This is a genomic window from Actinomycetospora straminea, assembly GCF_028737255.1.
Classification (GTDB): domain Bacteria; phylum Actinomycetota; class Actinomycetes; order Mycobacteriales; family Pseudonocardiaceae; genus Actinomycetospora; species Actinomycetospora straminea.
Window position 1 is genome coordinate 1 of the sequence record NZ_JAQZAN010000020.1, and the last position, 57671, is coordinate 57671.

Genomic DNA, 57671 nt, shown 5'->3' on the forward strand with positions numbered 1-57671 from the left:
CGACCACGCAGGTCGAGGCCCGCCCCGACGGCCCGGCGGGCGGTCCCGCGCCGCCGCGCCGCACCGACGACCGCCCGGGCCCGCGCCCGCGCACCGGGGTCCCGACGGCCCGGCGCGCCGACGACTCCGGGCCCCGCCTGGCCGATCTGCTCGCCGACGCCATGGACGCCTACCACTCCGCGGACCCGGGTCAGGCCGCTCCCGCCGACGACCGCCGAGCGCGCCGGTGACCGTCGCCGCGGCCGCCGGGCCGTCCTCCGGGCCGCGGCGCACCCGCCGGGCAGCGTTAGGGTGGGCCGCCGTGGACGCCCGGACGCACAGCGACGCACCCCGGGCCGGGCGGGCGGCAGCCCGCCGGTCCCCGGCACCGGCGGACGCGGCATGACGTCGACCACGAGCACGACGGCCGCGGCCGGCACCCGCACCGGCTGGCCGGCGGATCGCGGGGCCCTCCGCGCGGTCGCCGCGTCGCAGGACCCGCCCGACTCGGCGCTCGGCGAGCTCGCCGTCACGTACTTCGATCGCGTCCCCGAGGGCGAGCTCGTCGCCGAGCCCGAGGACGCACTCGCGACGGTGCGCGCGCACCGCAGCCTCGCGCGGCTGCGGGTGCCGGGCAAGCCGGTGACCGCGGTGCTCGACACCCCGGGCTCCGAGGGGCGCATCTCGGTGCTCGTCGTCACCGACGACATGCCGTTCCTCATCGACTCGGTGCTCGCCGAGCTCGACCGCACGGGCGCGAGCGTGCACCGCGTGGTGCACCCGGTGATCGTCGTCCGTCGTGACGTGCGCGGGGAGCTGCTCGACATCCTCCCGCTCGCCGACGCCGCCGCGCCCCCGCCCGGGACGGTCGCCGAGTCGTGGATGAACATCGAGCTGGGCGACCTGCCCGGCTCCGACCCCGCGCGCGACCTGGCCGCCGACCTGCACGCGCGGCTCTCGGGGGTGCTCACCGACGTCCGGGAGGTCGTCGAGGACGGCGACCGGATGGTGTCGACGGCCCGGGCGCTCGCCGACGAGCTCGACGGTCACGGCGGCGGCACGGAGGTCGCGGACACGGTCGCGCTGCTGCGCTGGTTCGCGCAGGGCAACCTGATCATGCTCGGCTACCGGCGCCAGGAGCTCGTCGACACCCCGGACGGGCCCGCGCTGCGCGGCGTCCTCGCCACCGGCCTGGGTGTCCTGCGCCGCGACAGCCTCGTCGCGCGCACCCTCACGGCGAGCCCGGACAGCGTGAGCCCCGCCGGCACCGCGGGGACCGCCGCACCGCGCCGGCTGCTCGTGCTGACGCGCGCCAGTGCCCGCTCGACGGTCCACCGCCCCGAGCACCCGCTCTACGTCGGCGTGAGCATCTTCGACGCCGAGGGCCGGCTGGTCGGCGAGCACCGCTTCCTCGGCATCCTCACCGTCGCCGCCCGGCACGCCGACGTGCTGGGCATCCCCGTGGTGTCGCGGCGCGTGCAGGAGGTCGTCGCCGAGACCGGCCTGCCCGTCGACTCGTGGTCGGGCCAGCGGCTGCTCGAGGTGCTCCAGACCTACCCGCGCGCCGAGCTGCTCTGCACCGACCGCGCCTCGCTCGAGGCCACGGCCACCGGCGTGCTCGACCTCGCCGAGCGGCGCCGGGTGCGGCTGTTCCTGCGCCGCGACCCGTACGGCCGCTACTTCTCCTGCATGATCTACCTCCCGCGCGACCGCTACACGACGGCGGCGCGGCTGCGGATGCAGGAGGTCCTCACCCGCGACCTGCGCGGCACCGACATCGAGCACACCGCGCGCGTGACCGAGGACCAGCTGGCGCTGCTGCACGTCACGGTGCACACCGGGCGCGAGGAGCCGGTGACGCCTGACCTCGAGGCGCTCACCGACGACCTCGCCGAGGCCGCGCGCACCTGGGCCGACCGCCTGCGCGAGCTGGCCACCGGCGAGGAGCGCGCGGCCATCGCCGCCATCGGTGAGCCGTTCGCGGAGGCGTACAAGGAGGACTTCGGCCCGGACCGCGGCCTGCTGGACCTGCGGGTCCTCGAGGCGCTCACGCCGCGCACGGACGAGGACGACCCCGCGGACGGCCGCGACACCGCCGTGCGGCTCTACCGGCCGGACTCGCCCGACGCCGGCGACCGGCGCCTCAAGCTCTACCTCGCGGGCCGCCGGGCGACGCTGTCGTCGGTGCTGCCGGCGCTGCAGTCGCTGGGCGTGGTCGTCGTCGACGAGCGGCCCTACGGCGTCACGCGCAGCGACGGCGTCGCGTGCTGGATCAACGACTTCGGCCTGCGTCTCGGGGACGCCGAGACGGTGCCGCCGGGCACCGAGCACGACCTCACCGAGCGGTTCGCCGAGGCCTTCGACGCGGTGTGGACCGGGCTCGCCGGCGCCGACGGCTTCAACGCGCTGGTCCTGCGTGCCGGGCTGACGTGGCGGCAGGCCGCGACGCTGCGGGCCTTCTCGCGCTACCTGCGACAGGTCGGCAGCGCCTACGGGCAGAGCTACATCACCGACGTCGTCGGCGCGCACCGCGACGTCGCCGTCGCCCTGGTCGAGCTGTTCGAGGCCCGCTTCGACCCCGCGCTGGGCGACGAGGAGCGGGACCGGCGGGTGGCCGAGGTCGACGCGCGGGTCACCGCCGCGATCGCCGAGGTCACCAGCCTCGACGCGGACCGGATCCTGCGCTCCCTGCTCGGCGTGGTCCGCGCGACGCTGCGCACCAACTTCTTCCGCCGCGACGCGGACGGCGCGCCGCGCCCGTTCCTCGCGCTCAAGCTCGACCCCGCGCAGGTGCCGGGCGTGCCGGAGCCGGTGCCCGCGGTCGAGACGTTCGTGCACTCCAACCGCGTCGAGGGCGTGCACCTGCGCTTCGGCGCGATCGCCCGCGGCGGATTGCGCTGGTCGGACCGCCTGCAGGACTACCGCACCGAGATCCTCGGCCTGGTCAAGGCGCAGGCGGTGAAGAACGCGGTCATCGTGCCCGTGGGCGCCAAGGGCGGGTTCGTCGTGAAGCGCCCGCCGGCCCCCACCGGCGACGCCGCCACCGACCGCGACGCCGCCCGGGCCGAGGGCGTCGCCTGCTACCGCATGTTCGTCTCCGGCCTGCTCGACCTCGTCGACGACCGGGCGGGGCACGCGGCGCAGTCGGCGATCCGCACGCCCGCCGACGTCGTGCGCTACGACGGCGACGACCCGTACCTCGTGGTGGCCGCGGACAAGGGGACGGCGACGTTCTCCGACCTCGCGAACGCGGTCGCCACCGAGTACGGGTTCTGGCTGGGCGACGCGTTCGCGTCCGGCGGGTCGGTGGGCTACGACCACAAGGCCATGGGCATCACGGCCCGCGGCGCGTGGGAGAGCGTCCGGCGCCACTTCCGCGAGCTCGGCCGCGACCTCGCCCACGACGAGATCACCGTGGTCGGCGTCGGCGACATGTCCGGCGACGTGTTCGGCAACGGCATGCTGCTCTCCGAGCACCTGCGGATCGTCGCGGCGTTCGACCACCGCCACGTCTTCCTCGACCCCGACCCGGACCCGGCCGTCTCGTACGCCGAGCGGCGCCGGCTGTTCGAGCTGGCGCGCTCGTCGTGGGCGGACTACGACGAGTCCCTCGTCAGCGCGGGCGGCGGCGTCTACCCGCGCACGATGAAGGCGATCCCGGTGTCCCCGCGCGCCGCGGAGGTGCTGGGCATCGACCCCGGCGAGGTCGAGCCGCCGACGTTGGTGCGCGCGATCCTGCGCGCGCCCGCGGACCTGCTGTGGAACGGCGGGATCGGGACCTACGTGAAGGCGTCCACCGAGACCCACGCCGACGTCGGCGACAAGGGCAACGACGCCGTGCGGGTCGACGGTGACGAGCTGCGGGTGGCCGTGGTCGGCGAGGGCGGCAACCTCGGTCTGACGCAGCGCGGGCGCATCGAGTACGCCCGCCGCGGCGGCAAGGTCAACACCGACGCGATCGACAACAGCGCCGGCGTCGACTGCTCCGACCACGAGGTCAACATCAAGATCTTGCTGGACTCGCTGGTCGAGCGCGGCGAGCTCGCGCCCGCCGAGCGCGACGAGCAGATCGCGGCGACCACCGACGACGTCGCCGAGCTGGTGCTCGCCGACAACGTCAGCCAGAACGAGGTGCTGGGCGTCTCCCGGTCGCACGCGGCGGGGATGGCGCACGTGCACGAGGCGCTGGTCGACGACCTCGAGGAGCGCGGCCGGCTCGACCGCGAGCTCGACGTGCTGCCCGACGCCGAGGAGTTCGCGGCCCGGCGTGCGGCGGGGGAGGGCCTGTCGAGCCCCGAGCTGTCGACGCTCATGGCCCACGTCAAGCTCGACCTCACCGACGCCCTCGCGGCGTCCGAGGTGCCCGACCTCGAGGTGTTCACCCGCCGCCTGCCGTCCTACTTCCCGTCGGTGCTCGCCGAGCGCTTCCCCGACGCCGTCGCCGCGCACCCGCTGCGCCGCCAGATCGTGACGACGATGCTGTCGAACGCCGTGGTCGACGGCGGCGGGCTGACGTTCGTGCACCGGCTCGCGCAGGAGGCGGCCGCCACCGCGGGCGACGCGGCGCGCGCCTACCACGTCGCGACCACCGTGTTCGGGCTCGACGTGCTCGCCGACGACATCGCGGCGGGGGAGCAGACGCTCTCGACGCTGATCGCCGACCGGCTCACCCTCGCCGCACGTCGCCAGCTCGACCGGGTCGCGCGCTGGTTCCTCACCCACCGCCCGCAGCCGCTGGCGGTGGGCGCGGAGGTCGCCCGGTTCTCGCCGTGGGTCGGCCCGCTGGCGCCCCGGGTGCCCGAGCTCCTGCGCGGCCGCGAGGCCGAGGGGCTCGCGCACCGCACGCAGGCCTTCGTCGACGCGGGCGCGCCGGTCGACCTCGCCCGCCGGGCCGTGGGCGGGCTCTACGCGTTCGGGCTGCTCGACGTCGTGGAGATCGCCGAGTACGCCGAGCGCGAGCGGGGCGGGCTGATCGCCGACGACGGCGAGGTCACCGACGACGAGCTGCTCGCCGTCGCCGAGCTCTACTACGCGCTCTCCGAGCACCTCGGGCTCGACGCCCTGCTCACGGCCGTCGCCGGCCTCGAGCGCTCCGACCGGTGGCACGCGCTCGCGCGGCTGTCCCTGCGCGACGAGCTGTACTCGTCGCTGCGCGCGATCACGCTGGACGTGCTCGCCGACACGGGGCCGGAGGAGTCGGCGGACGAGAAGATCGAGCACTGGGAGCAGGCGAACGCGTCGCGCCTGATGCGGGCCCGCTCGGCGCTCGCCGAGATCGCGAAGGTCGGGCACGCGGACCTCGCGACGGTGTCGGTCGCCGCGCGCCAGATCCGCAGCATGGTCCGCTGAGCACACACCGAATCGGGAGAGAACAGCCGCGTGGCCCCCTACGTCGCCGACGTCGCCGTCCGCTGGTCCGACCAGGACGCCTACGGGCACGTCAACCACGCCCGCGTGGTGACGCTGCTCGAGGACGCCCGCACCGGGCTGCTCTTCGACGCCGCGACCCGCGCCGGGGTCGCGGCGTTCGAGGCCGGGCTGCTGGTCGCCGCGCTCGACGTCGCCTACCGCCGACCGATCCCGTGGACGCCCGCGGGCGTGCGCGTGGCGATGACCGCGCAGGACGTGCGGGCGGCGTCGTTCCGCGTCGCGTACCGGCTGCTGCTGCCCGACGGCGAGGGTGCGTGGGACGAGGCCAAGCCGGCCGTCACCGCCACCACGCAGCTCGTGCCCTACGAGCTCGCCACCGCGCGCCCGCGGCGCCTGACGGCGGAGGAGCGCGAGTTCCTGGCCGGCTACACCGAGGACGGCCGGGCCGCGTGACCCTGGCGATCCCGGCCGCGGCGGACCGGGCTGCGCTCGCCGACGTCGCCGGCCGCGTCGTGCGGCTCGACCCCGCGGCGGTGGTGCGGCTGCGCGACACCGACGGTGCGGTGGCGCTGTGGGCGGGCACGCCGTTCGGGGTGCTCGTGACCACCGGCGCGCCCGGCTCGGTCACCCCGGCCGACGTGACGGTGGTGGCGTCGGACCTGCTCGCGGCGCTCTCGGTGGTCGACGCCCCCGAGCTCGACCCCGGAGCGGCGGTGGACGACCGCTGGCGCGGTGACCTGCCCGGCGACGTCGCGTGGGAGGTGATCGGGCACCTCGCGCCCGAGGAGGTCGACGCCGTGGTGGCCCGCGCCGACCCGTCGCGGCTGGACCAGCCGGTGTGGGAGGGCGGCGGGGTGCGGGTGCCGGCGCGCTGCGTCGTCGCCGTCGCGGGGATGGGGTGGCCGGAGGACGGCGGGCCGGTGCCGGTGGCGCTGTCCGGGGACGGGGCGTGGCTGCGCCTCGAGGTGGGCGCGGCGGCGATCGTCCGCCACCGCCGCCCGGCCCTCACCGTCCTGGTCTGACGCCGGCTCAGCGCAGGTTGGCCCGCAGGAAGTCCAGCGTCGCGTGCCAGGCGATACGGGCCTGGTCGGGGTCGTAGGTGCCGAGGGGGTCCTCGTCGTTGAAGAACGCGTGACCGGCGGGGTAGAGGCGGAAGTCGGGGCGTCGGCCGGCCTCGGACTCGATCCGGTCGGCGAGCCGCTTCACGGCCTCGGGGCCGGCCATCTCGTCCTGCTCGCCGAAGTGCCCGAGCAGCGGCGCGGAGAGGTTCGCGAAGCTCGGGTAGTCCTCGCCCAGCACCCCGTAGAACGGCACGGCGGCACCGATCCTGTCGCCCTGTTGCGCGGCCAGGACCAGCACGAACCCGCCGCCCATGCAGAACCCGACGGCGCCGACCCTGCGCCCGACGACGGCCTCGTGGTCGAGCAGGAAGTCGACGGCGCCGGCGAGGTCGGTGGCGGCCCGGTCGACGGGCAGCTGCTGCATGAGCCGGCCCGCCTCCTCGGTGTCGTGCGTGGTGGCCCCGCCGTAGAGGTCGGGGGCCAGCGCGACGAAGCCCTCGGCGGCGAGCCGGTTGGTGACGTCGGCGATGTGGCTGGTCAGTCCCCACCACTCCTGGATCACGATCACCCCGGGGCCCGCGCCCGACTCGGGCAGCGCGAGGTAGCCGTGCGCCGTCCGTCCGCCCGAGGGGAAGCTGACGTTCTGCAGCGGGTTGTCGGTCATGATCGCGGTGTCTACCAGGCCTTGTTCATCATGCTCGTCGCCGCCATCTCGAAGTACTCCCACATCTGGCGGCGCCGCTCCTCGGGCAGGTCGGCCTCGTCGACGGCGACGCGCATGCAGCGCAGCCACGCGTCGCGCTCGAGCGGCCCGATCGGGAACGGCCCGTGCCGCATGCGCAGGCGCGGGTGTCCGCGCTGGTGCGAGTAGGTCTGCGGGCCGCCCCAGTACTGCTCGAGGAACATCAGCAATCGCTGCTCGGCGGGCCCCAGGTCCTCCTCGGGGTAGAGGGGACGCAGGACGGGGTCGTCGGCGACCTGCTCGTAGAAGCGGTGCACGATCGCCACGAACGTCTCGTGCCCGCCCACGGCCTCGTAGAACGTGTCCGGTCGACCCGGCTGTGGTGCGCTCACCCCGCCACGATCCCAGATCCGGTCGACACGGGTGGCGTCACACCGCCGGGGTGCCCGGACCCGCGACGCCGGGGCGCCCGGCGAAGGGGAACGGCGCCGGGACGCCCGCGACGTCGAGCTGCGTCTTGACCTCGGCGGCGACCGCGCGCTGCACGGCCCACTGCTCGCCGGGCCGGGTCTTGATCGTCAGACGCAGGAGCACGCCCTCGGCGGTCACGGACTGGACGCCGAGCATCTCCGGCGGCGCGATCACCTTGCTCGCGATCTTCGGCTCCGCGCACTCGGCGTTGGCGGCGCGCTCGGCGATCTCGAGGGCGTCGTCGACGTCGGTGGTGTGCCCGACGGGGATGTCGACGACGGCCACCGAGTAGCCCTGGCTGGAGTTGCCGACGCGCAGCACCTCGCCGTTGCGCACGTACCAGACGGTGCCGGCAATGTCGCGCAGCGTGGTCACCCGCAGGCCCACGGCCTCGACGGTGCCGGTCGCCTCGCCGAGGTCGACGACGTCGCCGACGCCGTACTGGTCCTCGAGCATCATGAAGATGCCGGACAGGAAGTCGCGGACGAGGTTCTGCGCGCCGAACCCGATCGCGACACCGACGATGCCGGCCGAGGCGATGATCGGGGCGAGGTTGACCCCGAACTCGCCCAGGATCAGCACGAACGCGACGCCGTAGATCAGCATCGTCGAGAACGACCGCAGCACCGACCCGATCGCCTGGGCGCGCTGGGTGCGCCGCTCGACCATGAGCGGGGCGGCGTCCTTGAGCGTGCGCACGGCCCGGTCGCGCAGGGGGCGCAGCAGCGTGGGCACGCGTCCCTGACCGGCGCCGCTGGTCAGGCGCCTGATCGCGCGGTGCACCATGTGCCGCAGCACCACGGCCACGACGATGATGAGCAGCACGACGACGAGGTGGGAGAACAGCTCGTCGGCGGAGCGCGAGAGCCAGTCGGTCTGCGTCAACCGGTAGACCCGCTCGCACAGCGAGCCCTGGTCGGAGGCGCAGGCGGGCGGCGTCGACGGGATCGCGGACAGCGGCGACGAGAAGTCGGGCTCCGGCGCGGGGGTGGCCGGTGGCGGGGTCGGCGGCGGCACGGTCACGTCACCCGACGGTAGAGCACGAGGTCGTCGCGTCCCGACGCCTCCCGGCCCCGGCGACCCACCGGTGACGCGGGGATGACGCGCCGATGCGGACGGTGAGAACACGCGTGCGATCGGGCCGGTTGTGTGGTCGACTAGGCCAACTTCTCCGGGAGGTGGTCGTGTGCACGAACGACAACCCGGCAGCGTGACTCCGCTGGTCAGCGAGGTCTCGCCCACCACCGCGCCCTACCGCGCGTCCGACCCTCCCGATCCCGTCCCCGAGCTCACCGTCGCTCCCCCTCTTCCCGTCTCCCCGGACGATCCCCCCGCCCCGCCGCCGTCGCCGCCGTGGGGCCGCCGCCGGGTCCTGCTCCTCAACGCCACCTTCGAGCCCCTCACCGCGCTGCCCCTGCGACGCGCGATCGTGCTGCTGGTCTGCGGCAAGGCCGAGGTGGTCCACGGCGACGCCGCCGGGCTCGTCCTGCACTCGGCCACCGACGCCGTCGAGGTCCCGTCCGTCATCCGGCTCGTCGCGTACGTCCGCGTGCCCTACCGGGCGCGGGTGCCGCTGACGCGGGCCGCCCTCATGCACCGCGACCGCTTCCGCTGCGCGTACTGCGGCGGCCGCGCCGAGACCATCGACCACGTCGTGCCCCGCAGCCGTGGCGGCACGCACACGTGGGAGAACTGCGTGGCCTGCTGCGCGCGGTGCAACCACCGCAAGGCCGACAAACTGCTCGCCGAGCTCGGCTGGCCGCTGCGCACCATGCCCACCGCGCCCCGCGGGCGGCACTGGCGCCTGCTCGCCGGGCTCGTCGACGCCGATCCCCTGTGGCTGCCGTACCTGGGGGAGACGGCCGCCTGACGTCGTCCGCTCGATGATCGAGATATGTGGTGTCGACGACGGTGCGTCGGTGACACGACGCGTGCGCCGTGCGTGCGGCAGCATGGGGCAACCGTGAGCGATCTCCACGAGCTGACCGCCCTCGAGGCGGCCGCGGCGATCCGGCGCGGCGACATCACGGCCCTCGACGCCGTCGACGCCGCCCTCGCGCGCGCCGAACGGCTGGGCCCGGAGCTCGGGGCGTTCGCGCTGCTCACGCCCGAGCGCGCCCGCGACGCGGCGCGCGCGCTGGACCGGGCGGGCGTGGCCGGCGCCGGTCCGCTCGCCGGCGTCCCGACCGCCGTCAAGGACCTCACGGCGACCGCCGGCGTGCCGACCCGCCGCGGCTCGGTGATCTACGACGGCTGGGTCCCCGACCGCGACGACGAGGTCGTCGGGCTGCTCCGCGAGGCCGGCACGATCAGCATCGGCAAGACGGCCGTGCCCGAGTTCGGGCTGCCCTGCTACACCGAGCCCGCCGGGGCGCCGCCGGCCGTCACGCCGTGGGACCGGACGCGGTCGGCGGGCGGATCGTCGGGCGGGGCGGCGGCCGCGGTCGCCGCGGGCGTGCTGCCCGTCGCGCACGGCACGGACGGCGGCGGCTCGATCCGCATCCCGGCCGCGGTGTGCGGGCTCGTCGGGCTGAAGACCACACGCGGGCGCGTGCCGGCGGGCCCGGCGGGCGGCGACCCGGCGGGGCTGTCGGTGCACGGCCCGCTCGCACGCACCGTCGCCGACGCCGCCGCCCTGCTCGACGCCGTGGCGCGCCCGTCGGCGGGGGAGCCGTTCGTGCCCGCGGCCCCGCCCGCCGGCGGCTACCTCGGCGCCCTGGCGCGGCCGGTGGGACGCCGCCGGATCGCGCTCGCCGTCGACCCGCCGATCGACGGCCACGACGTCGTCGTCGACCCCGCCTGCCGGGCGGCCGCCGAGGAGGTCGGCGCCCTGCTCGAGGACCTCGGGCACGACGTCGAACCCGTGCGGGTCCGCCTGCCCGACGAGGGCGTGGCGGCGTTCCTCACGCTCTGGCAGGTGCTCTCGCTCGGCGACCCCGTCGACCCCGTCGACGAGCCCCGCCTGCTGCCGCTGACCCGGTACCTGCGTGCCCGTGGCCGCGAGTACGGCGGCGCGGCGGCGATGGGGGCGCTGCACACGGTGCAGGTGGTGACCCGCCGCCTCGTCGCCGAGCGGGCGGGCTACGACGCCGTGCTCACCCCGACCGTCGCGCTGCCCCCGCGCCCCGTCGGCTGGTTCACCGCCGGGGGCGACCCCGCCGACGACTTCGCCCGCCAGATCGCCTTCACGCCGTGGACCGCGATCGCGAACCTCACCGGCGAGCCCGCGATCTCCCTGCCGGTCTGCTGGTCCGACGGGCTGCCGATCGGGACCGCGCTGCGCGGGCGCCGCGGGGAGGAGGACGTGCTGCTCGGGCTCGCCGCGGAGCTCGAGGCCGCGCGGCCGTGGAGGGACCGCCGTCCGCCCGAGGGGTGAGCGAATCCTCCTACGACGGGACGTCGTCGACGGCATCCACTACGGTGCTGCGCGTGAGCCCGATGACCACGTTCCTGCTCTACGGGGTGACCTCGCTCGGGGGCATCGGCCTGATCGCGGCCATGACCCTCATCCGCCCGTCGTCGCGCGGCACCCGCTACCGCTCGGGTGACGCGTGGGACCACGAGCCGCTGTGGTGGATGGGCAACCCCCGAGGCTCGGGCGTCACCGGGCCGACCGTCGAGGCCGTGCCCGCGAGCCCGGCCGCCGAGCACACCGCCCGAGGAGGCGCTCGTGGCACGTGGTGAGGTCGTCCCGGCCGGCCAGGACGCGCCCGGCCAGACCACCCGGCTGAACCGCGGGCCCGGCGTCCTCGAGGACCCGGTCGTCGGTCAGGCGCGCGTCTCCACCGCCTCCGGGCGCATCTCCGAGGCGAGCGACGTGCTCGCCGAGGACTCGCGCACCCCGTTCTCGTCCTCGCAGCTCTCGCGTCTGGACGAGGCGCTCACGCTCGCCAGCCGCGAGACCGGGCTGCTGTTCACGCTCTACGTCGGTGCGCTCGGCACCCGGTCGCGGGAGCGCGCCGAGGAGCTGCACGCGTCGCTGGCCGACCACGCCGCCGAGGCCGTCGTCGTGGCCGTGTCGCCGGGCGAGCGGGTCGTCGAGGTCGTCACCGGCGCCGAGTCGGGCCGGCGCATCGACGACCGCGGCGCCAAGCTCGCGGTGATGAGCATGGTCGCGTCGTTCAAGGAGTCCGACCTCGTCGGCGGCATGGTCGAGGGCATCACGATGCTCGCCGACCAGGCGGGACACGCGCACCACTAGGCCGTCCGGCCCACCCTCCTTTGGGACGAACGCGCCGTTCGCTGCTTCTAGCGCAGCGAACGGCGCGTTCGTTCGTCCTGGGTCGGGCCTCAGCCGCGGTCGAACTCCCGGGCGGCGAGGGCCCGGACGACGCCGGCGCGGCCCTCGGTGACCAGGCGGCGCAGGGCCGGCGGGTGCTCGTCGGCGAGCCAGGCGTCGGCGGCGTCGACCGTCGCCTGCTCCACGGCCCAGGACGGGAAGAGCCCCTGCACCATCGGCTGGGCCTGCTCGGACGACCGGCGGGCCCAGACGTCGTCGACGACCGCGAAGTACTTCCCGACGTAGTCGGTGAGCAGCGCCTGCTGCGCCGGGTGCGAGAAGCCCATGATGATCGCGGCGTTGATCGCGTTCGGCAGGGTGTCGTCCTCGACGGCGCGGCGCCAGGCCTCCGCCTTGGCCTCCGGCGTCGGGAGGAGCGCGCGGCCCCGCTCGGCCATGCGGCGCCCCGTGGCGGTGTTGTCGCGCTCGTACTCGGCGTCGATCTCGGCCTCGCCCGCGGCACCGTGCGCGACGAGGGCGTGCAGGAGTCGCCAGCGCAGGTCGGTGTCGACGGTGAGGCCCTCGAGCGGCGCGGTCCCGTCCCGCCAGCCGGCGATGGTGTCGAGCGCCTCGGCGGTGAGCACCGACCCCGCGAGCGCGTTGACGATCGCGAGCTGGTGGTCCGAGCCCGGGTCGGCGTGGGCGAGCTCGAGCAGGCGCGCGACGAACGTCGGCCACCCGTCGGCGACCGCCCAGCCCGGCTCGGCGTACGAGGCGAGCGCGGTCTGGGCCTGCAGCAGGAGCCGCTGGACGACGCCGACCTCGGGCTCGGCGGCGAGCCCCGCGGTCACCAGCGCGACGAAGTCGCGGGCGCGCAGCTCGGCCTCGCGGGTCATCTCCCAGGCCGCCGACCAGCACAGGGTGCGCGGCAGCGGCTCGGCGATGTCGCCGATGCGGTCGATCAGCGTGGTCAGCGAGCGCTCGTCGAGACGCATCGTGCAGTAGGTGAGGTCGTCGTCGTTGACGAGCACGAGCGCGCCCGCCTCGACCCCGACCAGCTCCGGGACCTCGGTGCGGTCGCCGTCGACGTCGAGCTCCACACGGTGCTGCCGGACCAGCTTGCCGGAGCCGTCGTCACCGTAGACGCCGACCGCGAGGCGGTGGGTCCGCAGCTCGCCCGCGCCCGGCCGCGCCCCGCCCTGGACCACCTCGAACGCCGTGTACCGGCCGTTCTCCCCGACCGCGAACGACGGCGCGAGCGAGTTCAGCCCGGTGGTGCGCAGCCACTGCGCGCTCCAGCCCGACAGGTCGCGGCCGGAGGCCTCGGTGAGGGCGCCCAGCAGGTCGTCGAACGTCGCGTTGTCGTAGGCGTGGCGCGAGAAGTACAGCCGCAGCCCGGACAGGAACTCCTCCTGCCCGACGTAGCTGACCAGCTGCTTGAGCACCGACGCGCCCTTGGCGTAGGTGATGCCGTCGAAGTTGACCTCGACGGCCTGCAGGTCGGGGATGTCCGCGGCGACGGGGTGGGTCGAGGGCAGCTGGTCCTGGCGGTAGGCCCACGACTTCTCGACGTTGGCGAACGTCGTCCACGCGTTGCGGTACTCGGTGGCCTCGGCCTGGCTGACGACGCTGGCCCAGGTCGCGAACGACTCGTTGAGCCACAGGTCGTCCCACCAGCGCATCGTCACGAGGTCGCCGAACCACATGTGCGCCATCTCGTGCAGCACGGTCTCGGCCCGGCGCTCGTAGAGGTAGCGGGTGACGCGGCTGCGGAAGACGTAGTCCTCGAGGAACGTCACGGCCCCGACGTTCTCCATGGCGCCGGCGTTGAACTCCGGCACGAACAGCTGGTCGTACTTGCCGAAGGGGTAGGGCACGCCGAAGTTGCGGTGGTAGAAGCCGAAGCCCTGCTTGGTCTCGGTGAACAGCCGCTCGGCGTCCATGTGCTCGGCGAGGCTCGCACGGCAGAAGATGCCGAGCGGGATCGTGCCGTGCTCGTCGGTGTAGGTGTCGTCCCACCGGGCGTACGGGCCCGCGACCAGGGCGACGAGGTAGGTCGAGATCGGCGGCGTGGTGGCGAACGCGTGACGCTTCGCGCCGTGCTCGGCGTCGGAGACGGCCTCGGTGGCGCCGTTGGAGACGACCTGCCAGTCCGGCGACGCGGTGACGGTCACGGTGATCGTGGCCTTGAGGTCGGGCTGGTCGAAGCAGGCGAACATCCGCTTGGCGTCCGCGGTCTCGAACTGGCTGTAGAGGTAGACCCCGCCGTCCACCTGGTCGACGAACCGGTGCAGGCCCTCGCCGGTGTTCATGTAGCGCCCGTCGGCGTCGACCACGAGCTCGTTCTCGGCGGCGAGGTCGGGCAGCCCGATGCCCTTCTCCTCGTCGTAGTCGCCGACCTCCAGCGCGCGGCCGTTGAGGGTCGCCGACCGGACGCCGGCGCCGACGAAGTCGATCCACGTCGACGCGCCCGGCTCCGAGGCCCGGAAGCGCACCGTCGTCGTGGTGCGGAACGTGGCCTCGCCGGGCGCGCCGGCCCCGTCGGTGAGGTCCAGGTCGACCGCGTAGGACGCGACGTCGAGCAGCTCGGCGCGCGCGATCGCGTCGGTGCGGGTCAGGTTCGGGGCAGCCACGGCGCCACCCTACGGCGCCGGACGGGAGCGCCCGGGAATCCCACGTCCCTGCGCGGGGGTTGGCCCGAGTGAGGACATCCGAGAAGGGAACCCGACCGTCATGGCTGAGAAGACCCGCGTCGACTTCTGGTTCGACCCGCTGTGCCCGTTCGCCTGGATCACCTCGCGCTGGATGCTCGAGGTCGAGAAGGTGCGCGACGTCGAGACGCACTGGCACGTCATGAGTCTCGCCGTCCTCAACGAGGGCCGGGACCTGCCCGAGGAGTACGCCGAGATGATGAAGAAGGCGTGGGGCCCGGTCCGCGTGTGCATCGCCGCGGCGCAGCAGAAGGGCGACGACATCCTCGCCCCGCTCTACACCGCGATGGGCACCGAGATCCACAACAACGGCAACAAGGACTTCGACGACGTCATCGCCAAGGCGCTCGACGACGTCGGCCTCGACAGCTCCCTCGCGCAGGCCGCGCACACCGACGAGTACGACGACGCCCTGAAGACGAGCCACCACGAGGGCATGGACCCGGTCGGCATGGACGTCGGCACCCCGGTGATCCACGTCGAGGGCTCGGCGTACTTCGGCCCCGTCATGACCCGCATCCCCAAGGGCGAGCAGGCCGGCACGATCTTCGACGGCGCCAAGCTCCTCGCGGGCTACGAGTACTTCTACGAGCTCAAGCGCACGCGCGACACCGAGCTGTCGTTCGACTGACCGGCCGCGCTCCGGCGCCGTGACCGACCGTGATCGGCACGGCGCCGAGCTCGCCGAACGACCGGAAATTCTGCCCCCGATGTAGTCCGTTCGAGTGATAACTCTGGGCGACGACGACGTCGGTGCGTGACGATGCCGTGGTCCCGCGCGCAACCGCGCGCGGTGGGTCACGCACGGACGTGGGGGAGCCGCCATGGTCGCCGGTGCACCGCACGGCGTCGCGGCGGTGCGCCCCGACGCGCCCGCGGCACGGCGCCGGTGGACCGGCTCCCGACGCCGCCCGAGCGCCGGCCCGGGGCCGGCCGCCGGGCCGGCGCCCGCCCCGGCCGACGCGCGGATCGACCGCCTCGCCGAGCGGACCTGTGACGAGCTGCGGCGCCACGGCCGGGCCCAGCAGACCGCGCTCGAGACCGCCGACGGCCCGATGTCGTACGTCGCGCTCGAGACCGCGGCCGTGCGGCTGGCGCGCTACCTGCGGCGACGCCGGATCGCCGCCGGCGACCGGGTGGCGCTGCTGCTCGACCGGCCCGCCGACGTCCTCGTCGCCCAGCTCGCGACGGCCCGGATCGGTGCGGTCTGGGTCCCGCTCGACGCCCGCCTCCCGGACGCCGCGCTCGTGGCCGTGCTCGAGGCCGCGGGTGCGGGTGTGGTGCTCACGACGACCGGGGCGGCGGCGCGGCTCGACGAGTCCGACGTCGACGCGGTCTACCTCGACCGGGTCCGCTCCCGGGTCGACGACGAGGACGCCCAGCGGCTGACCGAGGCCGAGCGCGGCTCGGTCGTCGGGATGCCGGCCTACGTGGTGGTGCACGCCGCCGACCACGCCGCCGGGGCCCGAGGCGGCCTGCGCGCCACGGCCGTGGGACACGACGCGGCCGCCGCGTTCCTCCGCGCCGCGGTCGGGCTCCTGCGCCTCGGGGCCGACGACCGGGTCCACCACGACACCCGCGCGGGCTCCGACCTCGCGCTCCTCGAGACGTGGCTCGCGTGGTCGTCCGGGGCCGCCGTCGTCACCGCGCCGCCGGGACCGCGGCTGCGGGGCGCCGACCTCGGACGTCACCTCCGCGAGCACCGCGTCACCGTGCTCCGCGCGAACGCCGAGGACCTCGACGGGCTCGACGAGCCGCTGCCCGACCTGCGGTTGCTCCTGCTCACCGGGCCCGACCGCCCGCGCGACCTCCTCGCCCGCTGGCAGCGTCCCGGCCGGCGCATCGTCGGCCTGCACGGCGGGCCCGAGACCACGGTCGCCGCCCTGTGGGCCGAGGTGTCGCCCCACCAGCCGACGGGGTTCTGGCGCCCGCTGCCCGGGTACGACGTCGTGGTCGCCGACCCGGCCGACCCGCGACGGCTCCTGCCGCCGGGCGCGATCGGCGAGATCGGCGTCACCGGGGTCGGGGTCGGGCGCGGGTACGTCGGGCGCCGGGACCTCAGCGCCGAGGCGTTCGTGCCGGCGCCGGGCCGCGGCGGGACGATGTTCCGCACCGGCGACCTCGGCCGGGTCACGCCCGCCGGCGACGTCGAGCGGATCGCGCGGCTCGACGGGTCCGGGGGTCGAGGGGAGCGGATCGCGCCGACGGCGGTGCGGCCGGCCCCGCGCTCCGGGCCGCGGCAGTCGCGGCGCACGACCGTGATGTCGCTGCCGGACACGCTGCCCGACGAGGCCGGCGAGGTCGCCGAGGCCGGCGAGGCCGCGCCGGCTGTCGAGGAGACCCCTCGCGAGGGCACGGCCACCGGCGAGGGCACGGCCACCGCGGACCCCGGAGCGACCGAGGCCCCGCCGAGCGGCGACCGCCCCGCCGAGGGCGGACCGAGCGGCGACCGTCCGGTCGACGGAGGGCCGACCGGCGGCCGGCCGACCGCCGGACCGAGCGCCGGACCGACCGCCGCACCGAGTTCCGTCGACGCGCCGACGACCGCGGTCCGGGCCACGCCCGCCGCCACCCCCACCGCCAAGCCCAGCGCCACCCCCACCGCCACGCCCAGCGCCGCCCCCACCGCCAAGCCCACCGCCACCCCGCCCGCGGCCACACCCCCTTCCGCCCTGCGCCCGAGCGCGCCCCGCCCGCCGGTCGCGCGCCCGTCGGCCCCGCCCGCCCCGCCCGGGCGCCGCCCGGGCGCCCCGGGTCCGGCGAGCCCCGGCCCCGCGACGCCCGACCGGCCGGCCCCCGGCCCCCCGACGCCCGCCGGCGGCCGACCGGCGCCGCCCGCCCGCCACGGCGCGCCCCCGCGACCCGGCGCGCCCGGCGCCCCGGGCCGACCCGCCCCACCGACCCGCCCCGGTCCGCCGCCGCACCGCGGTCCCGCCGGGCCGGGCGTGCGTCCGCCGGCGGCCCGTCCCGGGTTCACGGCGGCCGCCCCCGCCCCGCCCGCGAAGCCCGCCACCCCGCCCGCGAAGCCCGGCACTCCGCCGGCGAAGCCGAGCACGGCCCCGGCCGCGGCGCCCGGCGCGACCGAGGCGCTGCTGCGCGAGATCCTGGTCGAGATCCTCGGCCGCCAGGACGTGCCGAAGGACGGCAACTTCTTCGACGACCTGGGCGCCGACTCGCTGCTGATGGCCCGCTTCTGCGCGCGCATCCGCAAGCACCCCGACCTGCCGTCGGCGGCGATGCAGGACATCTACCAGAACCCGACCCTCGCCTCGCTCGCCGTGGCCCTCGCGCCCGCCGCGAAGCCGGCCGACGCCGGCGGGGCCGCGCGAACGACCACCGGGCTCGCCGGTGTGCTCGCCGAGGTGCTCGAGCGCCCCGACGTGCCGCCCGACGCCCACTTCTTCGACGACCTGGGCGCCGACTCGCTGCTCATGGCCCGCTTCTGCGCCCGGACCCGCAAGCGCGACGACCTGCCGTCGGTCGGCATGCCCGACATCTACGCGAACCCGACCATCGCGAGCCTGACGAAGGCCCTCGGCGGCGCCGCCGATAAGGCGCCGTCCGGGCCCGCCGGCCCCTCGGTGACCGAGACCGAGGAGCCCACCGGGCCCCGCGCGGGCACCGCGGCGTTCGTCCTGTGCGGCGCGGCCCAGCTCGCGTGCGTGCTGGCCTACAGCTATCTCGCCGCCGTCATCCTCACGTACGGGTTCCAGGCGGTCACGACGGCGACCGGGATCGTGGCGGGCTACCTCGCGGCCCTGCTCGTCGGCGTCATCGGGTTCGTCGCGCTCAGCGTGCTGCCGGTCGTCGCGAAGTGGGTGCTCATCGGGCGCTGGAAGCCCGGGTCGTTCCGCGTGTGGAGCCCCGCGTACCTGCGGTTCTGGGTGGTCAAGACCCTGGTCCGCACCAGCCCGATGGTGCTGTTCGCCGGGACGCCCGCGTTCACGCTCTACCTGCGCGCGCTCGGGGCGAAGGTCGGCCGGGACGTCGTGTACCTGTCGGGCCAGGTGCCGGTGTGCACCGACCTGTTCAGCGTCGGCGACGGCAGCCTCGTGCGGAAGCAGTCCGTCATCGCCTGCTACCGCCCGCACGACGGCCGGATCGAGATCGGCGGGGTCAGCATCGGTGCGGGCGCCTTCGTCGGCGAGGCGACGGTGCTCGACGTGCGGACCGCCGTCGGTGACGGCGCCTCGCTCGCCCACAGCTCGTCGCTGCACGCGGGCCAGGCGATCCCGGTGGGCGAGGTCTGGCACGGCTCGCCCGGCCGTCGCACCGAGGGCCCGCTCCCAGCCGTGCCGCCTGCACCCGGCAGCCGCGTGCGCCGCGTCGTCTACTCGTCGGTGCTCCTCGCGTTCGTCCTCGCGGTGGCCTCGCCGGCCGCCCTCGCGATCGCGGGCGCGCTCTACTCCCTGGTGCCGCTGTTCGCGTCGCTCTTCGATCCCGCGCCCGGCGTGCTGCTCAGCGGCGTGTTCCACCTCCAGCTGCTCGCGCTCAGCGGAGCGCTCTACTTCGGTGCCATCCTCCTGGGCCTCGTCACGGTCGCGACCGTGCCGCGGCTGCTCGCGCTCGGGGTCCGCCCCGACGTCGTCTACCCCCTCTACGGGGTCCACTACTGGCTGCACCGCGCGATCGGGACGTTCACCAACGTCAAGTCCTTCGTCGAGCTGTTCGGCGACAGCTCCGCGATCGCCCACTACCTCGTGCTCGTCGGCTACAAGCTCCGCCCGCTCGTGCAGACCGGCTCCAACTTCGGGATGGCGGTCCAGCACGAGAACCCGTTCCTGACCACGGTCGGGCAGGGCACCGTCGTCGCCGACGGCCTGTCGGTGATGAACGCCGAGTACTCCGCGACGTCGTTCCGCGTCTCGCTGACGAGGATCGGCGCGAACAACTTCCTCGGCAACAAGATCGCCTACCCACCCCAGGGCCGGACCGGCGACGACTGCCTGCTGGCGACGAAGGTGCAGATCCCGATGCAGGGAGAGGTCCGGCAGGGCGTCGGCCTGCTCGGCTCCCCGAGCTTCGAGATCCCGCGCAAGGTCGCGCGCGACAGCGCCCTCGACGTCGAGGACCCCGCCGAGCTCGCCGCATCGCTGCGCCGCAAGAACCTCGACAACGGCGTCTCGATGGCCCTGCGCCTGCTCGTGCGGTGGCTCTTCGGCTACCTGGCCCTCGTGGGCGTCGTGGCGGTCGCGTCACTGCCGTTGCGTGCGGGGCCGGCCGAGGTCGTGATCGTCGAGCTGGTCGGCATCGTCCTGCTGGTCGGCTGGTTCGTGCTGGTCCAACGGTCTGTGTCGCGGCTCAAGACGCACGCACCCGACGGTGTCTCGATCTACGACCCCGCGTTCTGGCGCCACGAGCGCTACTGGAAGGTGCCCTCGCCCGACTGGGTGCAGATGTTCAACGGCACGCCGTTCAAGCCGTTGGTGTGGCGCCTGCTCGGCGCCCGGGTCGGCGCGCGGGTGTTCGACGACGGCGCCAACCTCACCGAGAAGGAGTTCACGACCATCGGCGACGACGCCACGCTCGGCGAGGGCTGCATTATCCAGTGCCACTCGCAGGAGGACGGCGGCTTCAAGTCCGAGCGCGTGGCGATCGGCGCCCGCGTCACCCTCGGCGTCGCCTCCTTCGTGCACTACGGCACGACCATCGGCGATGACGCCAAGCTCGCCCCCGACACGTTCCTGATGAAGGGCGAGGAGGTGCCGGCCGGTGAGTCGTGGGGCGGCAACCCCGCCCGAGGCCTCGACTGACCGAACCCCGAGGACGGACCCCATGACCGACACCACGACCGCCGCCGCGTGTGCCGTCACCGACGACGCCCGCTGGCGCGCCGTGCTCGCCAGCGGCGCCACCGCCGTGCCCCGGTGGAGCCTCACGCCCGGGACACCCGGCGAGGGGCCGGTCGCGACCACCGTGCCCGTCCCGGCGGCGCTGCTCGACGACGTGTCCGCGCAGGCCGGGCGCCTCGGCGTCGTCCCGGAGGCGCTGCTGCTCGCGGCGCACGCCCGGGTCCTCGCGGCGCTCACCGCGGAGCCCGAGGTCCTCGCCGGGGTCGAGGTCGCCGGCCGGACGCTGCCGGCCCGCCTCGACACCGAGGTCGCGTCGTGGCGTGTCCTGGCCGCCGCCGCGGCCACCGCGCTGACGGAGCTGGCCGGCGCGGACCAGCCCGGGGACGAGGTGGCCCTGGCCCAGGCGCGCCGCGACCTGACGGGCCTGTGGCCCGAGACGGTGCTGGCGCCCGCGGTCGGCGAGGCCGACGGGACCGCCGGGGCCGCGTCGCTCGCCGACGACGCCGTCTTCCGGATCGACCGCCCGGCCGCGGACGTGCTGCGGGTCGTGCACCGGTCCGGCGACCTCGACGTCGCGGCCGCCGAGCGGATCGCCGGCTACCACCTGACGGCGCTCGGGCAGCTGTGCGCCGACCTCGACGCGGCGCCGGGTGCGCAGGGTCTCGTCGGCCCGGAGGAGCTGGCCGCCCAGGTCGACGGCCTCGCGGGCCCGGTCCGCGAGCGCCCGGCCATGCCCGCGCACGAGATCATCCGGGCGCGTGCCGCCGCCGACCCGGACCGCGTCGCCGTCGTCAACGGCGACCGGTCGTGGACCTACCGCGAGCTCGACGAGGTCACCGACCGGGTCGCGCGCGCGATCCTGGCCCGCGGCCTCCCGCACGAGGGCATCGTGGCGGTGGTCGCCGAGCGCACCCTCGACTGGGCCGCCTCCGTGCTCGGCATCCTCAAGGCGGGTGCCGCGTACCTGCCGCTGGAGCCCCACTTCCCGGCGGACCGCATCGCCACCGTCCTCACCCGCGCCGACGCGCAGCTGGTGCTGGGGGAGCGGGGCAGCACGACGACCCTCGACGAGGCGCTGAGCAACCTCGGCGCGGCCGCCCCCGAGCGCCTGCTCGTCGACGACGCGGTCGCCGAGGAGCACGGCTCCGACGTGCCGCGGGTCGAGATCGCCGGCGACCGGCTCGCCTACCTGTACTTCACCTCCGGCTCCACGGGCGAGCCGAAGGGCGCCATGTGCGAGCACGCGGGCATGGTCAACCACCTGTACGCCAAGATCGAGGACCTCGGGATCACCGAGGGCACGGTGGTCACCGAGACCGCCCCGCAGTGCTTCGACATCTCGCTCTGGCAGCTCGTCGCGCCGTGGCTGGTGGGCGGCACGACCGTCATCGTCGAGCAGGAGACGATCCTCGACGTCCCGCGGTTCGTCGACCTCCTGGCCCGCCGGCGGGTCGAGGTCGCCCAGCTCGTGCCGTCGTACCTCGACGTCGTCGTGTCGTTCCTCGAGCAGCAGGACGTGCCGGCCGCCGAGGTGCTGCCCGCGCTGCGGCGGATCGCGGTCACCGGCGAGGCGGTCAAGAAGGAGCTGGTGGCGCGCTGGTTCTCCGTGCGCCCCGACGTCGCGGTCGTCAACGCCTACGGCCTGACCGAGACCTGCGACGACACCAACCACGAGATCCTCACCGAGGTGCCCACCGGCGAGCGGGTGCCGCTCGGGCCCGCCGTCCCCAACGTCCGCGTCTACGTCGTCGACGAGCACCTGAACCCGGTGCCGCTCGGCGCCCCGGGCGAGATCGTGTTCTCCGGGGTGTGCGTCGGCCGCGGCTACGTCAACGACCCCGAGCGCACCGCGAAGGCGTTCGTCCCCGACCCGCTGCGGCCGGGCGAGCGGCTCTACCGCAGTGGCGACCACGGCCGGTGGCTGCCCGACGGGAAGCTCGACTTCCTCGGCCGCCGCGACCACCAGGTGAAGATCTCCGGGTTCCGCATCGAGATCGGCGAGGTCGAGAACACCCTGCTGCGCGCGCCCGGGGTGCGCGACGCGGCGGTGGTCGTCGCCGAGCGGCCGGGGCGCGGCAAGCAGCTGGTCGGCTTCTACGGCGCCGCCGAGCCCGTGGAGACCGCGGTGCTGCGCGGGACCCTCGAGGCCTCGCTGCCCGTGTACATGGTCCCGCCGGTGCTCCACCACCAGGAGACCCTGCCGCTCACCCCGAACGGCAAGATCGACCGCAAGGCGCTCACCGCGCTCGCGCTGGCCCTCGACGAGCCCGAGCCCACCGCCGGCGGCGACACCACCCCGCTGACGCCGACCGAGGAGCGCGTGGCCGCGGTCTGGGCGCCGCTGCTCGGCGTCGACGCCTCGGCGCTCGGGCGCGACACCCACTTCTTCGAGCGCGGCGGGTCGTCGCTGCTCGCCGTGAAGATGGCGGTCGGGCTGAAGAAGGCCGTCACCCTCCCCGAGATCGTGGCGAACCCCGTGCTCGCCGACCTCGCCGCCCTCATCGACGGCCGCGCGCCCGCCGAGCCGGCACCCGCCGCAGCACCCGCGCCGGCACCCGCGCCGGCGTCATCGCCGTCCGCGTCCGCCGTGGACGCCCCCACGGTCCGGCTGCGTCCGTCCGACCTCACGCCCTCGACGTGACCACCCCGAAGGAGTCTGCGATGTCAGTGACGGTGCCGCCGTTCGCGGTGATCCCCGGTGCCCAGGTGGGAGAGGCGTTGCGCGGTCGGGAGCGCGACGTCGTCGCCCTCATGGAGGAGACCTACCGGCTCCACGACGCCGGGCGCACCCACAACCCGCCGTCGTACTTCCTCACCTTCGCCGACCGGCCCACGTCGCGGATCATCGCGCTGCCCGCCTCCGTCGGCGGCGACGTGAACGTCGACGGGATCAAGTGGGTCTCGAGCTTCCCCGAGAACGTGGCGGCCGGGGTGCCCCGCGCGTCGGCGGTGCTGATCCTCAACGACCACGACACCGGCTACCCCTTCGCCTGCCTCGAGGCGTCGATCATCAACGCGAGCCGCACGTCCGCCTCCGCGGCGCTGGCCGCCGACCGCCTGACCCGCGGGCGGGAGCGACCCCGTCGCGTCGGCTTCTTCGGGGTGGGCCTCATCGCCCGCTACCTGCACACCTACCTCGCGGCGACCGGCTGGACCTTCGACGAGACCGGCGTGTTCGACCTCAAGCCGGAGAGCGCCGAGGGCTTCCGCGGCTACCTCGAGACGCAGGACGGCACGGGGACGATCACCGTGCACGACGACGCCGAGTCGCTGATCCGGAACAGCGACCTGGTCGTCTTCGCCACGGTCGCCGGGACGCCGCACGTGCACGACCCGGCGTGGTTCGACCACCACCCGCTGGTGCTGCACGTGTCGCTGCGCGACCTCGGCACCGAGGTGATCGAGGCGTCGACCAACATCGTCGACGACGTCGACCACTGCCTGCGCGCCAACACCTCGGTGCACCTCGTGGAGCAGGAGACGGGCAACCGCGAGCACGTGCACGGGACGCTGGGCGACGTGCTCGAGGAGCGGATGACGCTGCCGACCGACCGGACCGTCGTGTTCTCGCCGTTCGGCCTCGGCATCCTCGACCTCGCGCTGGGCAAGGACGTCTACGACCACGTCACGAAGACCGGCGGCCTGCACGTGGTCGAGGACTTCTTCCACGAGCTCAAGCGGTACGGCTGAGAGCGGTGGGCCCCGGCGGGCGTCAGGTGAGCTCGCCGGGGGTGACCGCCCCGCGCTCGAGCGCCGCGTTGGCGAGCTCGACGCGGCGCCGGGTGCTCGCCGGGTCGAGCTCGAACTTGTCGTACAGGCGCAGCAGGTGCTGCTTGACCGCAGCCTCGGAGACGACGAGCGCGGCGGCGATGTCGCGGGCCGTGGCCGGCTCGGTGAACACCGCCCCGGAGAACAGCGGGCGGCACAGCGCGACGAGGACGTCGTGCTCGCGGCGCGTGAGCTCCGGGGCCCGGCGCGGGGCCGTCGTGGGGGCCGCCCGCCCCGCGGAGCCGCGGAACACCATGCGGGTCGCGCCGACGTGGATGACGTCGCCGTGGCGCAGGGCGCGCTCGGCGATGAGCCGCTCGCCGCCGACGATCGTGCCGTTGGTGCTGCCGAGATCGCGGATCGCCCAGCTCGGCCCGTAGGCCTGCAGCACGGCGTGGAGGGACGACACCTGGCCGTCGTGGTCGAGCACGACGCCGTTGCCCTCGCCGCGCCCCACCGTCACCGCCGGTGGGGAGAGGAGGACGACCTCGACGCCGCCAGGTCGCCAGACCTCGAGGAAGCTCGTCGCCCGGTCCCCGTCGTCGGCCACGCCTCGCCTCCCTCCCGCGAATCCACCCGAGCGGGGGTGGTGACAGAACGTGACTTTCGGGTGAGACTACTACGCGGCACGTACCACGAACGGGCGTGCGTGCGACAAAGTGTCACCAGCGTCGACCGGGTGTCAGGGGGTGCCTCGGGTGGTCGAGCGGTTCGGGCCCTACGAGCTGCGCCGCCGCGTCGGTCGCGGCGGTATGGGCGAGGTGTTCGAGGCCTTCGACACCGAGCACGACCGCATCGTCGCGCTCAAGCGCCTCGTGGCCGGGACGGCCAACGACGACGAGTTCCAGAAGCGGTTCCGGCGCGAGGCCCGCCTGACCGCGCGCCTGCGCAGCCCGCACGTCATCCCCATCCACCGCTACGGCGAGATCGACGGGCGGCTGTTCCTCGACATGCGGCTCGTCGGGGGCGCCGACCTCGAGAAGACCATCCAGGCCGAGGGCCGGCTGAAGCCCGCCCGGGCGGTGGCGATCATCGAGCAGGTCGCGTCCGCGCTCGACGCCGCTCACCACGCCGGCCTGGTGCACCGCGACGTCAAGCCGTCGAACGTCCTCATCGACGACGCGATCGGCGCCCACGACTTCGTCTACCTCGTCGACTTCGGGATCACCCGCTCCATGACGGGCGACGAGAGCTCGGCGCTCACGGGGACCCGCACGCTGATCGGCAGCCTCGACTACATGGCGCCCGAGCGGTTCCGGGGCGAGGGCGGGGTGGGCATCGACATCTACGCGCTGGCCTGCCTGCTCTTCGAGTGCCTCACCGGGAGCCGGCCCTTTCCGCTCGACGGCTTCACCGAGCTCATGACCGCCCACCTGACGTGGACGCCGCCCACCCCGTCGCGGGCGGTCCCCGGCCTGCACGAGGCGTTCGACGCCGTCATCGCCGCGGGCCTGGCCAAGGACCCCGCCCAGCGGCCCGCGAGCGCGGGCGAGCTCGCCGCTGCGGCCCGGGCGGCGCTCGACGCGGGGACCGGGACCCCGGTGCCGTCGACGCCGACCACCGCGGCCCCGCGGGCGGAGACGCCCGCGCCCGCCGAGCACGTCGTCGACGGCACGACGCCTCCGGTCGCCGAGTCGGCGGCCACCGCCGAGGACGCCCACCCGGCCGCGGAGCCGGTGGCCGAGGAGCCGACGGCCCGGCCGGCCGAGCCGGCCGAGCCCCCGGCGGCCCCCCGCCGCCGCGGCACCCAGGTCTCGCCCGCCGCGGCGTCGCTCGACGCGCCGACCACGGCCGTGCCCGCCCGCACCGGGGCGGCGCCCGCCGGCGCCGACACCACGACGGCGCTGCCCCGGCCCGCGGCGCAGGCGGCGGTCGTCCGTGACGCACCCGGCCCGCGCACCCGCATCGGCGGGACGCCGCGCCTCGAGACGCCCCCGACGCGCGAGATCGGGACGGCGAGGCGCGAAGGGCCCCGGCCGACGACGGGTCGAGCGGGCGGGACCGTCGGTGCGGGAGGCGGACCGCGACCGAGCCAGCAGGCCCCGCAGGCCCAGCCCACCCAGCAGGCCCAGCCCACCCAGCAGGCCCAGCCCACCCAGCAGGCCCAGCGCCCGGCCCGACCGGCGCCCCCGCCCGGCGGGGAGGGCCTCACGTCGGATCTGCGGGTCGGCGACCGGCAGCGCGGCGGGGCCCTGGGTCAGGCCGGCCAGCCGGGCCCGTCCACGGCGCCCTCCACCGGCCGTCCCCCCGCCCGGCCCTCGGGTCGGCCCGCCGAGGGGGCGTTCGCGTCGTCGCCGTCGCTGCGACCGGTGACGCCGGCCCCGGCGGCCGCGCCCGCGCCGGCCCCGACCACCACGCCGGAACCGGTCGTCGCGCCGGAGCCGGAGGAGGACCCGCCAGCCGAGCGCCACACCCTGCGGACGGTCCTCTGGGTCGTCCTGGCGGTCCTCGGGGCCGCGGCGCTGATCGCGGGCGCCGTCTGGGTGGCCATCCTCCTGACCCCCGCCGCGGGCTGATCGGGGGCCTCGCGATGGATCACGGCACGGGCACTGCCTTACCCCACGGTGAGGAAAGCCTGACCCCGGGCCCGGGAAAGGGTGGCTCCGCGGCGATGTCGACGCGGGGCGTCACGGCGGATTCTGGTGATCACACCGGGACGACGACAGCGAAACCGAGGAGGTCGCCATGACCATCATCTCCGCCCCTCAGCAGTACAACACCGACGACCTCTTCGTGGACCTGCGGGCGATCGTCGAGCACAACCTGTTCCTCAAGGTCGAGGGCATGAACTTCGCGGGGTCCGTGAAGCTGAAAGCCGCGGCCTCGATGATCGGCTCGGCGCAGGCCCAGGGCCTGCTCAACCCGTGGTCGATCGTCGTCGAGTCGTCGTCGGGCAACCTCGGCGTCGCGCTGGCGATGGTCTGCGCCAACCACGGCTACCGGTTCATCTGCGTCACCGACGACCGCTGCAACGCGCAGACCCGCAAGCTCATCGAGGCCTTCGGCGGCGAGGTCCACGTCGTCGACGTGCCGCACCCCGAGACCGGCCTGCTCGGCGCCCGCATCGAGCACCTGGCCTCGATCTGCGCGAAGAACCCCGACGCCGTCTGGCTCAACCAGTACGAGAACCCGGCCAACGCCGGCGCCCACTACGCCCAGACCGGCCCGGCGATCGCCCACAACTTCCCGCGCCTCGACGTCGTGTTCGTCGGTGCGGGCACCTGCGGGACGCTGATGGGCACCGCGCGCTGGTTCAAGCAGCACCGCCCGCACGTCAAGGTCGTCGCGATCGACGTCGAGGGCTCGGTGAGCTTCGGCGGCGAGGCCGGCACGCGCCGCATCCCCGGCCTGGGCATGGGCATGACCCCGCCCGCGCTCGACCGCTCGATGATCGACGACGTCGTGATGGTCCCCGAGACCGAGACCCTGCGGATGTGCCAGCGCCTCGCGATGCGCGGGTTCCTGTTCGGCGGCTCCACCGGCACCGTCGTCGCCGGCGCCCAGGCCTGGATGAACGAGCACGGGCGGCCGGGCATGACCGCGGTGACGCTGGCGCCCGACTCCGGCGAGCGCTACCTCGACACGGTCTACGCCCCGATGTGGCGCGAGGAGCACTACGGCGCCTACGCGCGCCTGACCGGCCGCTACACCCTGCCCGACCCCGACCAGCTGCCCACGGTGGGCTCGCCGAGCACGCCCACCCCGCCGCCCGCCTGATCTGCCGCCCGCCTGATCTCCCGCCCGACCCGCCGACCACCCGCAACGCCCTGGGAGTCCCGCCATGTCGTCCACGATGCAGCCGCCCGCCGCCGGCAACCTCGACCTCCGCCCCGGCCACCCGCCGGTCCTGTGGGTCAACCCCGGGCCCGACCCGGTCGGCTGGGCGGCGTTCCACCGCAACGACGTCCGGCAGATCGTCGCCCGCCACGGCTCGGTGCTCATCCGGGGGCTCGGGGTCCGCGACCACGCGCTGACGGCCGCCGTGATGGGCCGTCTCGCGGCGGTGGGCCTGCTGGCCGAGCGCGAGGCGTTCGCGGCCCGCACGGCGCTCGGGAACGGGCTGTACTCGGCCACCCCGTGGCCGTCGACCCAGCAGATGTGCCTGCACAACGAGCTGAGCTACCTGCCCGACCCGCCGGCGTTCATGTTCTTCGCCTGCCTCACCCCGCCCGCCGCGGGCGGCGCCACCCCGGTCGGCGACGCCTCCGCCGTCCTCCAGGCGCTGCCCCCGGCGCTGGTCTCGCGGCTCGACCACGAGGGCTGGATGCTGGTCCGCAACTACAACGACGAGATCGGCGCCTCGTGGGCCGAGGCCTTCGGCACGAACGACCGCGGCGCCGTCGAGCACTACTGCCGCAGCCAGGGCATCGAGTTCACCTGGAACGGCGACGGCCTGAGCACCCGCCAGCGCCGGCGCGCCGTGGTGCGGCACCCCGTCGACGGGCGGCCCTGCTGGTTCAACCAGGTCGCGTTCCTCAACGAGTGGACGCTCGACCCCGACGTGCGCGAGTACCTCGTGGAGTCCTACGGGCCCGACGGCCTGCCGTTCACCACGCGCTTCGGCAACGGCGAGCCGATCGGGGAGGACGTCGTGAACCTGATCAACAACGCGTACGCCGCGCACACGGTCCGCGAGCCGTGGCAGGCCGGCGACGTGCTGGTCGTCGACAACATCCGCACCGCCCACGGCCGCGACCCCTACGAGGGCGACCGCGAGGTCGTCGTGGGGATGGCCGACGCGATCCGTCTCGACGGCGGCGGGCCCCCGCCCCCGGGGCCGCGCGGCTGACGAGCCTGCCGCTGACGCGGGTGCGTGTCCGGCGCGGCGGGCACAGTGGGTGGAGGAACCCACGAGCACCGGGAGGTCAGCGGGCATGACGGCGAGCGTCGAGACCCTGTCGCGGCACTGGATCGACGGGACCTGGCAGGAGGGCCCCGGGGCGATCCCGGTGGTGAACCCGGCGACCGAGGAGACGATCGCCGAGGTGCCCGCGGGCGGCGCCTCGGAGATCGACACCGCGGTCGTGGCCGCGCGGCACGCCTTCACCCGGTGGGCCGCGACGCCGCTCGTGGACCGGGTGGCCACGGTGCTGGCGATCCGCGAGGGCATCAAGGCGCGCAGCGCGGAGATCGCGGCGTCGATCACCGCGGAGATGGGGTCGCCGACGAAATTCGCCAACTCCGTCCAGGTCGGCATGCCGATGGCGACCTCGAAGGGCGTCGCCGGGCTCGCCGAGTCGTTCCCGTGGACCGAGGAGATCGGCAACTCGCTGGTCGTCCGCGAGCCCGTCGGTGTCGTCGGGGCGGTGACGCCGTGGAACTACCCGCTGCACCAGGTCGTCGCCAAGGTCGCGCCCGCGCTGGTGGCGGGCTGCACGATCGTGCTCAAGCCCAGCGAGGTCGCGCCGCTGACGGCGAGCATCCTCGCCGAGATCACCGCCGAGGCCGGCCTGCCCGGCGGGGTCTTCAACGTCGTGCACGGCACGGGCCCCGAGGCGGGCGAGGCGCTGGCGAAGCACCCGCTGGTGGACATGGTGTCGTTCACCGGGTCGGTCCCCGCCGGCCGCCGGGTGCAGGAGGTGGCCGCCGGGACGGTCAAGCGGGTCGCGCTCGAGCTCGGCGGGAAGTCCGCCAACATCGTCCTCGACGACGCCGACCTCACCCAGGCCGTCAAGCTCGGCCTCGGCAACTGCTTCATCAACGGCGGGCAGACGTGCACCGCGTGGACCCGCCTGCTCGTGCCCGAGGCGCTGCACGACCAGGTCGTCGAGATGGCCGTCGAGCAGTCGGCGAAGTACACCGTCGGCGACCCGACCGACGAGTCCACGCGCATCGGGCCGATGTCGTCGGACCGCCAGCGCGAGCGGGTCGAGCACTACATCACCCAGGGCGTCGAGGAGGGCGCCGAGCTCGCCGCCGGCGGCCCGGGCCGTCCCGACGGGCTCGAGCACGGCGCCTACGTCCGCCCGACGATCTTCTCCGGCGTCCGCCCGGACATGGTGATCGCCCAGGAGGAGATCTTCGGGCCGGTGCTGTCGGTGATGCCGTACGCCGACGAGGACGAGGCCGTCGAGATCGCCAACGCCACGGTCTACGGGCTCGCCGGCGCGGTGTTCGCGGGGTCGCAGGAGCGCGGGCTGGAGGTCGCCAAGCGGATGCGCACCGGGCAGGTCGACGTCAACGGCGGCGCCTTCAACCCGCTGGCGCCGTTCGGCGGGTACAAGCAGTCGGGCACCGGCCGCGAGCTCGGGCGCTACGGGCTCGAGGAGTTCCTCGAGGTCAAGTCGATCCAGCTCTGAGCACCTCGGCCAGGACACGGGCGTGGCTGTGCTCGGTGTCCCGGGTCGCGGTCAGCAGGGTGAGCGGGCCCGCCGTGTCACGCAGCGTCGCGAGGGCCGATGCGGCGGGCTCGGCCTCGAGTTCGGCGCGGTAGCGGCGGGCGAACTCGTCGTACCTCGCCGGGTCGTGCCCGAACCACCGGCGCAGCTCGGGGCTGGGCGCGACGTCGCGCAGCCACGCGTCGTGGTCGGCGTCGGCCTTCGCCAGCCCGCGCGGCCAGAGCCGGTCGACGAGCACGCGCGTGCCGTCGTCGTCGCGGCGCTCCTCGCGCACCCGCTTCACGCGCACGGTCATCGACGAGGATGGTGCCGTGCGGGGCTCCGGGGACACCACCCTCACCGTCCTCGCCGCCGGGCTGTCGATGCTCGCGTTCGTGGGTCGGCGCGCGGGGTGGTGGACCGCGCTCGCGTGGCCGGTCTGGCTGGTCGGCCTCGTGGTGGGCGAGGTCGCGTCGCGGCGCTGAGCCGTCCTACCGTCCGGGGGTGGCGACCGGTCGGGGCGACGGGCACCGCGCGCCGGACGGCGTCGCGGCCCTCGCCGACGCGACCCCGCCCGCGCGGGACCGGCTGGTCGACGCGGTGCGCGCCGCCGCGATCGTGGTGGTGATCCTCTGGCACTGTGTCGGGTCGCTGACCCACCGCGGCGCCGACGGCGTGGTCGTCATGCCGAACCCGGTCGACGCCGTGCCGATGGGGTGGGCGGCGACGTGGGTGCTGCAGGTGATGCCGGCGTTCTTCGTCGTCGGCGGGTTCGCCGACCTGGCCGGGTGGGACGCCGCCGGCCACCGCGCCGGGGTGTTCCTGCGACGGCGGGCGCGGCGCTTGCTCGTGCCGGTGGCGGTGTGGGTGGGCGCGTGGATCGTCGTGGAGGGCGTCGCGACGGCGGCGGGGGCGTCGACGCCGCTGGTGGCGTGGTTCCCGGGCGTGCTGACGCCGCTGTGGTTCCTCGGGGTGTACGCGCTGGTCACGGCCCTGGTGCCGGTGACGGCGGGGTGGCACCGGCGGGCGCCGGCACCGACGCTGGGCGCCCTGGTGCTCGCGGTGGCGGTGGCCGAGGCGCTGCGGGTCGCGGCCCTGCCGGTCGCGGGGTGGCTGTCGTCGGCGCTGGTGTGGGTGCTCGTGCACCAGCTCGGCTACCTCTGGCGCGACCGCGCGCGGGTGGCGTCCGGGGTGGCGCTGGCGGTCGCCGGGGCCGGGCTCGGCCTGCTCGTGGTGCTGACCGGCGTGCTGGGCTACCCGCGGACGATGGTGGGCGCGAACCTGTGGCCGACGACGCCGGCGGTCGCCGCGCTGGCCGTCCTGCAGCTCGGTCTGGTGGCGCTCGTCGCGCCCGCCGCGGACCGGCTGCTGCGCCGGCGCCGACCGTGGCGGTGGGTGGTGGCGGTCAACGCGACGGCGATGACGCTGTTCGTGTGGCACATGACGGCGTTCGCGGCGGTGTTCCTCGTGGTGGAGCGCCTCGGCGCCGCGCCGGGCGGGGTGCCGGACGCGGCGTGGGTGCTCGCCCGCCCGTTCTGGCTCGTGGCTCCGGCGGTGGTGCTGGCCGTGCTCGTGGCAGCGTTCCGGCGGGCGGAGCGGTGGTGACGACGCGGGAGCTCTCCTCGTCGATCTCCGGAGGGTGTCGCGGCTGCTGTCGACGCTCCTGACACCCTCGAGAGATCATCGTGGAGAGCTCGGCAGGGGCGTGAGCCCGCCGTCGGCATCAGGGGGCGGTGCGCCAGAGGATCTGCTGGAGGTCGCCGAGCCAGAGCCGGTAGGACTGGCCCGCCGAGGGCGGGTGGTACTCAAGGCCCAGCGCCTCGGTCGCCGCCCGTGTGGCGTCCTCGGTGGGGAAGCGGTCGAGCAGCCGCTGCGCCTGGCCCGTCGCCTCCCACACCTCGTCCCGCGGCCACTCCCGCGCGAAGGCCTGGAGCCCGCCCGCGATCGACCCGTGGTCGTCGCCGACGTCCTGGTGGAGGTAGCCGGTGAAGACGCCGGCGAGCGCCTGCCACTGCGCCGACGTCGGGTCGACGCCGTCCACGGGGCGCGACGGGACCGGGTACGCGGTGTGCACGTGGTAGCCCTCGGGCATGGAGGGGTCCCGGCGCAGCACGACGAGCGAGGACGTGACCTCGACGATGTCGGCGGCGGTCTCCGCCCACTTCGGCACGTGGCGTCCGGTGGTGGTGCCGTGCTCCCACGTCGTCCCGAGCGTCGGCCGCGCGGTGGCGAGCCACGCCTGGACGACCTCCCCGTTGCCCGCGAGGTTCGCCGCGACGCAGTGCTCGGCGACCTCGCGGTCGGGGAAGCTCGACGACTCGATCGACCGGCCGCTCGGGGCGACGTCCCGGGTCCCGGGCTGCCAGTCCCACGCGATGCGGTCGAGGTCGATGCGTGGCTCGGTCACGACGTGGTCCCCTCGGCGGACTCGTGGGGCCAGTTCAGCCGCGTCGGACCGTCCGGGTCGCGCAGCAACCGCTCGAGCTCGGCGAGCCACTCGCGCATCTGCCAGCCCTCCGCCTCCGGGTGGTAATCGAGCCCGAACTGCTCGACCGCGCGCAGGGCTTCCTCGTCGCTGCCGGTGTCGTCCAGGATCCGTCGCGCTCCATCGGCGGCATTGAGGACCCTCTCCGAGGGAGCGTCGCGGCAGAACGCGCGGACGGTGTCCGTGGGCGATCCGAAGATGTCCTCGAAGTCCTGGTTGAAATAGGCGCCGAGGAGGGTCCGCAGGCCGCTCCAGCTCGAAGCCTCGAGGTCGATCTCCACGGTCACTCCTAGGGTCGTGGATAGGCGGTCAGGATGTAGTAGCCGCCGGGCGCGGTCGGATCGGGTTGGAGCACGACCCGAGATCTTGTGGCGTCGACGATGTCCTCGAGCCCCGAGGCGTTCTTCGGAGCGGAGCGACCGATCGGGTGCCCGTGCTCCGAGACGAACGGTTCGGCCTCCGTCGGGTTCGTCTGCAACCACCGCTCGATGGCGGCGCGGTTGGCGGTGATGTTGTCGTGGACGACGCGTTCCGCCGTCTGGCGATCATCGAAGGTGGAGATGGACGTGGGCCGTCGCATCGCGGCCTGCCGGTCGAGGAGCTCTTGATCGGTTGCCCCGACGTGCGCCTTGTCCGGGTCCAGCGTGTGCCCACCCGCGTCCTCGTGCCGCTGGAGCCCGCCGTGAGGAGCCAGGGGCGTCCTCGGGCGGGGATCGGGACCGTGCTCGGGCAGGTCGCCGAGGCGTCCGAGCTTGGTCAGTCCCTTGCCGCCCAGTGCGGCGGCGATCACCCCGGGGCTGCGGCCGATGGCCTCGTCCAGCCCGCCGGTCCGGTACGAGTCGACGACGGGCTGCACCGTGCTCTGCAGCACGGTCCCGACGGCCCCGAGCGGGTCGGTGACCGCGGCCTGGGTGGTCTCCCAGGTGCCCGCCCACGTGTCCCCGAAGCCGGGGTCGAACACGTCGACGTGGTCGAGGACGCCACCCACCGTGTTCGCGACCTCGTCGACGACGTCCCCGCCGGCCTTCACCAGCCCGTCCCATGCGTTGCCGTCGGGCGGGGCGGCGGTCGGTGCGCCGGGGGACAGGCCGGTCAGGGTCGCGCCGGCGGCGTCGAGGGCCCGCGCCGCGTCCTCGGCGGCGGTCCGCGCCCGCTCCTCCGCCGAGGTCATCACCGCGGCGCCATCGGTGATCGCGAGCCGGCCGGACTCCCGCGCGGCGTCGGCCGGCGCACCCGAACCCACCCCGACGAGCAGCGCCTCGCCCTGCACCGCCATCCGCTCGCCCTCGAGCCAGTCCTGCTGCGCGCGGCGGAGCTCGGCCGCGAAGGCGCGCAGCGGCCCGACCGCGGCGCGCACCGCGTCGGCGGTGGTGCGGGTGCCGGTGGCGGCCGTGCCGACGGTCGTCGCGGCGAGCACCGCCGCCGAGCCCGACCAGGCGGCCGTCGCGACCCGCCCGTGCGCCGCCACGCCGTCGCCGACCGCCGCGAGGTCCTGCGCGGCCCGGTCGAGGGCGTCGGCAGCCGCCTCGACCGCCGCCGGGTCGCCGGGCAGCGGCATCAGGGCCCGCCCAGCCCGGGTAGCACGACCGCGGGCCCACCGTCCGGCGCCCCCAGCCCGCCCGCGGCACCCTGGTCGTCGGCGACGTACGCGGTGGCCGACGCGTCGAGCGACGCGGCGGCGTCACCGACCCGTGCCGACACCGCGCCGACCGCGCCGTCCAGCGCGTGCCCGAATCGAGCCACCGCCGTGACCAGCGGCTCCACACCGCACGCCCCGCCCACCGAGGTCACGGCCGCGGACGCCGCCCGACCGGCGGCCACCAGCGCCTCCGCGTCGCCGCGCAGGGCCACCGCGCCCGCGCGCAGCTCCTCGGGGCGGACCCCGAACCCCTCGCCCGGTGCGGTCACGCGGCCTCCCTCCGTTCGCCCCGACGACCGGATGCTGGCAGAGGCGAGGCCGCGGCACGGTGCGTTCGGTGGAAGTCGCCGAGGACACCGACGACACTCCCGGGAGATCGTTCTGGAGAGCTACCCCGCGGCCGCGCGCTGGTCGAGCCCGAAGTGCGCGCACAGCCAGTCCACGCACTCGTGGATGAAGCGCACGCGGTTCTCGGTGCGCTGGATCTCGTGGCCCTCGTCGTCGAAGAGCAGGTAGCGGAACGGCACGCCGGCGGCCTTGGCCCCGTGCACCGCGAGCTCGGCCTCGTGCACGGGCACGTTGGTGTCCCACTTGCCGTGCACGACGAGCAGCGGCGCGCGCAGGTGCTCCATGCGGTGCACGGGAGAGAGCTCGCGCAGCAGGTTGCGGTCGTGGATCGGGTGGCCGTACTCGCCGACCGCGGCGTCGGCGATCCACGGCTCGGTGCGGGCGAAGAAGGTCTCGAAGTCGGCCATGCCGCACACGTCGATGCCGACGGCGAAGAGCTCGGGATGGTTCACGAGCGCCGCGAGCGTCAGGTAGCCGCCGTAGGAGCGGCCCATGACGCCGACGCGGTCCGGGTCGGCGACGCCGGAGTCGACGAGGTGCTCGACGCACGTGGCCACGTCGCGGATCGCCGCGAACCGTCCCGCGCCGTTGTCGGCGTTGACGAACGAGCGCCCGAACCCCGCCGAGCCGCGGACGTTCGCGGCGTACACGGCGATCCCGCGGGCGAGGATGTGCTGGTAGAGCGGGGTGAACACCGGGCGCTCCTGCGCCTCCGGCCCGCCGTGCAGGAAGATCACCGTCGGCAGCGGGCCGGCGTGGCCGCGCGGGCGGTAGAGCCAGCCCGGCAGGCGCAGGCCGTCGGGGGTGGTGACGACCTCGAGCGTCGGGTGCACGAGCTGCCCCGGCGACCAGCGGGGCTCCTCCTGCGGGCAGATCAGCGCCGTCGTGGCCGACGACAGCTCGTGGCACCACACGGCCGCCGGCACCTCGGGCGACTGGATGCCCATGACCAGCGAGTCGCTGTCGTGGCTGAACACCGCGCTGGTGACGACGTCGCCGGGCGGCGCGTAGGACGAGGACTTGCCGGTCGCGATGTCGAGCAGGTCGACCTCGCTGCGCCCCTGGACGTTCCACACGAGCGCGGCGAGCGCGGCGTCCTCGGTGAGCGCGAAGCGCTCGAGGTCGGCGTCGGTGCGCTCGGCGAGGACCTCGGGCGTCATCGGGCGCGCGTCGGTGGCGACGTCGACGCGGACGAGCGCCGCCCGCTCGCGCCCGCCGTCGGTGAGCAGGTACATCTGCGTGCCGTCGGGGCAGAAGCGGCCGGCGACGACGCTGGAGTCCCGGGTGATGGCCACCGAGTGCTCGACCGCCCCGGGCGGCCCGCCGGGCCCGCGCGACGCGTCGATCTCGTGCCAGCCCTCGGTGCCGTCGAGGTCGACGATGCCGACGTGGCGCGAGCCCCGCCGCCCGCGGCGCAGCAGGACGCGGCGCCGGTCGCGGCTGACGTCGAGGATCTGCAGGGCGTGCCCGGACCCCAGCCGCTGGCGCTGCCCGCTGTCGGCGTCGACGAGCCACGCCGTCGTCGTCTCGGCGTCGGACTCGGTGATCGCGAGGACCGAGCCGGTGTGCGTGAAGCGGTCGAGCGTCACTGCGCCGCGGTCGCCGTCACCGACCCCGCGCACCTCGCGCAGGTCGCTGCCGTCGGGGCGGACGATCGCGACGTTAGTGCGCTCGCCGCCGTCCGGGGCCGTCTCGATCGCCAGCCAGGCGCCGTCGGGGGACCAGCGCACGGTGGAGACGAGGTCGGGGCCCGTGTCGAGGGACCACTCCTCACCGGTCGCGCGGCGGTGCAGGCGGACCTGCGGGCGTCCCTCTCCGTCCCAGACGAAGGCGATCGCGGTGCCGTCGGGGGAGGGGCTGGGTGACCAGCAACGCGTGGCGCTGATCCACTCGTCCACCGCCCCGGGCCCTCCTCCTCGTCGCGCACGATCCGCCGTCGTCCGGCACGGTACCCAGCGCGCGACTAGGTGATGCCGTGGGTCTGCAGCCACATCTCCAGCAGTGCGACCTGCCACAGGGCGTTGGCCCCGAGGTTGGTCCGACCGGAGTTCGGGTCGTCGAGCATCTGCGTGACGGCCTCGGGGCGGAAGAGCCCGCGCGACGTCGCCGCCGGGTCGGTCAGCGCGGCCCGCACGCGCTCGAGGACCGGCCCCGAGAGCTGGCGGATCGCCGGCACCGGGAAGTAGCCCTTCTTCCGGTCGATGATCTCGTAGGGCAGCACGCCGCGGGCCGCGGCCTTGAGCACGCCCTTGCCGCCGTCGGCGAGCTTGTACTCGGGCGGGCAGGCCCCCATCGTCTCGACGAACTCGTGGTCGAGGAACGGCACGCGCGCCTCGAGGCCCCACGCCATGGTCATGTTGTCGACGCGCTTCACCGGGTCATCGACGAGCATGATCGTGGTGTCGAGGCGCAGGGCGGCGTCGACGGCGGAGTCCGCGCCGGGCCGGCCGAAGTGCTCGGCGACGAACGCGCGGCTCACGTCGTCGTCGACCAGCGCCTCGGCGGTCAGCAGCTGGGCGACCTCGCTGTGCGGGCGGTCGAAGAACGCCTTCTGGTAGGCGTCGAGGGCCCCGTCGCGCGCGACGCCGGCGAGCGGCGGGTACCAGTCGTAACCGCCGAGGATCTCGTCCGCGCCCTGGCCCGACTGCACCACCTTGATCGACTTCGAGACCTCGCGCGAGAGCAGGTAGAAGGCGACGACGTCGTGGCTGACCATCGGCTCGGCCATCGCCGCGACGGCGCCGGAGAGCGCGTCGTCGGTCTCGTGCTTGGGGACCGTGAACTTCACGTGGTCGGTGCCGTAGGTCTTCGCGACGAGGTCGGAGTAGTCGAACTCGTCGCCGCGCTCGCCGGCCTCGGACTCGAAGCCGATCGAGAAGGTCTTGAGGTCCTTCTGCCCCATCTCGGCGAGCAGCGCCACGACGATCGACGAGTCGATGCCGCCGGAGAGCAGCACGCCGACCGGGACGTCGGCGACCATGCGGCGCTCGACGGCGGTGCGCAGCGAGCTCAGCGCGGTGTCCGCCCACTCCTCGGCGCTCTTCTCGCCGTCGCGGACGAACTCCGGGGTCCAGTAGAGCCAGTCGTCGGTGCCGCCGTCGGGGGAGATCGTCCGGACGGTGGCCGGCGGGAGCTTGCGAACGCCCTGCAGGATCGTGCGCGGCGCCGGCACCACCGAGTGGAAGCTCATGTAATGGTGCAGGGCGACGCGGTCGACGTCGGTGTTGAGCCCGCCGCCCGCGAGCAGCGCCGGCAGCGACGACGCGAAGCGCAGCGCCCCGGGCACCTGCGCGACGTAGAGCGGCTTGATCCCCAGCCGGTCGCGGCCGAGCACGAGCTCGCCGGTGCGCCGGTCGGCGACGGCGAAGGCGAACATGCCCTTGAAGTGCTCGACGCAGGCCTTCCCCCAGCGGTGGAAGGCCTTGAGCAGCACCTCGGTGTCCGAGGTGGAGAAGAAGCGGTAGCCCTGCGCGTGCAGCTCGTCGCGCAGCTGCTTGTAGTTGTAGATGATCCCGTTGAACACGGCGGTCAGGCCGAGCTCGGAGTCCACCATCGGCTGCGCGCCGGTCTCCGACAGATCGATGATCTTCAGCCGCTGGTGGGCGAGGGCCAGGGGCCCGTGGCCGACCACCCCCCAGCCGTCGGGGCCGCGGGGCTCGAGGACCTGGGCCATGTCGAGGACCGTCCGGGCCTCGGCCGCCCGGCCGTCGAAGCGGAACTCACCGGCGATGCCGCACAAACTTCTGCCTCCTCCGGGTCACGCGCGCGTCAGCGCAGGATCCAGGTGTCCTTGGACCCGCCACCGCGCGAGGAGTTGACCACGAGCGAGTCGGCGGGCGCGACCCGTGTGAGCGGGGTCGGGAGCACGGTGGGGGTGGGGGCGAGGACGACGAACGCCCGCAGGTCGACGACCCGCGGCTCCAGCGCCGCGCCCGTGAACGTGGGGTGCGTGGAGATCCGGATGGTCTCCTGGGCCACGAACCCGTCCGGGTCCGCGCGCACCGCCGCCGCGGCCTCCTCGAGCTCCCGCTCCTGGGCGTGGGGCCCGATGACGATGCCCTGCCCGCCGTAGCCGTCGACGGGCTTGAGCACGAGCTCGGCGAGGTGGTCGAGGACGTACTCGCGCTGGTCGGGCTCGGCGCACGACCAGGTCGGGACCGCGGCGAGCGTCGCCTTCTCGCCGAAGTAGTACTCCGTGAGCGCGGAGATGAAGGGGTAGACGCCCTTGTCGTCGACCAGCCCGTTGCCCGGCGCGTTCGCGAGGGCCAGGCGGCCGGTGCGCACGGCGTCCTGGATCGGCCCGCCGAGCCGGACGCCGCCCGCGTCGGTGGCCTCGAACAGGACCTCCTCGTCGATGCGCCGGTAGACGACGTCGACGGGGCGCCCGCTCGTGGCGATGGTGATCATCCCGGCGGCCGCGCGCAGCTCGCCGGGCGTGAGCAACGGCACGCCCATCTCCTCGGCGAGCATGCGGTGCTCGAAGTAGGCGTTGTCGCTCGGGCCCTCGGTGACGACGGCGAGCACGGGGTCGCTGCCCGCGGCCGGCGGCGCGCACGCCAGCAGCGCGTCGCGCAGGATCGCCGGGCCCTCGTCGGCGTCGAGCACGCCGTTCGGGGCCTGCAGCTCGGGCAGGACGCTGCGCACCACGCGGCGGTCGGCCATCGCGAACCCGATGCCCGACGGGATGCGCAGGTTGTCCTCGAGGACCTTCCACTCGCCCTCGCCGTCGCAGACGAGGTCCAGGCCGCTGATCAGGGCCCGCGTCGCGCCGGGGTGCAGGTTCATCGCGGCCTCGTGCGGGCGGGGCAGCCAGCGCAGGGCGCCCTCGGGCAGCACCCCGTCGCGCAGGCACGCGCGCTCCCCGTGCAGGTCCTGCAGCAACGCCTCGCACGTCCGGGCGCGCTGGACCAGGCCCTCGGTGAGGGTCGTCCACTCGCCGGCCGTGATGAGGCGGGGGACGAGGTCGAGCGGGAAGAGCCGCTCGGCGTCGTCGGACTGCGGGAAGAACATGCCGCGGGCGCGCTGCTCGGCGTCGCGGCTCTTCTCGTGCACGAGCAGCCCGGACGGCCCGATCCGCTCGAGGGTGGAGACGAGCCACGAGTACGCCGGGCGCACGGTGCCGTCCTCGGCGACGGCCTCGTCGTAGCCGGGGGAGGCGTAGTCGGCGAGCATCACCGGGGCGACGGTCGCCGACACCGGCGCGTCGACCGGCGAGTCCGGGGCCCCGCGGGTCTCGGCGACGAGCATGTCGACGACGGCCTCGAGGTTGCCGTTGCGGTTGGCGCGCTGGCGCTGCCGCGCCGCCGAGCTGCCGCGGGCGAGCGCCTCGAGCGCCAGCTCCTCGACCACGGCGCGGTCGCCGGCCTCGTCGAGGTCGTCGGCGAGGTGGGTGAGCATCAGGCGCACCGCCCGCGACGGCGGGACGAGGTCCCGACCGGGCACGTCGACGAGGTCGCCCTCGAGCCCCGAGCGCGCCGCCCGCCAGCTCGCGGCGCGCAGCAGCTCCGCGCGGTGCTGCGGCGTCGGACGGCCCTCGAGGTGGGCCCGCACCCCGTGGCGCACCAGCGCCCGCGAGAGCCCGGCGATGAGCACGACGCCGTCGACGCTCGGGCTCGCGTCGCAGATGCGGACCTCGACCGTGTCCTGGTGCGCCGAGGGCCGCATGTCGAAATAGACCATGCCGGGGTCGGACATCGTCCCGGAGGCGAGCAGGTCGGCGATGAGCGCGTCGTAGTCGGCGGCGTCGCGCAGGGGCGCGGGCGGGCCGGCGGTCGGCCAGCGGTGCCACGCCAGCGTGCGCGAGCTCGCGTAGCCGGTGTCCTCGCTCTTCCAGAACGGCGAGCTCGCGGAGAGCGCCAGCAGGATCGGCAGCCACGGCGCGCTGTGCTGCATCACCGTGATCGCCGCGTCGCGGTCCGGGACGTCGATGTGCACCTGGGTGCCGCAGATCTGCTGCTCGAACGCGAGCATCTGGTACTCGTCGCGCATCCGCTCGTAGCGCGGCGAGGGCGTGATGCCCTCGGCCGAGCCGTCGATGAGGGGGACGCTGCCGGCACCGACGACGCCGAGGCCGTGCTGGTCGGCGATGTTCGCGAGCATGCTGCGCAGCCGCACGAGGTCGGTGCGCAGATCGGCGAGGTCGCTCGTCGGCGCCGAGTTGGTCTCGATGATCGAGGGCTTCAGCTCCGCGGCGAACGCCTCACCGTCGAGGGCCTGCAGCTCGTCGAGCAGCTCGGGGACGCGCGGCACCGCCGAGCGCGTCTCGAGGTCGACGAGGTGGAACTCCTCCTCGACACCCATGACGACCTCGTGCGCGGGGGCCAGCCGACGGTTCGACGAACGCCTTGCCATAGCGGGCCAACCTACGATCGGTGTGTCACGGGGATGTTTCCGAGCGGCTGACCACTACCCCCACGGCGGTCCGCATCACACCTGACAGACTGCGCGGGTGCGCGTCTTCCTCGGATCGGACCACGCGGGTTTCGAACTCAAGGCCCACCTGCTGCGCGAGCTGGCGCAGGCGGGACACGACGTCGTCGACGTCGGGCCGGCCGAGTTCGATCCGAACGACGACTACCCGCCCTTCTGCGTCGAGACCGGTCGCCGGACCGTCGCCGAGCAGGGCGCCCTCGGCGTCGTCATCGGCGGGTCGGGCAACGGCGAGCAGATCGCGGCGAACAAGGTGCCCGGCTGCCGCGCTGCACTGGCCTGGAGCGTCGAGACCGCGCAGCTCGGCCGCAAGCACAACGACGCGCAGGTCGTCGCCGTCGGCGCGCGGATGCACAGCCTCGAGCAGGCCACCGAGATCGTGACCGCGTTCCTCGCCACCGCCTTCGAGGGCGGGCGCCACCAGCGGCGCATCGACATGCTCACCGCCTACGAGCGGACGGGCGAGCCCCCGGCCCTGCCGCAGGACTGACCGCCCCGGGCGCGGGGTACGCACGCCGGGTGCCCGAAGGTCACACGATCCGCCGGCTCGCGAGCACCCACACGCGGCGGTTCGTCGGGCACGAGGTCGCGGTGTCGTCGCCGCAGGGCCGCTTCGCCCGCGACGCCGAGCTCGTCGACGGGCGGGTGCTGCGCGCGGCCGACGCCCACGGCAAGCACCTCTTCCACGTCTACGCCGACGACCTCGTCGTGCACGTGCACCTCGGGCTCTACGGCAAGTTCTCCACCCACCGCGGCGACGTCACGCCGCCGCGCGGGCAGGTGCGGATGCGCATGGTCGGTCCCACGCACTGGGCCGACCTGCGCGGACCGATCACCTGCGAGGTGCTCACCGAGGGCGAGGTCGACGGCCTGCGCGCCCGCCTCGGCGCCGACCCGCTGCGCGACGACACCGACCCCGAGGCCGCCTGGGCCCGCATCTCCCGCTCGCGCGCGCCGCTGGCCACGCTGCTCATGGACCAGTCGGTGATCGCCGGGGTCGGCAACGTCTACCGCGCCGAGGTCCTCTTCCGGCACGGCCTGGACCCGCTGCTGCCCGGCCGCGAGCTGGGGCGCGAGCGGTGGGAGGCGGTGTGGGACGATCTCGTGGCGCTCCTCGCCGACGGCGTGCGCCGCGGGGCGATCGACACCGTGCGGCCCGAGCACCGGTCCTGTGATCACGGGCACGACCAGCCGCACGGTCGCAGCTGCGGCCGGGAGGTGTACGTGTACCGCCGCACGGGTCAGCCGTGCCGGGTCTGCGGCACCGAGGTCTCGAAGCGCACGCACGCGAGCCGGAACCTGTTCTGGTGCGAGCGATGCCAGGCCGCGACCTGACCGTTACGTTTCGCGCCCCGCGACCGATGCGTCACTCAGGAGGGTGACGCGTGCCCCGTCCGGGGTGGGGGGACGAGACGCGCATCGCCCGATCGAGTTCACTGTGTCCGGATCGTGAGGTCCGGACGAGGGAGGTGTGCGTGGGTCGGGAGAGGCAGCGGACCGCGGCTCGACCCGCGGAGAGCGCCCCGCGTCGCCCGCGGTGGCAGCTGACGACGCGCTCGCGGTTCTCGGTCCTGCTCGGGGTCGCGGGCCTCGCGGTGGCCGGCGTGCAGCTGGTGATGCTCAGCGACCCGCCGACCGCCGTGCAGCTCGTCGTCGTCGCGTTCTGGAGCCTCGTGGGCTTCGGGTACCTCTGCTCCGCGGCCGCCCAGCACCTCTTCACGCGCCGGAAGCCCGCCCCGGCGCCGGCCGCCGCCGCGCCGGTCGAGGAGATCGTGCCCGTGCCGGTGCGCCCTGCCCGGCCCCGGCCGCGGCGGAAGGAGACGGCGTCCCCCGGTGACGCTGCCAAGGGTCCCGGGGCGCCGACCGCGGCCGTGGGGCGGCCCGCGGGGGCGGCTTCCTCGGCGTCCCCGGCGGCGTCCTCGACCCCGTCCTCGACCCCGTCCTCGACCCCGTCCTCGACCCCGTCCTCGACCCCGGCCGCTGCCCCTGCTGCGGCCCCGGCCCCGGCGGGCGAGCCCACCCGCGTCGCCATCCGGTCCAAGCGCCCGGCCGCGACGCCCGCCGCCGCGGCGAGCCCGGCCGCCCCGGCGGCCCCGGCCACCCCGGCGACCTCGGCCACGGCAGTCAGGCCCACCTCCGGGTCCCCCTCCCCGGCGGCGTCGCCCGCGACCGCGGCCACGACGTCCGTCGCCGCTCCGCGTCCCGCCGGCGGCCGCCCCGGAACCCCGACGCCCGCCCGGGCGGGCACCGGCCCGGCGCCCGCGCCGACCGCCGCGGTGCCCGCCGCGCCGACCGCCGCGGTCCGCACGACCGCGACCCCGGTCGCCGGCCCGGCCGCCCGTCCGGTTGCGGGCCCGGCGGCCACGCCGGCCGTCACTCGGGCTGCCGCGTCGGGTGCTCCGCCGGCGTCCTCCCGGCCCCAGACCCGGACCCAGACCACGCCGTCGACCGCGTCCCCGACCCCGCCCCCGAGCGGCCCGGCGCCCCGGCCGGCACGTCCCGCGGTCCCCGCTCACACGCCGGCCGCCCACACGCCGGCCGCCCACACGCCGGCCGCCCACACATCCACCGCCCACACGCCCGCCGCCACGTCCTCGCCGATCCTGCTGCCCGAGGACCGCACCGACGCCTTCCGCGTCCGCTCCGGCCCGACGCGGCCGGCCGGCGGGCGCGACGCCGAGGTGCCGGCCCTGGCCGGGCTGGAGAGCTTCGCCTCGGCGCTGTCGTTCGGTGCCCCGAGCGCCGGCGGCACGGCGGGGGCGACCGGCCGCTCGCCCCGGTACACGTCGACCGGCGAGCACGCGCGGATCGACCCTCTCGCCGCGCCCCTCGACCCCGCGCCGGCCCCGCGGAGCTCGTCGCCGCTCTCCGGGCCGCTGCCGACGGCACCGCCCACCCCGTCGTCGACCCCGTCGCCCACCTCGTCCACCACCTCGTCGACGGGGGCCAGGTCCCGGAGCCGCCACGCCGCGGACGACACGCCGCCGCCCCGGCGGGCGCGGCACGCGGCCGACGTCGAGGACCCGGTGGCGGCCCGCCGCGGCCGGCCCGGCCCGAACGCCGGACGCCACGCGACCCCGGCCGGCTCGCCGGGCTCGGGGCGGTAGGCTCGCGCGTGCCCGATCCGTCCCCTTCGTGAGGAACGTGATGTCCGAGCGCACCGACCCCACCGAGGGCGCCTCCGAGCCCGGGGTGACGACGCACCGGCCCTGGATCCGCGTGGTCACGGTCGTCGTGCTCGCGGTGTTCGTGATCGCGACCCTGGTGAGCGCGCTCGCTCTCTAGGCAGGATCGCGGGCGTGGACCCCGACGAGCTGCTCGCGCGGATGCGGGAGGTCTGCCTCGCCCTGCCCGAGGCCACCGAGAAGATCAGCCACGGCTCGCCGTCGTGGTTCGTGCGCCGGATGTTCGCGAGCTGGGTCCCGTACCACCACGGCGACGAACACCTCGCGATCTGGGTGGCCGCGCCCGACGGGGCCCAGCAGGACATGGTCGACGCCGAGCCCGCCCGCTTCTTCGTCCCGCCCTACGTCGGGCACCGCGGCTGGCTCGGCATGCGCCTCGACGTCGAGCCGGGCGGGCCGGACTGGGACGAGGTCCGGGGTGTCGTCACCGACGCCTACCGGTGCGTGGCGCCGAAGCGCCTGGTGGCGCAGCTCGACCCGACGGCGTGACCCTTGACCTCGACCTTGCTCGAGGTCCCACCCTGTCCGTCATGACCACCGATCTGCCGCCGCTGCCCGACGACGTCACGCGGGTGCTGGCCGTCGCCGCCCATCCCGACGACCTCGAGTACGGCACCGCCGCCGCGATCGCCCGCTGGACCGCCGCGGGCACGGAGGTGTCGTACCTGCTGGTCACCCGCGGCGAGGCCGGCATCCACGACCTGCCGCCGGAGAAGGCCGCCGGCGTGCGCGAGGACGAGGAGCGGCGCAGTGCGGCCGTGGTCGGCGTGCACGAGGTGCGCTTCCTCGACGGCCACCGCGACGGGGTGGTCGTCGAGGGCCCGGCGCTGCGCCGGGACATCGCGCGGGAGATCCGGCGGCTGCGTCCGGAGATGGTGGTCGTCGGCAGCCACCACGAGACGTTCGGGCCGGGCATGTGGAACAGCGCCGACCACCGCGCGGTCGGCCGGGCGACGATCGACGCCGCCGGGGACGCCGGCAACCGCTGGATCTTCCCCGAGCTCGTCGAGGAGGGCTTCGAGCCGTGGCCGGGGGTGCGGCGCGTCGCCGTGTCCGCCTCGACGCAACCGACCCACGTCGTCGACGTCGCGGGGTACCGGGAGGTGGCGATCGCCTCGCTCGCCGAGCACGCGACCTACCTCGCGGCGCTCGACCCGCGCCCGGTCGCCGAGCAGGCCCGCGAGGTCGTGGAGATGACGACCGCTGGTGAGCGCGTGGCGTTCGAGGTCTTCGGCGGCTGACCGTCAGCCCGGGAACAGGCCCGCGGCCACGCGCCCGTCGGCGGGGGAGGCGGGCGTCGGGGGCGCCGTCGGCGGGGTCGTCGGGCCGGCCGCGGCGAGGGCCGTCAGCACGCCGCGGGCGTGGCCGTCGGCGTTCGGGCCGCCGGCGAGGAGCGCCTCGCTGTCGGTCAGGGAGGTCAGCCAGGGTGCGGCCGAGCAGACCCCGTGGCCGGCGAAGGCCGGGCGGACGTCGACGAAGCGCAGGCCGGCGGCGGTGACCCGCTCGGCGAGGACGGTGTCGAGCCGGTCCACGGCGCCGTCGATGCGGGCGGCGCGCGCGGCGTCGGCGGGGCCCTTCGGGCAGGCGCCGCCCTCGGCGAGGTGGGGGTAGCCGGTGACGGTCACCGCGGCGCGGGGCGCGCGGGCGCGGATGTCGCGCAGCGCCGCGTCGAGGGCGCCCGGCAGGGTCCGCAGGGCGCGGTCGAAGCGGGCGAGGGCGGTGTCGCAGCGTGCCGGGGTGCCCGCGGCCGAGCAGGCGGCGGCGAGCGCACCGAGGCCGGTGGCGTCGGCGCCGACGGTCGCGGTGACGACCTCGGTCGTGGCGGTCAGCGAGGTGAACTGGCCGTTGCCGCCCCCGGTCGACGACGAGCACGCCCGCGAGGTCCACGACGTCTCGGCGGCGGCGCGGGCGAGCAGCGGGGGGTAGGCGACGCCGCTGCGCCGGCAGGTGCCCGAGGCGGCCTCGACCGCCCCGGCCGCGGTCCCGGCGGCCCACGAGTCGCCGAGCGCGACCCGCCGGTTCCCGTCGCCGCCGCTGGCCGGGCTGCCCGCGGGCAGGGCCGCGAACGCAGCGTTCGCCGCACCCGCGGCTCCCGCACCGAGCGTCAGCGCCGTCGACACCACCGTCGCCACCAGCGCCGCGACCACCACGGACCGACAGCCCATCCCCGCCCCCGATCACCGTCACGATCACGCGCCCGACGGCGGTCAGTCTCGGTCTCGACCCCCACAGGAGGCATCGGGCGTCACGCCATCGAGGTGTCGCGACCACCCACACGGGGTGCGCTGCGCGCAGGTGAGCAGAAAGGAGTGCTCCAGCACTCTTTTCTGCTCACCTGCCGGAGGCACCTACGCGGCGGCGGGGTGGGGGTGGAGGGTGGCGAGGTACCAGTCGAGGAACGCCTCCACCGACGCCTCGACCACCGGCGAGAGCGGGCCCGGGCGGTAGCCCCGCGACGCGATGCCGGCGTAGTTCTTCTCGCACAGCACCCAGTCCTGCTCCGAGGTCGCGCGCCACACCGCGGCGAGGGCGTCGGTGTCGACGTCCGCGTCCCGATCGACGAGGAAGCAGAGCTCGACGTCGGTGGTCGCCGCGTCGACCGGGGTCAGGCGGGTGGTCACCGCGTAGTCGGCGTTGGCGTGCGCCCACAGGTTGGGCAGCGAGATGACGCGCAGGCTGCCGACGTCGGGGTCGGACAGCATCCCCATCGGCGGCGCGAGCGGGCGGCCGTCGAGGGTCTCGGACACGAAGCCGTCGCGCAGGGGCAGCCGCGCGATGCGGTACGGGGCGCCGTCGGGGAAGTTGACGTCCTCGCCGGGCAGGCCCTGCGCGCTCCAGCGGGCGCGGGCGGCGGCGAGCGCGCGGTCGTAGCGGGGGTTGGTGCGGACGTCGCCGTTGACGCCGACGTCGAAGTTCGACAGCGAGAACTCGGGGTGGCTGCCGGCGCAGTGGTAGCACTCGCGGTTGTTCTCGACGAGCGTCTTCCAGTTCGCGGCGACGCGGTAGTGCTCGCGCAGGGCGATGCGGGCGTCGGCGAGCCCGTGCGGGCCGAGGCGGGGCTCGAGCGCGGCGGCGAACGGGCCGAAGTCGGGCGGCTCGTCGGCGAGGCACACGAACACGAGCCCGGCGATCTCGCGGACCGCGACGGGCGCGAGCCGGTAGGACGACGTCGCGAAGCAGTCGCCCATCAGCCGCGCCGAGCGCAGCGTCCCGTCCAGCGCGTAGACCCACTGGTGGTACGGGCAGACGAACGCCTTGACCTGCCCGCGGTCCTCGGGCGCGACGCGCGAGCCGCGGTGGGCGCACACGTCGTGGTGGGCGTGCAGCGCGCCCCCCTCGCCGCGCACGACGATCACGCGGTCGCGGCCCACGTCGACGGTGAGGTAGCGGCCGGGGGCGTCGAGCTCGGCGGTGTGCCCGGCGAACAGCCACTGCGCGGCGAAGACCCGGTCGAGGTCGGCGGCGTAGACGTCGGGGTCGGTGTAGGCCGCCTGGGGCAGCGACCAGCCCGGCGTGCGGGTCACGAGCTCAGACATGGAAGGCACGCCCCCAGCTCGGGTCGGTGAGGGCCGGGCGGTCGAGGGCGAACGTGCCGATGGGGTGCCGGGTCGTGCCCGTCGTCGCGAGGTCGGCGGCGATCCGGCCGAGCAGCGACGCGAACTTGAACGCGTGCCCGGCCCCGACGAGGACGCTGACGCGCGTCCCGGGCAGCGTGTCGACGACGTAGTGCTGGTCGGGCGGGATCGTGTAGAGGCAGGTCTTCGTGTACAGCTCGGGCCCGCCGAAGCCGGGCAGGTGCTCGGCGAGGAAGGCCTCCTGGCGCTTCTGGCGCAGCGGGTCGGGGTCGTAGGTGCGGGTGTCGGCGGTGACCTCGTGCCCGCCCATGTGCTGCCCGAGCTTCGTCGCGACCTCGCCGTGCACGGGGAAGCCGTAGAAGTTGTCGCCGCCGTGCCACATGAACACCGGGAAGCGCCCGGGGGAGAAGTCGAGCAGGTTCGGGGTCGCGTAGTAGGTGACCTGCTCCTGGGTGACCGTCAGCGGGATCGACGTCAGCCCGTCGAGCACCTCGTTGGTGCGCGCGTCGGCGGCGACCACGACGTGCTCGGCGCGGATCACCTCGTCGTCGAGGACGACCTCGACGTGCCCGCCCGCGGGGCGCAGGGCCCGCACGGGGCTGTGCTCGCGGATCTCCGCGCCGTGCCCGCGCGCCAGGGCGACGTGGGTGGCGTTGGCGCGCCCGGCGTCGACGATCCCGGTCCGCCGCTGGTAGAAGGCCTCCTCGGTGCCCGCGAGGTGGAACTGCGGCCAGCGGCGCTCGACGGCGCGCGCGTCGAGCAGCTCGAAGTCGACCCCGTGCCGGTCGGCCACCGCGGCGTAGCCGCCGATGTCGCGGCCGCCGGTGGCCAGGCCCTGCCGGGCCTCGACGTCCTCGATCACGAGCCCGCCGGTCTCGGTGACGAGGGTCTGTCCCGAGACCCGCTCGACGTCGCGCCAGGCGGCGTAGGCGGCCGGCGCGAGGGCGGCGTAGGCGTCCTGGTGCTGGGCGTAGCGGATGATCCGCGAGTGGTCCTGGCTCGCGCCGTGGTGGTGGCCGAGGGCGTGGCGCTCGAGGGCGAGCACGCGGCCGCCGGCGGCGCGGGAGAGCCAGTAGGTGGCGGCGGCGCCGAGGCCGCCGACGCCGACGACGACGAGGCGTGGTTCGCGAGGGGTGGGCACGGTGATCACTCCGGGGCTGGTCTCGGATGTGCTCTCACCCTCGCCGCTCACCGGCGCCGGTGGTGCTGATCGACGATCACCGCTGCCTCTGCTGTCATCAGCCCTGCCTTATGGTTCGGACGCCGGGGCAGGATCGGGGGATGGACGTCGAGCTGCGGCAGCTGCGGGTGTTCCTCACAGTGGCCTCGGAGCTGCACTTCAGCCGCGCGGCCCGGCGCCTGCACGTCAGCCAGCCCGCGCTCTCGCAGCAGATCCGCTCGCTGGAGAAGGCGCTCGGCGCCGCCCTGTTCGACCGCTCGAGCCGGGCCACCGAGCTGACCCCGGCCGGGCGGGTGCTGCTCGACGCCGCGCCGCGGGTGCTGTTCGAGGCCGAGCGCGCGCAGTCGCTCGTCGCGCAGGCGGCGAACGGGGCGGTCGGGCTGCTGGTGGTGGGCTCGGTCGGGACGGCGCTCGCCTCGATCACCCCGCGGATCCTGCGGGCGATGCGCGCCGAGTTCCCCGACCTGCAGCTCGAGGTCTCCCAGCAGGACACCGCCGCGCAGCTCGTCGCGCTCGCCGACGGGCGCCTCGACGTCGGCCTCGTGCGCGCCGCCTCGTCGACGGCGACCGTGGCCGTCGAGCACCTCGTCTCCGAGCCGCTGCTGGCCGCCCTGCCCGGTGACCACCCGCTCGCCGAGCGCGAGGAGATCACGCCGGAGGCGCTCGCCGACGAGCCGTTCGTGCTCTGGCCCCGCCCGCTCGGCATGGCGTTCTTCGACATCATCACGAGCTACTGCCGCGACCACGGCTTCAGCCCGCGCATCGTGGCCGAGGGCGCGGACATCGAGACCCAGCTGGGCCTCGTCGCCGCGGGCCTCGGGGTGTCGCTGCAGCCCGCGTACTACGCGAACCTCCGCCCGCCCGGCGTGGTGTTCCGGCCGCTCTCGGGCGACGTGCCGATGGTGGCGCTGCAGGTCGCCTGGCGCCGCACCGACCGCTCGCCCGCCGTCGCCCACTTCGTCGACGCGGCCCGCGCCCTGGGTGGCTGACCCACGTGCGTGATCTTCTGAGCTATAGCTCAGAAGATCACGCACGTAGAGGTCACCACGGCACGTGCTGGCCGTCCTGGAGGAACGAGCCGGAGGGGAAGGAGCCGGGGGAGCCGACGACGTCGACGATGCCCCGCGCGCCGTCGGCGATCGGCCGCCCGCCGGGGCCGCCCATGTCGGTGGCGGTCCAGCCGGGCGAGACCGCGTGCACCGCGATCCCGTCGCGGGTCAGGGCGTCGGCGAACACGCGGGTCAGCGCGTTGATCCCGGCCTTCGACACGCTGTAGGCCGGCGACGACGCCCCCATCCGTGCGAGCGACCCGAGCCCGCTCGTCACGTTGACGATCACCGGGTCGCGGCCCGCGCGCAGCAGCGGCGCGCACGCCTGGGACAGCCGCCACGGCCCGAGCACGTTGGTCCGCCAGGCCCCGTCGGCGACCTCGAGGTCCTCGACGACCGGGTCGGAGCCCGCGTCGAAGTTGATCGCCGCGTTGTTCACCAGAGCGTCGAGCCGCCCGTGGCGCCGGTCGATCGCCTCGACCGCGGCCTGCACCGACTCCGGCTCGGTGACGTCGAGGGACAGCGGCCACGCCCCGTCGCCCAGCTCCTTCGCGGTCGACGCGGCGGCCTCGGTGTCGCGCGCCGCGCACACCACCGTGGCCCCCACCGACACCAGCTGCCGCGCGATCTCGACGCCCAGCCCACGCCCCGCACCGGTCACCAGGACGATCCGTCCGTCTGCACTCATGCCCCGGGGATAGCCGCTCGCGACCTCACGGACACGAAACGGCAGTTCGCTCCCACTTCGCGTACGGTCGGGATCCCGACGACGGGAGCGACGATGACCACCACCATCCCGCGGCACATGCAGCGCGACCGGTTCGCCCCGGTGCCCGAGACGCAGGCCGCCCGCGACGACGAGGGCTTCCCGACGATCCGGACGGCGTTCGGCACGACCGCGCGGCTGGTGACGCGGTACGCCGACGTCCGCGAGGTCCTCGGCGACGCCGAGCGCTTCTCCAACACCGGCATGCCCCGCATCCCCACGCCGGACGGCGAGGACCCGCGCGCCGGCAACCTGCTCGCCAACGACCCGCCCGAGCACACGCGGCTGCGCCGGCTGCTCACCGGCGAGTTCACGGTCAAGCGCATCCGGCGCCTCGAGCCGCGCATCACCGAGATCGTCGACGAGCACCTCGACGCCATGGCCGCGGCCGGCCCGCCGGCGGACCTCGTCAGCGCCTTCGCCCTGCCGGTGCCGAGCCTCGTCATCTGCGAGCTGCTCGGGGTCCCGTACGCCGACCGCCACGAGTTCCAGGACCGCGCCACCCGGCAGATCGACCTGAACCGCTCGCTGGAGGAGCGCGGGCAGGTCGCCGCCGAGTCCCGCGCCTACATGGGCGAGCTCGTCGACCGCGCGTTCGCGGCCCCCGGCGACGACATGCTCGGGATGCTCGTGCGCGAGCACGGCGACGACCTCACGCGCGCCGAGCTCGTCGGGATCGCCTCGCTGCTGCTCATCGCCGGGCACGAGACCACCGCCAACATGCTCGGCCTCGGCACGCTCGCCCTGCTGCGCGCGCCCGACCAGCTCGCCCGCGTGCGCGACGAGCCCGGCGCCGTCGCCCCGGCGATCGAGGAGCTGCTGCGGTTCCTGTCCGTGGTGCACTCCGGCATCCCGCGCACCGCGCGGGCGGACACGACGGTCGGCGGCACACCCGTCGCGGCCGGCGACCTGCTGGTGCTCTCGCTGCCCTCGGCGAACCGCGACCCCGCCGCCGTCGAGCGCCCCGACGACCTCGACGTCACCCGGGCGATCGCCCCGCACGTGGCGTTCGGGCACGGGGTGCACCATTGCCTCGGCGCGCCGCTGGCGCGGGCCGAGATGGCGGTGGCGTTCCCGGCGCTGCTGCGACGCTTCCCGGACCTCGCGCTGGGCATCCCGTTCGAGGACGTCGAGTTCCGCTCGGCCACCGTCGTGCACGGGCTCCGCGCGCTGCCCGTGACCTGGTGACCACCGCCCCTTCGACCACCACACGAGGGAGAACCGAAGATGAGGATCCAGGCCGACCGCGACGTCTGCATCGGCGCGGGCAACTGCGTGCTCGCCGCCGAGGACGTCTTCGACCAGGACGACGACGCGCTGGTCGAGGTGCTGCAGGAGCACCCGTCGGCCGAGCAGGAGTCCGAGGTCCGCAACGCCGTCGCCCAGTGCCCGTCGGGGGCGCTGGCGCTCGTGGAGGAGTGAGGCGTCCCACCCCCGGGTTAGGGTGACCGGGATGTCCGCCCCGCCCGATCCGGTGGCACGTCCGCTGCGCGCGGACGCGGCGCGCAACCACGCCGCGATCCTCGCCGCGGCCCGCGCGGCGCTGGAGGCCGGCGGGCCGGACGTGGCGCTCGAGGAGGTCGCCCGTCGGGCGGGGGTGGCGCCGTCCACGCTCTACCGCCGCTTCGCCGGGCGCGACGAGCTCGTCGCCGCGGTGCTCGAGGACTACGTCGCCGAGTCGGTCGAGCCGCTGCTGGCGCGCGCCGCGGTCGTCGACGACCCGTGGGCGGCGCTGACCGGGGTCCTCGAGGGCCTCGTCGACGGCGTCACCCGCCACCGCGGGCTGCTCGCCGCCGCCAAGGCGACCGGGGCGTTCACCCCCGAGCTCGCCGCCCGCACCCTCGCGCCGCTGGGGGAGCTGCTGCGCCGCGGGCAGGCCGCCGGCGTGGTGCGCGCCGACCTCGTGCCCGAGGACCTGCCCGTGGTCGTGCACATGGCCGTCGTCACCGCCGAGCACGACGCCCGTCGCTGGCGGCGCTACCTGCACCTGCTGCTCGACGGGATGGCCGCCCGCCCCGCGTGATCGGCCCTAGGGTGTCGCCCGTGATCAGGGGATGGACGCTGCACGGCGACGGGCGCGCGCCCGCACCGGGCGAGGTGGTGCGGCCCGAGGAACGGCTGTCGTGGGGCCGCACGGTGGGCCTCGGCGCCCAGCACGTGCTGGCGATGTTCGGGGCGACGTTCGTCTTCCCCGTGCTCATGGGCCTCGACCCGAACCTCGCGATCCTGCTCTCGGGGCTCGCGACGATGCTGTTCCTGCTGATGACCCGCGGGCGGGTGCCCAGCTACCTCGGCACCAGCGCGTCGTTCGTCGGCGTGGTGGCCGCGGTCCGCGCCGACGGCGGCACCAGCGCCGAGGTCACGGGCGCGATCGCGGTGTGCGGGGTGGTCGTCGCGCTCGTCGGGCTCGCGGTGCACCTCGGTGGCGCCCGCACCGTGTCCGCCGTGCTGCCGCCGGCCGTGACCGGCGCGGTCGTGCTGCTCATCGGCTTCAACCTCGCCCCGGTCGTCGCCGGCACCTACTGGCCGCAGGACGAGGTCGTCGCCGTGATCACGATGCTCGTCGTCATGGTCACCGCGGTGGCCGGGCGCGGGATGCTGGGCCGGCTCGGGGTGCTCGTCGGGCTCGTCGTCGGGTACGGGCTCTCGCTGCTCCTCGACGCGGTGCTCGGACCCATCACGGGTCCCGACGCGTCGGGCGTCGTGTCCACCCACCTGCGCGTCGACCTCTCCGGTCTGGCCGACGCGCCGTGGATCGGCCTCCCGCTGGGGACGCCCGCGGCCCCCGGCCTCCACCTGCCGGCCTTCAGCGCCTCGGCGATCCTCCTGGTCGTGCCCGTGGCGATCGCGCTCATCGCCGAGAACACCGGGCACGTCAAGGCCGTCGCCAACATGACCCGCGAGGACCTCGACCCCTACCTCGGGCGCGCGCTGGCCGCCGACGGCATCGCGACCGCCGTCGCCGGCGGCGTCGGCGGCTCGCCGACCACCACGTACGCCGAGAACATCGGCGTCATGGCCGCGACCCGCGTCTACTCCACCGCGGCGTACTGGGTGGCCGCGGTCGTCGCCGTCGCGATCGGGTTCTGCCCGAAGTTCGGCGCGGTCGTCGCGGCCACGCCGGGCGGCGTGCTCGGCGGCATCACGGTGGTGCTCTACGGGATGATCGGCCTGCTCGGGGCCCGGATCTGGGTGGAGAACAAGGTCGACTTCTCGCGCCCCGAGGTCCTCGTCCCGCTCGCCGCGGGCATCGTCATCGGCATCGGCGACGTCGCGCTGACGATCGGCGGCGGCTCGCTGTCGGGGATCGCGCTGGGCACGATCGTCGTCATCGTCGGCTACCACGCGCTGCGGCGGCTCGCGCCGAGGACGGTGGAGCGCGGCGGGGACCCTGCCGACGCCCCCGTCCAGCCCAGCGCTGACGAGGAGCGGGACCGCCCGTAGGGGTGCCGCCGGCCTGCCCGCTGCGCCACCATCGTCTCCTGACCTGCGGGGAGGCACCCATGACCGTCCAGCTGCCGCCCGTCGCCGTCCACGCCGGCGAGGGGCAGGAGCTCCCGTCGCCCACCGGCGACCGGATCACCGTCAAGCTCGGTACGGGGGACACCGCCGGGGCGCTGAGCGCGGTCGAGATCGTCAACTCGCCGAGCAGCGGGCCCCCGCTGCACATCCATCGCCGCGAGGACGAGGTGTGGTGGATCCTCGAGGGCCACTACCGGTTCCGGGTCGGCGACACCCTCGTGGACCTGGAGCCGGGGGGCATGGCCTTCGGGCCCCGCGACGTCCCGCACGCCTTCGCCAACGTCGGTGAGTCGCCCGGGCGGCTGCTGGTGATCACGACGCCGGGCGGCCTGGAGCAGTTCTTCGAGCGCTCGGCGGCGCTGCGGGCGACGACCGCGGACCCGCAGCGGCTGACCGAGCTCGGGCTCGCGCACGGGCTGGAGTTCATCGGGCCGCCGCTCCGGTCCTCGGTGGCCGGCCCGTCGAGCAGCGCGAGCAGCGCCCGCCCGTAGCGGCTCAGCTGCTCAGGTCGAGCACGACCTTGCCCAGCACGTGCCCGTCCTCCACGGCCGCGAGCGCGTCGGCGGCCCGCGCGAACGGGACGACCGTGCGCACCCACGGGTCCAGGTCGCCCGCCGCCACCCGCGCGGCGAGGGCGTCGAGCACCGCGGTGCTGCGGTCGCGGGGCACGTCGCGCCCGCCGAGCTCGGCCACGAGGGGCTTGTCGGCGACGGAGAATAGGCGGGCCGGGTCGACGAGCGGCGCGACGGCGCGCAGTGCGTCCCCGCCGACGAGGTCGAACACCCCGTCGACGCCGTCCGGCGCGGCCGCGCGGACGTGGTGCGCGACGTCGGGACCCGCGACGACGGCGGTCGCCCCCAGCTCGCACAGCAGGTCCTGCTTGCCCTCGCCCGCGACGCCGACCACGTGCAGGCCGCGCGCCCGCGCCAGCTGCACGGTCGGGATGCCGACCCCGCCGCCCGCGCCGTTGACCACGAGCGTCGCGCCGGCCGGCAGCGCCAGCACCTCGAGCGCGTCGTAGGCCGTGCCGGCCGCGACGGGCAGCGCCGCCGCGTCCCGGGGCGGGACGGCGGTCGGGCGGTGGGCGGCGAACGACGCCGTCACCAGCGCCTGCTCGGCCCAGCCGCCGACCATGCCCGGGCAGCCACCGAACACCTCGTCGCCCGGCGCGAAGCCCGTGACGTCCGGTCCGGTCGCGACGACCGTGCCCGCCACCTCCCGGCCCAGCACCGCCGACCCGGTGTGCCCGTACTCGCCGTTGCGCAGCCGCCAGTCGCCCGGGTTGACGCCCGCGGCGCGCACCCGCACGAGCAGCTCGCCGGGCCCCGGTTCGGGCACCGGGACGTCGAGGAAGGCCTGCTGGTCGGGGCCGCCGGGGCGGCGGAAGCCGTACGCGCGCACGGCTCCTTCCTACTCCCGGCGGCGCACCACCGCGGTCACGAGAGCGCCGACCAGCGCGAGCCCCGACACCGCGAGCAGGTACGCCGCGAGCCAGACGTGCTTGAAGACCTCGAAGTAGCCGTCGCCGGCCACCGCCACGACGACGAGCGCGAGCGCGGTGCCCGCCGCGAGCCCCGCGGCCAGCGACCACCGCCCCGCCCGGCCCTGCCAGCGCGCGGTCGCCGCGGCCGCGAGGGCGACGACGACCAGCGCGGACGGCAGCCACGGCGGGCGGCGGGTGTCCTGCAGGACCTGCGCGAGGTCGGGCTGGCGCGCCCCCGACCAGCCGGGGTGCCCGTCGGGCGAGGAGAGGGCCGTGGCGGGCGCGGGCAGCGCGTCCAGGTAGGGCAGGTCGGCGAGCGTGGTGGCCTGCAGGCCGACGCCGACCGCCCGCGCGGCCGCCGACGGGTGCTCGGCGAGCACGACGAGCGCCGCCGCGCGCGTCTCGCCGGGCCGGCCGAGGATCGCGCCCTCCCACCACGGGACGCCGTCGGGGCGCGGCGGGCCGTTGAAGTAGCCGTTGCCGGTGAGCTCGACGGCCTCGGGCGGTAGGCCCACCAGGGGCGTCGCCGACGGCCCGACCTCGAGCAGGACCGTCGTGAACACCAGGTTGTGCGCGTTGACCGGCGCGTAGAACTGCTGCTGCCGTGCGAGCGCCGCGGTCACCGGGACGACGGCGAGCAGCGCCGTGACCAGCGCGATCGCCGGCCCGGCACGTCGCGGGCGCACGGTCCCGATCGCCGTCGCCGCGCACACGAGCACCGCGGCGGCGAGCAGCGGCACGTAGGCCACCTTCGCCGTCGTCGCGACCAGGCCCCCGACCGCGGTCAGGGCGAGGGCGACGATCCGCGCGGCCCGGTGCTCGCGGCGCGTGGCGAGCACGGCCGCCACCCCGACGCCCGCGGTGACGGCGCCGAGCAGCCCGGCCGGCTCGCTGTAGGTCGAGACGAAGAAGCGCGGGAAGGTCGCCGCGGCCAGCGGGAGCACCGGGATCGCGACGACCAGCGCCCGGCGGCGGCCCGCGGCCGACGCGGCCCAGGCGCCGATCCCGACGACCAGCCCGACGAGCACCGCGTACGTCCAGCCCAGCACCACCGGCGACCACGTGCCCCCGGTCAGCGCCGTCGTCGCCCGCGCGATGAGCAGCGCCGACGAGGGGACCGGGTCCTCGCACGTCGGCGGGCCGACCGCGTAGTCGGCGGTCCAGCCGCCGCGCCAGCTCGCGTAGCCGTCGGCCGTGAGCGGGGTGAGCCCGGCGCCGCAGAAGAGCCGGTAGCCGTCGCCGTTGTCCTCGACGCCGAGCGGGGTCGCCCCGACCAGCCGGGTCGCGAGGACGACGAGCAGCGCCGCGGCGAGCCCCGCGAGGACGCCGACGAGCCATCGCGGTGGCCGCGCCCGGCGGCGGGGGAGCGGATCCGTCGTCGCGGTCGCGTCCGCCGTGCCGGTGGCCATCGGCGCCCATGATGCCCGAGGCCCGGTCACCCGATCCGCGCGCGGTGCAGGTCGAGCAGCAGGGCGATCTCGGCGCCGTGGTGGAGCAGCTCGCGGTTGATGTGCAGCACCAGCAGGGCCATCGGCGCCTCGGCGTACGGCCCCTCGCTCGGACCGCACGGCTCCTCGAGCCCGGCCTCGCCGAGCCCCCGCACCCCCGCCACCCAGGCCGCGTAGGCCTCGTCGAGCTGG

General features: G+C 75.3%; 50 protein-coding genes (1 of these 50 running past the window's edge). 30 read left to right on the plus strand and 20 right to left on the minus strand.

The window, feature by feature from the left end:
- The 4 genes from PH190_RS23470 to PH190_RS23485 form a co-directional block, all read left to right on the plus strand.
- A partial coding sequence (locus tag PH190_RS23470; protein WP_274233953.1) for a hypothetical protein occupies nucleotides 1-230 on the plus strand: 230 nt, incomplete at its 5' end.
- A gap of 151 nt (nucleotides 231-381) precedes the next feature.
- Nucleotides 382-5328: an NAD-glutamate dehydrogenase gene (locus PH190_RS23475; RefSeq protein WP_274233954.1), complete on the plus strand. Its 4947-nt coding sequence runs from the start codon at nucleotides 382-384 to the stop codon at nucleotides 5326-5328.
- Nucleotides 5329-5358: 30 nt separating this feature from the next.
- Nucleotides 5359-5802: an acyl-CoA thioesterase gene (locus tag PH190_RS23480; RefSeq protein WP_274233955.1), complete on the plus strand. Its 444-nt coding sequence runs from the start codon at nucleotides 5359-5361 to the stop codon at nucleotides 5800-5802.
- A complete protein-coding gene (locus PH190_RS23485; RefSeq protein ID WP_274233956.1) occupies nucleotides 5799-6371 on the plus strand; it encodes a DUF8010 domain-containing protein in 573 nt (190 codons plus the stop codon). The genes PH190_RS23480 and PH190_RS23485 overlap by 4 nt, the downstream gene beginning before the upstream one ends.
- Before the next feature lie 7 nt (nucleotides 6372-6378).
- Here the strand turns inward: PH190_RS23485 and PH190_RS23490 are convergent, their stop codons facing one another.
- Genes PH190_RS23490 through PH190_RS23500 form a run of 3 tightly spaced genes read right to left on the minus strand, consistent with a single transcriptional unit; the run spans nucleotide 6379 to nucleotide 8520 of the window.
- Nucleotides 6379-7074 (minus strand): dienelactone hydrolase family protein, encoded by a 696-nt coding sequence (locus tag PH190_RS23490; protein ID WP_274233957.1) that lies wholly within the window; start codon nucleotides 7072-7074, stop codon nucleotides 6379-6381.
- A gap of 11 nt (nucleotides 7075-7085) precedes the next feature.
- On the minus strand, nucleotides 7086-7484 hold the full coding sequence (locus tag PH190_RS23495; protein ID WP_274233958.1) for a globin: 399 nt from the start codon (nucleotides 7482-7484) through the stop codon (nucleotides 7086-7088).
- Between the two features lie 37 nt (nucleotides 7485-7521).
- Entirely contained in the window at nucleotides 7522-8520 is a 999-nt protein-coding gene (locus PH190_RS23500) for a mechanosensitive ion channel family protein (protein WP_274234053.1), read from the minus strand.
- Nucleotides 8521-8773: 253 nt separating this feature from the next.
- Here PH190_RS23500 and PH190_RS23505 point away from each other — a divergent pair, with 253 nt between their 5' ends.
- The 4 genes from PH190_RS23505 to PH190_RS23520 all read left to right on the plus strand — a co-directional run bounded on the left by PH190_RS23505 (nucleotide 8774) and on the right by PH190_RS23520 (nucleotide 11764).
- On the plus strand, nucleotides 8774-9433 hold the full coding sequence (locus PH190_RS23505; protein WP_274233959.1) for an HNH endonuclease: 660 nt from the start codon (nucleotides 8774-8776) through the stop codon (nucleotides 9431-9433).
- A gap of 93 nt (nucleotides 9434-9526) precedes the next feature.
- A complete protein-coding gene (locus tag PH190_RS23510; protein ID WP_274233960.1) occupies nucleotides 9527-10939 on the plus strand; it encodes an amidase in 1413 nt (470 codons plus the stop codon).
- A gap of 62 nt (nucleotides 10940-11001) precedes the next feature.
- On the plus strand, nucleotides 11002-11247 hold the full coding sequence (ctaJ, locus tag PH190_RS23515) for an aa3-type cytochrome oxidase subunit CtaJ (RefSeq protein ID WP_274234054.1): 246 nt from the start codon (nucleotides 11002-11004) through the stop codon (nucleotides 11245-11247).
- Nucleotides 11234-11764, plus strand: a complete 531-nt coding sequence (locus PH190_RS23520) for a DUF5130 family protein (RefSeq protein ID WP_274233961.1) — start codon at nucleotides 11234-11236, stop codon at nucleotides 11762-11764. Before ctaJ ends, PH190_RS23520 begins: the two co-directional genes overlap by 14 nt.
- A gap of 89 nt (nucleotides 11765-11853) precedes the next feature.
- Here PH190_RS23520 and pepN read toward each other — a convergent pair whose 3' ends face one another.
- Nucleotides 11854-14415 carry an aminopeptidase N gene (pepN, locus tag PH190_RS23525; RefSeq protein ID WP_274233962.1) on the minus strand — a complete coding sequence of 854 codons (2562 nt, stop codon included), beginning with the start codon at nucleotides 14413-14415 and terminating at the stop codon, nucleotides 11854-11856.
- A 100-nt stretch (nucleotides 14416-14515) separates the two neighbouring features.
- On the opposite strand from pepN, the gene PH190_RS23530 reads away from it, so the two are divergent.
- The 4 genes from PH190_RS23530 to sbnB all read left to right on the plus strand — a co-directional run bounded on the left by PH190_RS23530 (nucleotide 14516) and on the right by sbnB (nucleotide 23975).
- Complete coding sequence (locus PH190_RS23530; RefSeq protein ID WP_274233963.1) at nucleotides 14516-15124, plus strand: mycothiol-dependent nitroreductase Rv2466c family protein; 609 nt, start codon at nucleotides 14516-14518, stop codon at nucleotides 15122-15124.
- A 193-nt stretch (nucleotides 15125-15317) separates the two neighbouring features.
- Nucleotides 15318-20246 (plus strand): Pls/PosA family non-ribosomal peptide synthetase, encoded by a 4929-nt coding sequence (locus PH190_RS23535; RefSeq protein WP_274233964.1) that lies wholly within the window; start codon nucleotides 15318-15320, stop codon nucleotides 20244-20246.
- Nucleotides 20247-20268: 22 nt separating this feature from the next.
- Nucleotides 20269-22926, plus strand: coding sequence for an amino acid adenylation domain-containing protein (locus PH190_RS23540; protein WP_274233965.1), 2658 nt, complete (start codon nucleotides 20269-20271; stop codon nucleotides 22924-22926).
- Nucleotides 22927-22946: 20 nt separating this feature from the next.
- Entirely contained in the window at nucleotides 22947-23975 is a 1029-nt protein-coding gene (sbnB, locus tag PH190_RS23545) for a 2,3-diaminopropionate biosynthesis protein SbnB (RefSeq protein WP_274233966.1), read from the plus strand.
- A gap of 22 nt (nucleotides 23976-23997) precedes the next feature.
- Here the strand turns inward: sbnB and PH190_RS23550 are convergent, their stop codons facing one another.
- Nucleotides 23998-24603, minus strand: coding sequence for an FHA domain-containing protein (locus PH190_RS23550; RefSeq protein WP_274233967.1), 606 nt, complete (start codon nucleotides 24601-24603; stop codon nucleotides 23998-24000).
- A gap of 148 nt (nucleotides 24604-24751) precedes the next feature.
- Between PH190_RS23550 and PH190_RS23555 the strand changes: the two genes are divergently transcribed.
- The 4 genes from PH190_RS23555 (at nucleotide 24752) to PH190_RS23570 (ending at nucleotide 30352) form a co-directional block, all read left to right on the plus strand.
- Nucleotides 24752-26569 carry a protein kinase domain-containing protein gene (locus PH190_RS23555; RefSeq protein WP_274233968.1) on the plus strand — a complete coding sequence of 606 codons (1818 nt, stop codon included), beginning with the start codon at nucleotides 24752-24754 and terminating at the stop codon, nucleotides 26567-26569.
- A 169-nt stretch (nucleotides 26570-26738) separates the two neighbouring features.
- Nucleotides 26739-27770, plus strand: coding sequence for a 2,3-diaminopropionate biosynthesis protein SbnA (gene sbnA, locus PH190_RS23560; protein ID WP_274233969.1), 1032 nt, complete (start codon nucleotides 26739-26741; stop codon nucleotides 27768-27770).
- A gap of 64 nt (nucleotides 27771-27834) precedes the next feature.
- Entirely contained in the window at nucleotides 27835-28842 is a 1008-nt protein-coding gene (locus PH190_RS23565; protein WP_274233970.1) for a TauD/TfdA family dioxygenase, read from the plus strand.
- Between the two features lie 85 nt (nucleotides 28843-28927).
- Nucleotides 28928-30352, plus strand: a complete 1425-nt coding sequence (locus tag PH190_RS23570; protein WP_274233971.1) for an aldehyde dehydrogenase family protein — start codon at nucleotides 28928-28930, stop codon at nucleotides 30350-30352.
- On the opposite strand, the gene PH190_RS23575 is transcribed toward PH190_RS23570, so the two are convergent.
- Entirely contained in the window at nucleotides 30333-30686 is a 354-nt protein-coding gene (locus tag PH190_RS23575) for a DUF488 domain-containing protein (RefSeq protein WP_274233972.1), read from the minus strand. The two genes, PH190_RS23570 and PH190_RS23575, sit on opposite strands and share 20 nt — an antisense overlap.
- A gap of 16 nt (nucleotides 30687-30702) precedes the next feature.
- Between PH190_RS23575 and PH190_RS23580 the strand changes: the two genes are divergently transcribed.
- The gene (locus PH190_RS23580) at nucleotides 30703-30855 is read left to right on the plus strand and encodes a hypothetical protein (RefSeq protein ID WP_274233973.1); all 153 of its coding nucleotides are present in this window, start codon (nucleotides 30703-30705) and stop codon (nucleotides 30853-30855) included.
- A 19-nt stretch (nucleotides 30856-30874) separates the two neighbouring features.
- The gene (locus PH190_RS23585) at nucleotides 30875-31975 is read left to right on the plus strand and encodes an acyltransferase family protein (RefSeq protein ID WP_274233974.1); all 1101 of its coding nucleotides are present in this window, start codon (nucleotides 30875-30877) and stop codon (nucleotides 31973-31975) included.
- Nucleotides 31976-32093: 118 nt separating this feature from the next.
- Here the strand turns inward: PH190_RS23585 and PH190_RS23590 are convergent, their stop codons facing one another.
- The 7 genes from PH190_RS23590 to PH190_RS23620 form a co-directional block, all read right to left on the minus strand.
- Nucleotides 32094-32777: a contact-dependent growth inhibition system immunity protein gene (locus tag PH190_RS23590; RefSeq protein WP_274233975.1), complete on the minus strand. Its 684-nt coding sequence runs from the start codon at nucleotides 32775-32777 to the stop codon at nucleotides 32094-32096.
- Nucleotides 32774-33136 (minus strand): contact-dependent growth inhibition system immunity protein, encoded by a 363-nt coding sequence (locus PH190_RS23595; protein ID WP_274233976.1) that lies wholly within the window; start codon nucleotides 33134-33136, stop codon nucleotides 32774-32776. The genes PH190_RS23590 and PH190_RS23595 overlap by 4 nt, the downstream gene beginning before the upstream one ends.
- Nucleotides 33137-33144: 8 nt before the next feature.
- Nucleotides 33145-34413: an RNase A-like domain-containing protein gene (locus PH190_RS23600; protein WP_274233977.1), complete on the minus strand. Its 1269-nt coding sequence runs from the start codon at nucleotides 34411-34413 to the stop codon at nucleotides 33145-33147.
- Nucleotides 34413-34763 carry a type VII secretion target gene (locus tag PH190_RS23605; RefSeq protein WP_274233978.1) on the minus strand — a complete coding sequence of 117 codons (351 nt, stop codon included), beginning with the start codon at nucleotides 34761-34763 and terminating at the stop codon, nucleotides 34413-34415. The genes PH190_RS23600 and PH190_RS23605 overlap by 1 nt, the downstream gene beginning before the upstream one ends.
- Before the next feature lie 120 nt (nucleotides 34764-34883).
- Nucleotides 34884-36740 carry a prolyl oligopeptidase family serine peptidase gene (locus tag PH190_RS23610; protein WP_274233979.1) on the minus strand — a complete coding sequence of 619 codons (1857 nt, stop codon included), beginning with the start codon at nucleotides 36738-36740 and terminating at the stop codon, nucleotides 34884-34886.
- A gap of 65 nt (nucleotides 36741-36805) precedes the next feature.
- Complete coding sequence (locus tag PH190_RS23615; RefSeq protein WP_274233980.1) at nucleotides 36806-38581, minus strand: N-acetylglutaminylglutamine amidotransferase; 1776 nt, start codon at nucleotides 38579-38581, stop codon at nucleotides 36806-36808.
- A gap of 29 nt (nucleotides 38582-38610) precedes the next feature.
- A complete protein-coding gene (locus PH190_RS23620; protein WP_274233981.1) occupies nucleotides 38611-41142 on the minus strand; it encodes a glutamate--cysteine ligase in 2532 nt (843 codons plus the stop codon).
- Between the two features lie 148 nt (nucleotides 41143-41290).
- Between PH190_RS23620 and PH190_RS23625 the strand changes: the two genes are divergently transcribed.
- From PH190_RS23625 to PH190_RS23650, 6 genes are all read left to right on the plus strand, one after another.
- Complete coding sequence (locus tag PH190_RS23625; RefSeq protein WP_274233982.1) at nucleotides 41291-41761, plus strand: ribose-5-phosphate isomerase; 471 nt, start codon at nucleotides 41291-41293, stop codon at nucleotides 41759-41761.
- 29 nt (nucleotides 41762-41790) lie between these two features.
- Nucleotides 41791-42606: an Fpg/Nei family DNA glycosylase gene (locus PH190_RS23630; RefSeq protein WP_274233983.1), complete on the plus strand. Its 816-nt coding sequence runs from the start codon at nucleotides 41791-41793 to the stop codon at nucleotides 42604-42606.
- A 140-nt stretch (nucleotides 42607-42746) separates the two neighbouring features.
- Entirely contained in the window at nucleotides 42747-44378 is a 1632-nt protein-coding gene (locus PH190_RS23635) for a hypothetical protein (RefSeq protein WP_274233984.1), read from the plus strand.
- A 40-nt stretch (nucleotides 44379-44418) separates the two neighbouring features.
- Complete coding sequence (locus PH190_RS23640) at nucleotides 44419-44556, plus strand: hypothetical protein (RefSeq protein ID WP_274233985.1); 138 nt, start codon at nucleotides 44419-44421, stop codon at nucleotides 44554-44556.
- A gap of 14 nt (nucleotides 44557-44570) precedes the next feature.
- Nucleotides 44571-44945 carry an MmcQ/YjbR family DNA-binding protein gene (locus PH190_RS23645; protein ID WP_420791704.1) on the plus strand — a complete coding sequence of 125 codons (375 nt, stop codon included), beginning with the start codon at nucleotides 44571-44573 and terminating at the stop codon, nucleotides 44943-44945.
- A gap of 41 nt (nucleotides 44946-44986) precedes the next feature.
- The gene (locus PH190_RS23650) at nucleotides 44987-45697 is read left to right on the plus strand and encodes a PIG-L deacetylase family protein (RefSeq protein WP_274233986.1); all 711 of its coding nucleotides are present in this window, start codon (nucleotides 44987-44989) and stop codon (nucleotides 45695-45697) included.
- A 3-nt stretch (nucleotides 45698-45700) separates the two neighbouring features.
- Here the strand turns inward: PH190_RS23650 and PH190_RS23655 are convergent, their stop codons facing one another.
- From PH190_RS23655 to solA, 3 genes are all read right to left on the minus strand, one after another.
- Nucleotides 45701-46621 carry a GDSL-type esterase/lipase family protein gene (locus tag PH190_RS23655; RefSeq protein WP_274233987.1) on the minus strand — a complete coding sequence of 307 codons (921 nt, stop codon included), beginning with the start codon at nucleotides 46619-46621 and terminating at the stop codon, nucleotides 45701-45703.
- Between the two features lie 183 nt (nucleotides 46622-46804).
- Nucleotides 46805-47992, minus strand: coding sequence for an aromatic ring-hydroxylating oxygenase subunit alpha (locus PH190_RS23660; protein ID WP_274233988.1), 1188 nt, complete (start codon nucleotides 47990-47992; stop codon nucleotides 46805-46807).
- On the minus strand, nucleotides 47985-49172 hold the full coding sequence (gene solA, locus PH190_RS23665) for an N-methyl-L-tryptophan oxidase (protein ID WP_274233989.1): 1188 nt from the start codon (nucleotides 49170-49172) through the stop codon (nucleotides 47985-47987). The genes PH190_RS23660 and solA overlap by 8 nt, the downstream gene beginning before the upstream one ends.
- A 140-nt stretch (nucleotides 49173-49312) precedes the next feature.
- Between solA and PH190_RS23670 the strand changes: the two genes are divergently transcribed.
- A complete protein-coding gene (locus PH190_RS23670) occupies nucleotides 49313-50200 on the plus strand; it encodes a LysR family transcriptional regulator (RefSeq protein WP_274233990.1) in 888 nt (295 codons plus the stop codon).
- Between the two features lie 52 nt (nucleotides 50201-50252).
- Here the strand turns inward: PH190_RS23670 and PH190_RS23675 are convergent, their stop codons facing one another.
- Nucleotides 50253-50948: an SDR family NAD(P)-dependent oxidoreductase gene (locus PH190_RS23675; RefSeq protein ID WP_274233991.1), complete on the minus strand. Its 696-nt coding sequence runs from the start codon at nucleotides 50946-50948 to the stop codon at nucleotides 50253-50255.
- 93 nt (nucleotides 50949-51041) lie between these two features.
- Between PH190_RS23675 and PH190_RS23680 the strand changes: the two genes are divergently transcribed.
- From PH190_RS23680 to PH190_RS23700, 5 genes are read left to right on the plus strand one after another with little or no spacing between them, the layout of a single operon-like run.
- Entirely contained in the window at nucleotides 51042-52214 is a 1173-nt protein-coding gene (locus tag PH190_RS23680) for a cytochrome P450 (protein ID WP_274233992.1), read from the plus strand.
- Between the two features lie 39 nt (nucleotides 52215-52253).
- On the plus strand, nucleotides 52254-52448 hold the full coding sequence (locus tag PH190_RS23685) for a ferredoxin (protein WP_274233993.1): 195 nt from the start codon (nucleotides 52254-52256) through the stop codon (nucleotides 52446-52448).
- A 31-nt stretch (nucleotides 52449-52479) separates the two neighbouring features.
- Nucleotides 52480-53049: a TetR/AcrR family transcriptional regulator gene (locus PH190_RS23690; RefSeq protein WP_274233994.1), complete on the plus strand. Its 570-nt coding sequence runs from the start codon at nucleotides 52480-52482 to the stop codon at nucleotides 53047-53049.
- A gap of 11 nt (nucleotides 53050-53060) precedes the next feature.
- Nucleotides 53061-54470 (plus strand): uracil-xanthine permease family protein, encoded by a 1410-nt coding sequence (locus tag PH190_RS23695; RefSeq protein WP_274233995.1) that lies wholly within the window; start codon nucleotides 53061-53063, stop codon nucleotides 54468-54470.
- A 59-nt stretch (nucleotides 54471-54529) separates the two neighbouring features.
- Nucleotides 54530-55039 (plus strand): cupin domain-containing protein, encoded by a 510-nt coding sequence (locus PH190_RS23700; protein WP_274233996.1) that lies wholly within the window; start codon nucleotides 54530-54532, stop codon nucleotides 55037-55039.
- A gap of 4 nt (nucleotides 55040-55043) precedes the next feature.
- On the opposite strand, the gene PH190_RS23705 is transcribed toward PH190_RS23700, so the two are convergent.
- The 3 genes in view from PH190_RS23705 to PH190_RS23715 are tightly spaced (at most 26 nt apart) and all read right to left on the minus strand, a layout consistent with a single transcriptional unit that may run on beyond the window.
- Nucleotides 55044-55949 carry an NADP-dependent oxidoreductase gene (locus PH190_RS23705; protein ID WP_274233997.1) on the minus strand — a complete coding sequence of 302 codons (906 nt, stop codon included), beginning with the start codon at nucleotides 55947-55949 and terminating at the stop codon, nucleotides 55044-55046.
- A 9-nt stretch (nucleotides 55950-55958) separates the two neighbouring features.
- Entirely contained in the window at nucleotides 55959-57440 is a 1482-nt protein-coding gene (wsfD, locus tag PH190_RS23710; protein ID WP_274233998.1) for a glycan biosynthesis hexose transferase WsfD, read from the minus strand.
- A 26-nt stretch (nucleotides 57441-57466) separates the two neighbouring features.
- Nucleotides 57467-57671 carry the end of a DinB family protein gene (locus PH190_RS23715; protein WP_274233999.1) on the minus strand. The gene runs 347 nt beyond the window's last position, so only the last 205 of its 552 coding nucleotides appear in the window; its start codon lies beyond the right edge, outside the window; the stop codon is at nucleotides 57467-57469.

What these genes read in the sequence shown, in the direction of transcription:
- wsfD (WP_274233998.1), bottom strand. Translation starts at nt 57,440, where the DNA reads ATGGCCACCGGCACGGCGGACGCGACCGCGACGACGGATCCGCTCCCC.
- PH190_RS23680 (WP_274233992.1), top strand. Translation starts at nt 51,042, where the DNA reads ATGACCACCACCATCCCGCGGCACATGCAGCGCGACCGGTTCGCCCCG.
- PH190_RS23655 (WP_274233987.1), bottom strand. Translation starts at nt 46,621, where the DNA reads ATGGGCTGTCGGTCCGTGGTGGTCGCGGCGCTGGTGGCGACGGTGGTG.
- PH190_RS23530 (WP_274233963.1), top strand. Translation starts at nt 14,516, where the DNA reads ATGGCTGAGAAGACCCGCGTCGACTTCTGGTTCGACCCGCTGTGCCCG.
- PH190_RS23685 (WP_274233993.1), top strand. Translation starts at nt 52,254, where the DNA reads ATGAGGATCCAGGCCGACCGCGACGTCTGCATCGGCGCGGGCAACTGC.
- PH190_RS23475 (WP_274233954.1), top strand. Translation starts at nt 382, where the DNA reads ATGACGTCGACCACGAGCACGACGGCCGCGGCCGGCACCCGCACCGGC.
- PH190_RS23675 (WP_274233991.1), bottom strand. Translation starts at nt 50,948, where the DNA reads ATGAGTGCAGACGGACGGATCGTCCTGGTGACCGGTGCGGGGCGTGGG.
- PH190_RS23565 (WP_274233970.1), top strand. Translation starts at nt 27,835, where the DNA reads ATGTCGTCCACGATGCAGCCGCCCGCCGCCGGCAACCTCGACCTCCGC.
- ctaJ (WP_274234054.1), top strand. Translation starts at nt 11,002, where the DNA reads ATGACCACGTTCCTGCTCTACGGGGTGACCTCGCTCGGGGGCATCGGC.
- PH190_RS23690 (WP_274233994.1), top strand. Translation starts at nt 52,480, where the DNA reads ATGTCCGCCCCGCCCGATCCGGTGGCACGTCCGCTGCGCGCGGACGCG.
- PH190_RS23650 (WP_274233986.1), top strand. Translation starts at nt 44,987, where the DNA reads ATGACCACCGATCTGCCGCCGCTGCCCGACGACGTCACGCGGGTGCTG.
- PH190_RS23640 (WP_274233985.1), top strand. Translation starts at nt 44,419, where the DNA reads ATGTCCGAGCGCACCGACCCCACCGAGGGCGCCTCCGAGCCCGGGGTG.
- PH190_RS23660 (WP_274233988.1), bottom strand. Translation starts at nt 47,992, where the DNA reads ATGTCTGAGCTCGTGACCCGCACGCCGGGCTGGTCGCTGCCCCAGGCG.
- PH190_RS23575 (WP_274233972.1), bottom strand. Translation starts at nt 30,686, where the DNA reads ATGACCGTGCGCGTGAAGCGGGTGCGCGAGGAGCGCCGCGACGACGAC.
- PH190_RS23700 (WP_274233996.1), top strand. Translation starts at nt 54,530, where the DNA reads ATGACCGTCCAGCTGCCGCCCGTCGCCGTCCACGCCGGCGAGGGGCAG.
- PH190_RS23490 (WP_274233957.1), bottom strand. Translation starts at nt 7,074, where the DNA reads ATGACCGACAACCCGCTGCAGAACGTCAGCTTCCCCTCGGGCGGACGG.
- PH190_RS23620 (WP_274233981.1), bottom strand. Translation starts at nt 41,142, where the DNA reads ATGGGTGTCGAGGAGGAGTTCCACCTCGTCGACCTCGAGACGCGCTCG.
- sbnB (WP_274233966.1), top strand. Translation starts at nt 22,947, where the DNA reads ATGTCAGTGACGGTGCCGCCGTTCGCGGTGATCCCCGGTGCCCAGGTG.
- PH190_RS23535 (WP_274233964.1), top strand. Translation starts at nt 15,318, where the DNA reads ATGGTCGCCGGTGCACCGCACGGCGTCGCGGCGGTGCGCCCCGACGCG.
- PH190_RS23570 (WP_274233971.1), top strand. Translation starts at nt 28,928, where the DNA reads ATGACGGCGAGCGTCGAGACCCTGTCGCGGCACTGGATCGACGGGACC.
- PH190_RS23670 (WP_274233990.1), top strand. Translation starts at nt 49,313, where the DNA reads ATGGACGTCGAGCTGCGGCAGCTGCGGGTGTTCCTCACAGTGGCCTCG.
- sbnA (WP_274233969.1), top strand. Translation starts at nt 26,739, where the DNA reads ATGACCATCATCTCCGCCCCTCAGCAGTACAACACCGACGACCTCTTC.
- PH190_RS23540 (WP_274233965.1), top strand. Translation starts at nt 20,269, where the DNA reads ATGACCGACACCACGACCGCCGCCGCGTGTGCCGTCACCGACGACGCC.
- PH190_RS23600 (WP_274233977.1), bottom strand. Translation starts at nt 34,413, where the DNA reads ATGCCGCTGCCCGGCGACCCGGCGGCGGTCGAGGCGGCTGCCGACGCC.